Below are 43,073 nucleotides of genomic sequence, written 5' to 3'. Positions count from 1 at the left end.
ACACGGCGCTGCGCGCGTGCGCACAGAAACTGTCTTACGAACTCGGCTATAGTCCCGACGCGCGCGACGCCTGACACGCGCGCTACCCCCCCCCCCCGGTACACGCCGCGCACCGCGAACGCGCGACGCATCCGACGGTCCGACTCCTGTGGCGCGCACTGCGCGCCCGACGTCACGCGCTCGCCCCGATCCTGTTCCGATGCCCATGCAGCCTGCCGACATCCGCCCGCGTCACGCCTTGCCCCGCCGCTGGCTGCGCGTGGGTATCGCGCTCGTCGTCGTGCTGGTGCTGCACGCGCTCGCCGCGCTCTGGCTGATGCGCAACCGCGATTCGTTCACGCCGCCCGCGCCCGCCGAAGTCCCCGTGCAGATCGAGCTGCTGAAGCCGCAACCGATCGAGCGCCAGCCCGCGCCGCCCGCGCCGAAGCCGGTCGAGCATCCGGCCGCGCCCGCGCCGGCCACGCCCAAGGCCGCCGCACCGAAACCCGCGCCGGAGCCAGTCCTCACATCGACACAGACCGCCGAGCACGCGGAGCCGCCACCGGCCGCCGCATCCGCGGCAAGCGGCGTACCCGGCGCATCGGGCGCGCATGCCGCGTCGGCCGCCGGCGCCGCCAGCGCCGTGACGCCGGGCCCGGCGACGAACGGCGTGAAGTTCGCCGCGCCGCCGTCCGGCGACCTGCAGTACGACACGTTCTACAACGGGATGCAGAACATGATCGGCACGATCCGCTGGCGCACCGACGGACGCACCTACGACCTGTCGGTATCGATGCCCGTGCCGTTCGTCGGCCCGTTCACCTATCGCAGCGAAGGCCGCATCGACGCGTTCGGCGTCGCGCCCGACCGTTACGTCGAGAAGCGCGGCAAGCGGCCGGAAGACATCGCGATCTTCAACCGCGAGATCCGGCAGGTCGTGTTTACGCGTACGCCGAACAACGCGCCGCTGCCCGACGGCGTGCAGGACCGCTTCAGCATGCTGATGCAGTTGTCGGGGCTCGTGCGCGGCAATCCCGCCGCATACAAGCCGGGCGTCACGCAGCAGTTCTTCGTGATCGACAACAACAGCGGCGAGACCTGGCCGATCACGGTGATCGGCGACGAGCAGGTGCAGACGCAAGCCGGTATCATCAATGCGCGGCACTTCATGCGCCTGCCGCGCCGCGACGGCGACACGCGCCGCATCGACATGTGGCTCGCGCCGTCGCTCGACTGGCTGCCCGCACGGCTCGTGCAGACCGAGCCGAATGGCGCGCAGATCGAACTGCTGTGGCACGGCCGGCTCGCGGCGCCGAGCGCGCCGTCCGATGCCGCGCCGGCAGCCGGCGCAACGAACCCGCCCGCCGCCGCAGCGGCGCCCGACGCATCAACCGAAGAACCGGCACAACCCGCACCGCCGGCCGTCGTGCAACCGCCGGCACAACCGGCTGCACCGCCCGCATCATCGCCGGCTGCACCGTGAATGAATGCACGCGATTCGGCAATTTCGACCGATTACAGATTTCCGCGAAATGGCCGATGACACTCTTTAACAACTATTTCCGTACACCGGCAGACAATAAGAAACGTTTCATAGACATCGGCTTCTAACCGATACACCCTACACAACGGGAGAACAGGGTGTGCAGCGCAAGCCCCTTGAAACCGGCAAGGCTCGCCCCACCTAGGGGACAACAAGGCCAGATGCCACTGCGAAGAGGAGTGCCGCCATGCAAATGATCTACAACAGCCCCAACTACTGCGTCGTCGAATTCGCGCCGCAGGCCGGCCACCATCTGATGAATGCCGGTGGGTACGAAATCGTCGACAAGAACGCGCAGCGCGAAATCTTCATCGACGGCGAACTTGCCGAACGCTTCCGCGCACACGTGAAACAGCTGATCGAGGATGAACCGTCGCTCGACGAAGTCGACGAATTCCTCGGACAATTCGACAGCCTGATGATGATGCCGGTCGTGCTGCACTGACAACCTCAGCCCGGCGCCTCGTGCGGCCGGGCCATTCGCCGCGCACCGCCGCGGCGTCGCGAGCACTCCGATCATGCCCCCGCCCGGTTCGCCGCGCGGGGGTTTTCATTTGGCGGGCACGCCGCCGGCGCCGCGCAAGGCCGGGCGGCGGCCAGGCGCACCGGCTACAATGACGGTTTTCCCGTCTTCGCCGGTCCATCGCCCATGTCTGCGACTCCTCTCGCCGCTTCCGCCCCGCTCGACGCGCCCTACACGCGCGGCGCCGCACTGCCCGCGCTGCTGAAATCGCGCATCCTGATCCTCGACGGCGCGATGGGCACGATGATCCAGCGCTACAAGCTCGACGAAGCCGCGTATCGCGGCGAGCGCTTCAAGGATTTCCCGCGCGACATCAAGGGCAACAACGAGCTGCTGTCGCTCACGCAGCCGCAGATCATCGGCGAAATCCACGACCAGTACTTCGCCGCCGGCGCCGACATCGTCGAGACCAACACGTTCGGCGCGACGACCGTCGCGCAGGCCGACTACGGGATGGAAGATCTCGTCGTCGAGATGAACGTCGAATCGGCGCGGCTCGCGCGCGAATCGGCCGCGAAATACGCGACGCCCGACAAACCGCGCTTCGTCGCGGGCGCGATCGGGCCGACGCCGAAGACGGCGAGCATCTCGCCGGACGTCAACGATCCGGGCGCGCGCAACGTCACGTTCGACGAGCTGCGCACCGCGTACTACCAGCAGGCGAAGGCGCTGCTCGACGGCGGCGTCGATCTGTTCCTCGTCGAGACGATCTTCGACACGCTGAACGCGAAGGCCGCGCTGTTCGCGCTCGACGAGCTGTTCGAAGACACCGGCGAGCGCCTGCCGATCATGATCTCGGGCACCGTCACCGACGCGTCCGGCCGGATCCTGTCGGGCCAGACGGTCGAGGCGTTCTGGAACTCGCTGCGCCACGCGAAGCCGCTCACGTTCGGCCTGAACTGCGCGCTCGGCGCGGCGCTGATGCGCCCGTACATCGCCGAGCTCGCGAAGCTGTGCGACACCTACGTGTCGTGCTACCCGAACGCGGGCCTGCCGAACCCGATGAGCGACACCGGCTTCGACGAAACGCCTGACGTCACGTCGGGCCTGCTGAAGGAATTCGCGCAGGCCGGGCTCGTGAACCTCGCGGGCGGCTGCTGCGGCACGACGCCCGAGCACATCGCCGAGATCGCGAAGGCGCTCGCCGACGTGAAGCCGCGCCGCTGGCCGAACCAGTACAGCGACAACGCCTGACCCGACCGCCCACGCCCTTCATTACACGAATTCGCACGCCATGACCGATCACATGATGCGCCTCGCCGGCCTCGAGCCGTTCAACGTCACGTCCGGAACGCTTTTCATCAACGTCGGTGAACGCACCAACGTCACCGGCTCGAAGGCGTTCGCGCGGATGATCCTCAACGGCCAGTTCGACGACGCGCTGGCCGTCGCGCGCCAGCAGGTCGAGAACGGCGCGCAGGTGATCGACATCAACATGGACGAGGCGATGCTCGATTCGAAGGCGGCGATGGTGCGCTTCCTGAACCTGATCGCGTCGGAGCCGGACATCGCGCGCGTGCCGATCATGATCGACTCGTCGAAGTGGGACGTGATCGAGGCCGGCCTCAAGTGCGTGCAGGGCAAGGCGATCGTGAACTCGATCTCGCTGAAGGAAGGCGAGGAAGCGTTCCGCCACCACGCGAGCCTGATCCGCCGCTACGGCGCGGCCGCCGTCGTGATGGCGTTCGACGAGACGGGCCAGGCCGATACGTACGCGCGCAAGACCGAGATCTGCAAACGCTCGTACGACTTCCTCGTGAACGAAGTCGGCTTCCCGCCGGAAGACATCATCTTCGACCCGAACATCTTCGCGGTCGCGACCGGCATCGAGGAACACAACAACTACGCGGTCGACTTCATCGAGGCGACCCGCTGGATCAAGCAGAACCTGCCGTACGCGAAGGTGAGCGGCGGCGTGTCGAACGTGTCGTTCTCGTTCCGCGGCAACGACCCGGTGCGCGAGGCGATCCACACCGTGTTCCTGTACCACGCGATCCAGGCGGGGATGGACATGGGCATCGTGAACGCGGGCCAGCTCGGCGTGTATGCCGATCTCGACGCGGAGCTGCGCGAGCGCGTCGAGGACGTGATCCTGAACCGCCGCGACGATTCCACCGACCGCCTGCTCGAGATCGCCGACAAGTTCAAGGTCGGCGGCGCGAAGAAGGAAGAGAACCTCGAGTGGCGCAACCAGCCGGTCGAGAAGCGGCTCTCGCACGCACTCGTGCACGGCATCACGACCTTCATCGTCGAGGATACCGAGGAAGTGCGCGCGAAGATCGACGCGGCGGGCGGCCGCCCGATCAACGTGATCGAAGGCCCGCTGATGGACGGGATGAACATCGTCGGCGACCTGTTCGGCCAGGGCAAGATGTTCCTGCCGCAGGTCGTGAAGTCGGCGCGCGTGATGAAGCAGGCCGTCGCGCACCTGATCCCGTTCATCGAGGAAGAAAAACGCCTGCTCGCGGAAGCGGGCGGCGACGTGCGCGCGAAGGGCAAGATCGTCATCGCGACCGTGAAGGGCGACGTGCACGACATCGGCAAGAACATCGTGTCGGTCGTGCTCCAGTGCAACAACTTCGAAGTGGTCAACATGGGTGTGATGGTCCCGTGCAACGAGATCCTAGCGAAGGCGAAGGTCGAGGGCGCGGACATCATCGGGCTGTCGGGCCTCATCACGCCGAGCCTCGAGGAAATGGCGTACGTCGCGTCCGAAATGCAGCGCGACGACTACTTCCGCGTGAAGAAGATCCCGCTGCTGATCGGCGGCGCGACCACGTCGCGCGTGCACACGGCCGTGAAGATCGCGCCGCACTACGAAGGCCCGGTCGTCTACGTGCCCGATGCGTCGCGCTCGGTGTCGGTCGCGTCGAGCCTGCTGTCGGACGAAGGCGCGACGAAGTACCTCGACGAGCTGAAGTCCGATTACGAACGCATCCGCGACCAGCACGCGAACCGCAAGGTGCAGCCGATGGTCACGCTGGCCGAAGCGCGCGCGAACAAGGCGAAGATCGACTGGGCGAACACCACGCCCGCGAAACCGAAGTTCATCGGCCGCCGCGTGTTCAAGAACTACGACCTGAACGATCTCGCGAACTACATCGACTGGGGCCCGTTCTTCCAGACGTGGGATCTCGCGGGCCCGTACCCGGCGATCCTGAACGACGAGATCGTCGGCGAATCGGCGCGACGCGTGTTCTCCGACGCGAAATCGATGCTCGCGCGCCTGATCCAGGGCCGCTGGCTGACCGCGAACGGCGTGATTGCGCTGCTGCCGGCGAACACCGTCAACGACGACGACATCGAGATCTACAGCGACGAGTCGCGCTCGGAAGTGCTGCTCACGTGGCGCAACCTGCGCCAGCAGAGCGTGCGTCCGGTGGTCGACGGCGTGATGCGGCCGAACCGCTCGCTCGCCGACTTCATCGCGCCGAAGGAATCGGGCGTCGCCGACTACATCGGGATGTTCGCGGTGACGGCCGGCCTCGGCGTAGACGTGAAGGAAAAGCAGTTCGAAGCCGACCACGACGACTACAGCGCGATCATGCTGAAGGCGCTCGCCGACCGCTTCGCGGAAGCGCTCGCGGAAGCGATGCACGCGCGCGTTCGACGCGAGCTGTGGGGCTACGCGAACGGCGAAACGCTCGACAACGACGCGCTGATCGCCGAGAAGTACGCGGGCATCCGCCCGGCGCCCGGCTACCCGGCCTGCCCCGACCACCTCGTGAAGCGCGACATGTTCGACGTGCTGCGTGCCGACGAGATCGGCATGAGCGTGACCGACTCGCTGGCGATGCTGCCGGCCGCGAGCGTGTCGGGCTTCTACCTCGCGAACCCGGACAGCCGGTATTTCTCGGTCGGGAAAATCGGGCAGGATCAACTCGAGGACTACGCGCGGCGCATGGCGCTGTCGCTCGACGACGCGCGCCGCGCGCTCGCGCCGCAGCTCTGAGCGGCGCCGGCGGGCGGTCGCCCGTTTGGTCAGACAAAAAGAAAAAGCCCGCTCGAAAGCGGGCTTTTTCCTGCCTTTCCGACCCGCTTACCGCCGGGCCAGGAAGCTCAGAAACCCCAGTGCACGTCGGCCTCGCCGGCCTTCGCTTCGCGCAGCATCATCAGGAACGGCGCGACGCGCTGAGCCAGGTTCGGCGGCACTTCGTGGTGCGCGTGGTCGGCTTCGTCTTCGTGGAAATGGCCGGCGTGCTCGGCGCGCTCCTGCTTCGCCTGCGCAACCGCCCCTTCCAGCTTCGCGATCGCGCTGTCCAGTTCGTCGTGCGTAATCACGCCGCGCTCGCCCAACTGCTTGCCGACGAGGCTCAACACATATACGGCGAAATCCTTCAGCACGTCGAGATCCTGTGCCGCCTTGCTCTTGAACGTAATCATGACTATTCCCTTTTCTCTTGTTGTGCCTGCGCGATGCCGTTGGGGAACGCCGGCAGACCGGCGCCCGGCCTCGCGGACACGGGCCGCCTGATCGGCATATTAGCACCTGTTAAAATTCTGCGATCCCTGAAACGCGCGCTTAAAAAGCGCGCCGGCGGGCCGGCGTTTCCGACCGCCACCAACCAAGCCTTCTACCAGCATGCTGCCAGCACACAAACAGACCCTCGAAGCCCTGCTCGCGGATAGCGTCAAGCAGGTCGCACACGCGCTGAAAGGCGCCGACGTGGCGTTCGTCGCCCCGGCCATCACGCTGGAGCGCCCGAAGGTCGCCGCGCACGGCGACGTCGCGTGCAACGTCGCGATGCAGCTCGCCAAGCCGCTCGGCGCGAACCCGCGCCAGCTCGCCGAGCAGATCGTCGCCGCGCTCAACGCGCAGCCGGCCGCGCAAGGGCTCGTCGAAGCCGCCGAAATCGCCGGCCCCGGCTTCATCAACCTGCGCCTGTCGGCCGCCGCGAAACAGGCGGTGATTGCCGCCGTGTTCGACCAGGGCCGCGCGTTCGGCACGTCGGATCGCGAGAAAGGCAAGCAGGTGCTGCTCGAATTCGTGTCGGCGAACCCGACCGGCCCGCTGCACGTCGGCCACGGCCGCCAGGCCGCGCTCGGCGACGTGCTCGCGAACGTGATTGCGAGCCAGGGCTACGCGGTGCACCGCGAGTTCTACTACAACGACGCAGGCGTGCAGATCGGCAACCTCGCGATCTCGACCCAGGCACGCGCGCGCGGCCTGAAGCCGGGCGACGCGGGCTGGCCGGAAGCCGCGTACAACGGCGAGTACATCGCCGACATCGCACGCGACTTCCTGAACGGCGAAACGGTCGCCGCGTCGGACGGCGAGCCGGTGAAGGGCACGGGCGACGTCGAGGATCTCGACGCGATCCGCAAGTTCGCGGTGACGTACCTGCGTCGCGAGCAGGACATGGACCTGCAGGCGTTCGGCGTGAAGTTCGACCAGTACTACCTCGAGTCGTCGCTGTACAGCGAAGGCCGCGTCGAGAAGACGGTCGACGCGCTGATCAAGGCCGGCATGACCTACGAGCAGGACGGCGCGCTGTGGCTGCGCACGACCGACGAAGGCGACGACAAGGATCGCGTGATGCGCAAGTCGGACGGCACGTACACGTACTTCGTGCCGGACGTCGCATATCACGTGGCGAAGTGGGAACGCGGCTTCACGAAGGTGATCAACATCCAGGGTTCGGACCACCACGGCACGATCGCGCGCGTGCGCGCCGGCCTGCAGGGGCTGCACATCGGGATCCCGAAGGGCTATCCCGACTACGTGCTGCACAAGATGGTCACCGTGATGCGCGATGGCCAGGAAGTGAAGCTCTCGAAGCGCGCGGGCAGCTACGTGACGGTGCGCGACCTGATCGAATGGTCGGGCGGCGCGGCGCCGGGCCAGGAATCGGCACCCGACCTGATCGACGAGGCAACCATCACGCGCGGCCGCGACGCGGTGCGTTTCTTCCTGATCTCGCGCAAGGCCGATACCGAGTTCGTGTTCGACATCGATCTCGCGCTGAAACAGAACGACGAAAACCCGGTCTATTACGTGCAGTACGCGCATGCGCGGATCTGCTCGGTACTCAACGAACTGAAGTCGCGCTACAACGTCGACGCCGCGCAGCTGCCGGGCGCCGACCTGTCGCAGCTGACGAGCGCGCAGGCCGCGTCGCTGATGCAGAAGCTCGCCGAGTATCCGGACATGCTCACGCACGCGGCGAACGAGCTGGCGCCGCACGCGGTCGCGTTCTACCTGCGCGATCTCGCTGGCGAATTCCACTCGTTCTACAATGCGGAGCGCGTGCTGGTCGACGACGAAGCGCCGCGCAATGCGCGCGCCGCGCTGCTCGCCGCGACCCGGCAGGTGCTCGAGAACGGTCTGGCGGTGCTCGGCGTATCCGCGCCCGCCAAGATGTAAGGATGTAAGCGGCCCGAACCGGGCAGCGAATGGCCGCGGCAGCGCCCGCCGCGGCCTTTTCACGATTCTTTTTGCAGGTGACTCAAGCAATGGCACAACCACGCCGAACTTCGAAGCAATCGAAACAAGCCGGAGGAACATTTCTTGGAATCGTGCTGGGCCTGATCGTCGGCCTCGCAATCGCCGTGGTGGTGGCGCTCTACATCACGCGTTCGCCGTCTCCATTCGTGTCGAAGGTCGCGCCGCCGCCGGCCGACGCCGGCGCGAGCCAGCCGCAGCAGTTCGACCCGAACCGCGCGCTGCAGGGCAAGACGCCCGGCCAGCCGGTGCCGCAGGCCGCGCAACCCGCGCCGCCCAACACCGCGCCCGGCCAGGCCGCGAACCAGACCCAGGGCGGCCTGCTGCCCGAGCCGCAGATCGTCGAAGTGCCGCCGTCGGCCAACGGTTCGAACGGTTCGAACAGCACCGGCAACTCGAACAGCACGACCGCGTCGAACAATCCGTCGTCGGGCAACGGCGTCGCCGTCGCGCCGAAGCCGGCCGACAACACGCCGCCGAAGAAGACGCCGCCGGCGCAACAGCAGCAGCAGGCCGGCGAGGACGACCTCGCGCGCTTCGCCGCGCAGAAGCAGGCGCAGCAAGCCGCCGCGCAAAAGCAGCAACAGCAGGTGGCCGCCAACACGCCGAAGCCGACGTCGTCGGCCACGGCCGCCGCGGCAGCGAAGCCGCCGACCGCGAGCGACGCGAATACCGGCTACTTCCTGCAGGTCGGCGCTTACAAGACCGAAGGCGATGCCGAGCAGCAGCGCGCGCGCCTCGGCTTCCAGGGCTTCGAGTCGAAGGTGTCGAAGCGCGACGTCAGCGGCGTGACCTATTTCCGCGTGCGCGTCGGCCCGTTCTCGAAGTTCGAGGATATGAACTCGGCCCGTCAGCGCCTGTCCGATGCAGGTGTCGACACGGCAGTGATCCGCTTCACGAAGCAGTAAGCCGCCGGCCGAGCCCACGCAGAACCCGCTACGTTTCGCAACCCGAGCAACTGATTCGACGTTCACAACATGAAAAAACTGCTTAGCACGCTCCTTCTGTCCCTGGGCCTCGCGGCCGGTTTCGCCCAGGCTTCGCCCGCCGCGCCGGTCGCCGGCAAGGACTTCGAGGTGATGAAGTCGCCGCAGCCGGTGTCCGCGCCGGCCGGCAAGGTCGAGGTGATCGAGTTCTTCTGGTACGGCTGCCCGCACTGCTACGAATTCGAGCCGACGGTCGAGGCCTGGGTGAAGAAGCAGGGCGACAAGATCGACTTCAAGCGCGTGCCGGTCGCCTTCCGCGACGATTTCGTCCCGCACTCGAAGCTGTACTACGCGGTGTCCGCGCTCGGCATCTCCGAGAAGGTCACGCCGGCGATCTTCAACGCGATCCACAAGCAGAAGAACTACCTGCTGACGCCGCAGGCACAGGCCGACTTCCTGGCCACGCAGGGCGTCGACAAGAAGCAGTTCACGGACGCGTACAACTCGTTCAGCGTGCAGGGCGAGGTGAACCAGTCGGCCAAGCTGCTGAAGGACTACGCGATCGACGGCGTGCCGACGGTCGTCATCCAGGGCAAGTACAAGACGGGTCCCGCTTACACGAACAGCATCCCGGGTACGGCCCAGGTGCTCGACTTCCTCGTGAAGCAGGTTCAGGACAAGAAGCTCTGATCCCCGCCCGCGCGCCGGCATGACTACTCCGCTGAAGGTCTTCATCACCGGCGCGTCGAGCGGCCTCGGCCTCGCGATGGCCGAGGAATACGCCCGTCAGGGCGCCACGCTCGCGCTCGTCGCGCGCCGCACCGATGCGCTCGATGCGTTCGCGCGGCGGTTCCCGAAGCTGTCCATCACCGTCTATTCCGCCGACGTGCGCGATGCCGACGCGCTCGCGACGGCCGCCGCGTCGTTCATCGCGACGCACGGCTGTCCCGACGTCGTGATCGCGAACGCGGGCATCAGCCAGGGCGCCGTCACGGGCCAGGGCGATCTCGCGACGTTCCGCAACGTGATGGACATCAACTACTACGGGATGGTCGCGACGTTCGAGCCGTTCGTCGGCCCGATGACGGCTTCGCGCCACGGCACGCTGGTCGGCGTCGCGAGCGTCGCCGGCGTGCGCGGCCTGCCCGGCTCCGGCGCGTACAGCGCGTCGAAATCGGCCGCGATCAAGTATCTCGAATCGCTGCGCGTCGAACTGCGCGCCGCCGGCGTCGGCGTCGTGACGATCGCGCCCGGCTACATCCGCACACCGATGACCGCGCACAACCCGTACCGGATGCCGTTCCTGATGGACGCCGACCGCTTCGCCGCGCGCGCGGCGCGCGCGATCGCGCGGCAGCACGCGTTCCGCGTGATTCCGTGGCAGATGGGCGTCGTCGCGAAGGTGCTGCACGTGCTGCCGCGCTGGCTGTACGACCGCCTGTTCGAGAAGGCGCCGCGCAAGCCGAAGGCCGGCGCGCACTGACACACCGGCGGGCCGGCCCGCGCGACACGCGCCGGGCCGTATCGCCGCATCGAAGCTTCGATATCGCGGCAATTCCCGCTGCGTCAGCGCCGCTCCCGCGGCACGCCCTGACGGCGCCGCGCCCGCTCCCCGCCGCCCGCCTCTCCCGCCGCCACCGCGGCACCCGCCGCCGCGTCAACACCCGTTCCGTCGCCAACGCAGCCGTTTGTCGGTCAATTCGCCGCGTTCCGGCGCCTTTTTTCACGCGTCGTGCGCTTTGACGGTATGCTATTCGCCAGCCGCGCCGGCCCTGTCCGCTTCCGGGCCGCGCCCGCATCCCGTTACCCAGCAAAAAGCACAAGCCACGTGGGAGATCCTATGCACGTCAAGCTGTTCGCCGCGGCCGCGGTCGCCGCCGCACTCGCCGCCCCCGGCCTCGCCGCCGCCAAGCCGCTCACCGTCTGCACGGAATCGAGCCCGGACGGCTTCGACGTCGTGCAGTACAACTCGCTCGTCACGACCAACGCGTCGGCCGACGTGATCTTCAATACGCTCGTGTCGTACGACGAAGCCGCGAAGAAGGTCGTGCCCGCGCTCGCCGACAAATGGGACGCCAGCGCCGACGGCCTCACCTACACGTTCCACCTGCGTCCGAACGTCGCGTTCCAGACCACCGACACTTTCAAGCCCGGCCGCGCGCTCGATGCGGACGACGTCGTGTTCACGTTCTCGCGGATGCTCGACGATGCGAACCCGTGGCACAAGGTGGCCGGCGCGAGCGGCTTCCCGCACGCGCAGTCGATGGGCCTCGTGAAGCTCGTGAAGTCGGTCACGAAGGTCGACGACAGCACCGTGAAGTTCGTGCTGAACGAGCCGAACGCGACGTTCGTGCCGATCCTGACGATGGGCTTCGCGTCGATCTACTCGGCCGAATACGCGGACCAGTTGCTGAAGGCCGGCAAGCAGGCCGACCTGAACGCGAAGCCTGTCGGCACGGGCCCGTTCGTGCTGAAGAGCTACACGAAGGACGCGCTGATCCGCTATGACGTCAACCCGACGTACTGGGGCACGAAGCCGAAGGTCGACCGGCTGATCTATGCGATCACGCCCGACCCGTCGGTACGCCTGCAGAAGGTGAAGGCCGGCGAATGCCAGATCGCGCTGTCGCCGAAGCCGCAGGACGTGCTCGCCGCGAAGGGCGAAAGCGCGCTGAAGGTCGTGCAGACGCCCGCGTTCATGACCGCGTTCGTCGCGCTGAACACGCAGAAAAAGCCGCTCGACAACGACAAGGTGCGCGAGGCGCTGAACCTCGCGTTCGACCGCGCGACCTACCTGAAGGTCGTGTTCGACAACACCGCGACGGCCGCGAACAACCCGTATCCGCCGAACACGTGGAGCTACGCGAAGGACGTCTCGCCGTATGCGTACGATCCCGCGAAGGCGAAGCAACTGCTCGCGCAGGCCGGCTTCCCGAACGGCTTCTCGACGACGATCTGGACGCGCCCGACCGGCAGCGTGCTGAACCCGAACCCGAAGGTCGGCGCGGAGCTGCTGCAGGCCGACCTCGCGAAGATCGGCGTGAAGGCGGAAGTGAAGGTGATCGAATGGGGCGAGCTGATCAAGCAGGCGAAGCTCGGCCAGCATGACATGCTGTTCATGGGCTGGGCCGGCGACAACGGCGATCCGGACAACTACCTGTCGCCGCTGTTCAGCTGCAACGCGGTGAAATCGGGCATCAACTTCGCGCGCTTCTGCGACGCGCAGCTCGACAAGCTGATCGCCGACGGCAAGTCGACCGCCGACCAGGCCAAGCGCGCGAAGCTGTACGAAGCGGCGCAGAAGATCATCCACGACCAGGCGCTGTGGATCCCGCTCGGCTACCCGACCGCGGCCGCGCTCACGCGCACGAACGTGAGCGGCTATCACGTGAGCCCGTTCGGACGACAGAACTTCACGACGGTCTCCGTGCAGTAAGCACGCGTGGCGCGCAAGCGACGGCGTGCGCGCCCGTCGCTTGCGGCCCGCGTGCGGCGCTTGCTACACTCCGCGCCTATTCCTCATACCGGACGCCAGCCAAAGTGAACAACTAAGCCTTCCCAAAATGTTTTCGCCGTCGTGCCACGCACGCCGCGCGAAGGTCTTCACGCATTTTCGGAGGTGCTTATGGCTGCTGCCACGCCGACCGGCGCGCTCGTCGCGCTTCATCACGTTTCCTTTCGCTTCGACGACGGCGTCACGCTGTTCGATTCGCTCGACCTTTCCATCGACCGCACGCCGACCGGCATCGTCGGCCGCAACGGCATCGGCAAGAGCCTGCTCGCGCAGCTGATCGCGGGCCGCCGCGCGCCGAGCTCGGGCACGATCGACCGGCACACGCCGGTCGTCTACGTCGCGCAGCAGCACGACGATGCGTCGGCCGGACCGCGCACCGTCGCGCAAATCGCCGCGCTCGATGCGCCGCTCGGCGCGCTTGCGCGACTCGCCCACGGTCGCGCGGAGCCGCACGACTTCGACCTGATCGGCGAGCGCTGGAATCTCGCCGAGCAGCTGCGCGCGGCACTCGACGCGGCCGGCCTGCACGACGTGCAGCCCGCCACGCCCGCGCAGGCGCTGAGCGGCGGCCAGCTCGCGCGCGTCGCGCTGATCGGCGCGTTGCTGTCCGGCGCCGGCCTGCTCGTGCTCGACGAACCGACCAACCATCTCGACGCGCCCGGCCGCGCGTGGCTGCGCGCGGCGCTCGACGGCTGGCGCGGCGGTCTCGTCATCGTGAGCCACGACCGCGCGCTGCTCGCCGGCGTGCAGCGCATCGTCGAACTGACGCCGCACGGCGCGCGCTCGTACGGCGGCAACTACGCGCTCTACCGCGCGCAGCGCGACGCGGAACAGGATGCCGCGCACGCAGCACTCGATCATGCGCGCAGCGAGCGCGGGCGCGTCAGGCGCAGGCTCGAACAGGAACACGACACGATCCAGCGCCACGCGGCCGGCTCGCTGCGCGACGCAAAGACGGCCAACCTGTCGTCGATGGCGAAACAGAGCCGCAAGGGTGCGGCGCGCCACATCATGGGGCAGGTTCGGCGTCGTCAGGACACGTTCAAGGCGACGCTCGACGAACGCGTGCAGCAAGCCGCCGCGCGCGTCGAAGCCGATGCGCCCGTGCTCGTGTCGCTGCCGGGCACCGAGGTCAGCGCGCGGCGCCAGCTGTTCACGCTCGAACACGCGCGACTGCCGTGGCGCGTCGCGGGCGACGCCGAAACGATCACGTGGTCGGCGAGCGGCGCCGTGCGCATCGCGCTGACGGGGCCGAACGGCTGCGGCAAATCGACGTTGCTGCGGATGCTCGCGGGCGAGCTCGCGCCACGTTCAGGCGCATGCGCGACGCATGTGAGCGCCGCGTATCTCGACCAGCGGCTCGCGCTGCTCGATCCCGAGCGCTCGATCGTCGAGCAGTTGGGGCTGCTCGATACGCCGCTCGCCGAAGGCGACCTGCGCAGCCGTCTCGCGCTGTTGCAGCTCGACGCGGCGCGCGCGACGCAGCCGGCGCGGCAACTGAGCGGCGGCGAACGGCTGAAGGCCGCGCTCGCATGCGCGTTGTGGCGCGGCACGCCCGCGCAACTGCTGCTGCTCGACGAGCCGACCAATCACCTCGATCTGGAATCGGTGCGCGCGATCGAAGCCGCCCTCGCCGGCTTCCCGGGCGCGATCGTGGTCGCGTCGCACGACACCGCATTTCTCGCGGCGCTCGCACCGACGCACACGATGCAATGGCATCACGACGGGTGGCGTTACGAACCCGTCGTGTGAGGACAACGAAGCGGTATCAGCGGGCGGTGCGGAACCGCAGCACGCCGTCGTCGCCCTGCTCGCGCACGAGTTCGCCCGCGAGCCACAGCAGGTTCAGGTGCGCGAGCGCCTCGCCGAGCGCGAACGTCATCTGGTGGATATCGAGCTCGCGGCGGCGGAACATGATCGGCACGATGTCGGCCGCGCTCGTCGGCTGCGCCGCGCACGCGACGCGCACTTCGTCGAGCCGCGCGTCGTGGTGCGCGCGCAGTTGCGCGATGCGCGTGCGCACGCCGCGGAACGGCTTGCCGTGCGACGGCAGCACGAGCGTGTCGGGCGCCATCGTCTCGTAGCGGCCGAGCGACTGCAGGTACAGCGCGAGCGGGTTCGCTTCCGGCTCGAGATCGAACACCGACACGTTGGTCGAGATGCGCGGCAGCACCATGTCGCCGGAGATCAGCACGCCGTCCGCTTCGCTGTGCAGCGCGCAATGTTCAGGCGAATGGCCGAAGCCGGTGACGACACGCCATGTGCGCGTGCCGATCGTCACCGCGTCGCCTTCACGCAGGCGCCGGTAGCGCGGCGGCACGGCCGGCACGAGATCCGAGTAGTAGTTGCGGCGGTTGCGCAGCTTGTCGAGCGCGGCGGGATCGGTCAGCCCGTGGCGCGCGAAGTGATCGGCGGCCGCCGCGCCGCCCGCGTTCGAGCCGTTGCCGGCCGCCATCAGGCAGCCGAACATGTACTCGCCGAGCGTCATCCACAGCCGCACGTTCCAGCGGCCCCGGTCGCCGCCTTCGCACAGCCAGTTCGCGAGCCCGAAGTGATCGGGGTGGCAGTGCGTGACGAGCACGCGCAGCACCGGCAGGCCGTCGAGATGCGTGTCGAAGATCTGTTCCCAGTGCGTACGGATCGCGTCTGACGAGATCCCGCAATCGACGATCGTCCAGCCGGCCTGCCCGTCGATCTCGTCGCGCAGCAGCCACAGGTTGATGTGGTCGAGCGAGAACGGCAGCGGCATGCGCAGCCAGCGCACGCCGGGCGCGACCTCGAACGTGTCGCCCGCGGCAGGCAGCGTGTCGGCGAAGGGATAGTCGAGTTGGTGTTCCAGTGCGTTCATCGGTGGGGCGTCTCGTCGTTATCGGTGCGAATGCGCGCCGGCGGCAGGCCGCGGCGGGCGATCCGTCGATTCTATCGCCGTCGCGCGGAACGCGTGCCCGGCGGCAGCCGGCCCGTCAAAAAAAGTTCGTGTCAGAATCGGTTCCGTACCCGTATCTTTACGCGAAGATGCACCGAACGGCCCCCAACGGCGAATAACGCGCCGATTGACGACCGCCGGTGCGTCCCCGCTAAAGTCATTGAAACGCCGACTTGGGCGCTAAAATGGCGAGTGCTTACAGCCCCTCCCGAACGAGCCTGCACGCAATGAATCACTTCCCCAAACTGCTGTCTTCGCAGATCGGTTTCGACGTCGCGCAGACGATGCTCGAAAACTTCGACCGCCACTACCGGATCTTCCGCGAAGCGGCCGTCGAGGCGAAGACGCTGTACGAGCGCGCCGACTGGCACGGGCTGCAGCGGCTCGCGCGCGAGCGGATCACGTCGTACGACGAACGCGTGCAGGAATGCGTCGAGTGGCTGGAAGACGAATACGACGCGGAGAACATCGACGACGAGGTCTGGCAGCAAATCAAGCTGCACTACATCGGCCTGCTTACGTCGCACCGCCAGCCCGAGTGCGCGGAAACGTTCTTCAATTCGGTGTGCTGCAAGATCCTGCACCGCTCGTATTTCAGCAACGATTTCATCTTCGTGCGCCCGGCGATCTCGACCGAATATCTCGAGAACGACGAGCCGGCCGCGAAACCGACCTACCGTGCGTACTATCCGGGCACCGACGGGCTCGCGGTCACGCTCGAGCGCATCGTCACGAACTTCCAGCTCGAACCGGCGTTCGAGGATCTCACGCGCGACATCGCGTGCGTGATGCAGGCGATCGACGACGAATTCGGCCGCTTCGACGAAGCGCCGAATTTCCAGATCCACGTGCTGTCGTCGCTGTTCTTCCGCAACAAGAGCGCGTACATCGTCGGCCGCATCATCAACGCCGACCGCGTGCTGCCGTTCGCGGTGCCGATCCGCCACGTGCGCCCGGGCCTGCTCGCGCTCGACACCGTGCTGCTGCGCCGCGACCTGCTGCAGATCATCTTCAGCTTCTCGCACTCGTATTTCCTCGTCGACATGGGCGTGCCGTCCGCGTACGTCGACTTCCTGTGCACGATCATGCCCGGCAAGCCGAAGGCGGAAATCTACACGTCGGTCGGCCTGCAGAAGCAGGGCAAGAACCTGTTCTACCGCGACCTGCTGCACCACCTGTCGCATTCGAGCGACCGCTTCATCATCGCGCCCGGGATCAAGGGCCTCGTGATGCTCGTGTTCACGCTGCCGTCGTTCCCGTACGTGTTCAAGATCATCAAGGATCACTTCCCGCCGCCGAAGGAAACGACGCGCGCGCAGATCATGGAGAAGTACCAGCTCGTGAAGCGCCACGACCGCCTCGGGCGGATGGCCGACACGCTCGAGTATTCGAGCGTCGCGCTGCCGCTCGCGCGGCTCGACCACGCGCTGGTGCGCGAGCTGGAGAAGGAAGTGCCGTCGCTGCTCGAATACGAGGACGACAATCTCGTGATCAAGCACCTGTATATCGAGCGCCGGATGACGCCGCTCAACCTGTACCTGCAGAACGGCACCGACGCGGACATCGAGCACGGCGTGAAGGAATACGGCAACGCGGTGAAGGAGCTGATGAAGGCGAACATCTTCCCCGGCGACATGCTGTACAAGAACTTCGGCGTCACGCGCCACGGCCGCGTCGTGTTCTACGACTACGACGAAATCGAGTACCTGACCGACTGCAACGTGCGCCGCGTGCCGCCGCCGCGCAACGAGGAAGACGAGCTGTCCGGCGAACCGTGGTATACCGTCGGCCCGCACGACATCTTTCCGGAGACCTACGGGCCGTTCCTGCTCGGCGACCCGCGCGTGCGTGGCGCCTTCATGCAGCATCACGCGGACTTTTTCGATCCCGCGCTGTGGCAGGCGAGCAAGGACAAGCTGCTGCAGGGCGAATTGCCTGATTTTTATCCGTACGACGCGGCGCTGCGCTTCAGCGCGCGCTACCCGGCGCGCTTCGGCGCGACGGACCAGAACGACGGCGAAGGCGACGCTCAGCGCGCCGCCTGACGCCGGTGACACCGAATCCGATATCGACCTGATTTCCGCACACGGAATCCACACCGATGAACACCCAAGACAACCCGCTTTCACACCTGTTCGACAACAACGACGCGTGGGTCAAACGCAAGCTCGCCGACGATCCCGAGTTCTTCACGCGCCTGGCCGACCAGCAGGCGCCCGAATATCTGTGGATCGGCTGCTCGGATTCGCGCGTGCCCGCGAACCAGATCATCGGCCTGCCGCCGGGCGAAGTGTTCGTGCACCGTAACATCGCGAACGTCGTCGTGCACAGCGACCTGAACTGCCTGTCGGTGATCCAGTTCGCGGTCGACATCCTGCGCGTGAAGCACATCATGGTCGTCGGCCACTACGGCTGCTCGGGCGTGAACGCGGCGCTGCACAACCGCCGCGTCGGCCTCGCGGACAACTGGCTGCATCACGTGCAGGACGTGCGCGAGCGCCACGCGGCGCTGCTCGACGAATGGCCGGTGGGCGAAGCGCGTTATCGCCGCCTGATCGAACTGAATTCGATCGAGCAGGTCGTCAACGTGTGCCGCACGACGATCGTCAACGACGCGTGGGCGCGCGGCCAGTCGCTCACCGTGCACGGGCTCGTGTACGGCGTGCACGACGGCCGGATGCGCAACCTCGGGATGGCCGTGTCGAGCTTCGACGCGCTCGACGAAACCTACAAGCGCTGCGTTGCCGCGCTCACCGCACGCGGCCAGCATGCGCCCGACAACGACATGGTCGTCGCCGATGCCGCGCAAATGAACGAAGTCGCGCAGGCGGTGGTCGATACGCTGAAGCCGTGCGGGGACGCGGAGTAAGCACGCGTTCCGTGTCTGCGGCGACGCAACGGCAACCTGCATCGAACTGACCTGACGCCGTCACCACGGCACTGCAAAGGAGCGACGGGCATGAAAACCGTACTGATCGTCGGCGCATCGCGCGGCCTCGGCCGCGAATTCGTCCGGCAATACCGGCGCGACGGCTGGAACGTGATCGCCACCGCGCGCGACGAAGCGTCGCTCACCGAACTGCACGCGCTCGGCGCGCAAGCGCATGCGCTCGACATCGCGCAGCCGGAGCAGATCGCGGCGCTCGGCTGGAAGCTCGACGGCGAGCGGCTCGATGCGGCCGTGCTCGTGTCGGGCGTCTACGGGCCGCGCACCGAAGGCGTCGAGACGATCACCGCCGAGGATTTCGACGCGGTGATGCACACGAACGTGCGCGGGCCGATGCAGTTGCTGCCGATCCTGCTGCCGCTCGTCGAGGATGCGCGCGGTGTGCTGGCCGTCGTGTCGAGCCGGATGGGCAGCATCGCCGAGGCGACCGGCACCACCGGCTGGCTGTATCGCGCGAGCAAGGCCGCGCTGAACGACGTGCTGCGCATCGCGTCGCTGCAGACGCGTCACGCCGCGTGCATCTCGCTCCATCCCGGCTGGGTGCGCACCGACATGGGCGGCGCGCAGGCCGCGATCGATCCGGAAACCAGCGTGACCGGCATGCGCCGCGTGATCGCCGAAGCCGGCGCGGACGTGTCGCAGGCCAACGGCCGTTTCTTCCAGTACGACGGCATCGAGCTGAGCTGGTGAGCCGAACCGACAACCCGGCGTCGTTAATTCCCGTTTCGCATGATTTTGACCCGACCTGACGCGTGCCCGTGCGGCGGCGCGTCCCCCGCTCCCGCCGGCAAAGCCCCGGCGCCCCGCTATGCGGCGTGCTGCGGCCGCTTCATCGACGGCGGCACAGCCGCGCCGACCGCGCTCGAGTTGATGCGCTCGCGGTACAGCGCGTACGTGCTCGGCGCGACCGACTACCTGCGCGCGACGTGGGCGGCGCGCACCTGCCCGCCCGATCTCGACACCGACCCCGAAGCGCCAGACGCGCCGCGCTGGCTCGGCCTCGCGGTGAAACGCCATGCGCCGCTCGACGAACGGCACGCGGAGGTTGAGTTCGTGGCCCGCTACAAGGTTGGCGGACGCGCTTACCGGCTCCACGAGACGAGCCGTTTCGAGCGCGACGAGCACGGTTTCTGGCGCTATGTCGACGGTGAAGTAAGTGAACGCTGACAAATAGTTGCTGTGTCAGACGCCGGGTAATTCCCGCATTGCACAACCCGAATTTGTCGGGCTACGATGACCTCGAATTGGTCATGTTGCATGGCAGGGCTTACGAATGGCGTTCAGCAAGGTATTGGTGGGATGGATGGCGGCCTGTGCGCTGTCGGCCGCTCAGGCCGGTACGCTGCCGAACGCGAATACGGGTGCCGGCACGGCAACCGGATCGCTCGCCCACGCCGAGCGCTTCGATTACAGCGACGCGAACCTGCCGCAGGTCGCGGCCGACCTCAACGAACAAATCCTCCGCATTCCGGCCGATGCTTCGGGCTCCGTCACGCTCGAAGCGACGCTCTTCAAGCCGGACGGCCCCGGCCCGTTCCCGCTCGTCGTCTTCAACCACGGCAAGAACACCGGCGATCTCCATCTGCAGCCGCGCAGCCGGCCGCTCGCGTTCGCGCGCGAATTCGTGCGCCGCGGTTATGCGGTGATCGCGCCGAACCGCCAGGGCTTCGCCGGCTCGGACGGCACCTACCAGCAGGAAGGCTGCAACGTCGGGAAGAACGGCCTCGCGCAGGCCGCCGACGTCGACGCGACGGTGCGCTACATGTCGCGCCAGTCTTACGTCGATACGTCGCGCATCGTCGTCGCCGGGACGTCGCACGGCGGCCTCGTGTCGGTCGCGTACGGCACCGAAGCCGCACCGGGCGTGCGCGGCATCATCAACTTCTCGGGCGGGCTGCGCCAGGACCTGTGCGACGGCTGGCAGCGCAACCTCGTCGACGCGTTCGACCAGTACGGCGCGCACACGGCCGTGCAGTCGCTGTGGCTGTACGGCGACAACGATTCGGTGTGGACGCCCGGGCTCGTCGCGCAAATGCACGACGCGTACGTGTCGCACGGCACGCAGGCCCAGTTCATCGATTTCGGCCGCTACAAGGACGACGCGCACCGGCTGATCGTCGATCGCGACGGCGTGCCGATCTGGTGGCCGGCCGTCAACGCGTTCCTCGCGAAACTGAACCTGCCGACCACGGTGCGGTATGCGGTCGCGAACCCGCACGAACCGAAAGCCACCGGCTATGCGGCCATCGATGCGGTCAACGCGGTGCCGTATGTCGACGAAGCCGGCCGCGACGGCTACCGCCGCTTCCTGAACCAGCATCCGAGCCGCGCGTTCGCGGTGTCGTCGGAAGGCGCATGGTCGTGGGCCGAAGGCGGCGACGACCCGATGGCGCTCGCGCTCGACAACTGCGCGAAGCAAGGCGCGGGCGCGTGCCGGCTGTATGCGGTCAACGACCGCGTCGTGTGGAACACGACGCAGACGGCCGACAATGGCGACGACAACACGCGCGACACCGCTACGCCTGCGCTGGCTTCGCGCTGACACTGACGCGCGGCGGGTAATACGCTACGCCCATTTCGCTGCCGTTCCTGCCTCCTGTCTCATTCCTCATTCTTCCGTGCGTGATCGCGTCGCGCGTCGCCGCCTGCGCGCTTGCGCCGTCTCGCTATCGCCTGCCATTTCGGCGGCCCGCTCCCGCGCCTGATTCCGCAGACCATTCCGCCGCCACCTTTCGTGCGTGGCATCGCGCCCCTTCGCCGTGCCCTTCGATCCCCGATTTTTCGCGATCGCGTCACATGCCGCCCCACGATTTTTTTCTGTTGGGGGGGCTCACTCGAACGTCGCCATCTGCCGTCATTTCCGGGCATCCGAACCGAATCGTTCCGAGCCGCTCCGATCTGCGCCGAACTCCCGCCCCGCAAGGCTTTACGGTGTTTGTAACCGCTAGTGCAACGTCGCGCGGAACACGCTAATCTCAGCGCGTTTTCGTATTCGCCGCGCGGCATCCCGTCGATGCCGCGCGGCTGTTTTAGCCTCCGGAGTTGCCTTGAGTACGCCAGCCACCGACGACTGGGTCGCGCGCAGCCTGCGCGCGGTCTGGCACCCCTGCACCCAGATGAAGCACCACGAGCGCCTGCCGCTCGTTCCCGTCGCGCGCGGTGCGGGCGTATGGCTGTACGACCGCGACGGCCGCCGCTACTTCGACGCGATCAGCTCGTGGTGGGTCAACCTGTTCGGTCATGCGAACCCGGACATCAACGCGGCGCTGAAGGACCAGCTCGACACGCTCGAGCACGCGATGCTCGCCGGTTGCACGCACGAGCCCGCGATCGAGCTCGCCGAACGGCTGCACGCGCTCACCGCGCGCACGCTCGGCCATGCGTTCTTCGCGTCGGACGGCGCGTCGGCCGTCGAGATCGCGCTGAAGATGAGCTTCCACGCGTGGCGCAACCGCGGCCGCGCGGGCAAGCAGGAATTCGTGTGCGTTGCGAACAGCTATCACGGCGAGACGATCGGCGCGCTCGGCGTGACCGACGTCGCGCTATTCAAGGACGCGTACGATCCGCTGATCCGCCATGCGCACGTCGTCGCGTCGCCCGATGCGCGCGGCGCGCTGCCGGGCGAGACGGCCGCCGACGTCGCGGGCCGCGCGCTCGCGGACGTGCGGCGCCTGTTCGTCGAACGCGGCGACCGGATCGCCGCGCTGATCGTCGAGCCGCTGGTGCAGTGCGCGGCCGGCATGGCGATGCACGATCCGTCGTACGTGCGCGGCCTGCGCGCGCTGTGTGACGAATTCGGCGTGCACCTGATCGCCGACGAGATCGCGGTCGGCTGCGGCCGTACCGGCACCTTCTTCGCGTGCGAGCAGGCCGGTGTCTGGCCCGATTTCATGTGCCTGTCGAAAGGCATCAGCGGCGGCTACCTGCCGCTGTCGCTCGTGCTCACGCGCGACGACGTGTTCGCGGCGTTCTATGACGACGACACGACGCGCGGCTTCCTGCACTCGCATTCGTACACCGGTAACCCGCTCGCGTGCCGCGCGGCGGTCGCGACGCTCGACCTGTTCACGCGCGACGACGTGCTCGCGGCAAATGCCCGCAAGTCGGCCGCGATGCGCGCCGCGCTCGCGCCGCTCGACACGCACCCGCAAGTGCGCCACCTGCGCGAGCGCGGCACGCTGTTCGCTTTCGACGTCGCGCTCGACGGCGACGCGGCGCGCGGCTTCTCGCGGCGCTTCTTCGAACACGCGCTCGAACGCGAGCTGCTGCTGCGCCCGATCGGCACGACCGTGTACCTGATGCCGCCGTACGTGATGAGCGACGACGACATCGCATGGCTCGCGCAGCGCACGCGCGACACGCTCGACGCAACGCTCGCGGAGGTTGCACGATGAGCCTGCTCGATACCCTGCAGCGCGGCCTCGCCGATCTCGACGCGCAAGGGCTGCGCCGCGTGCGCCGCATCGCCGATACCGCGTGCGACGCCCGCATGACCGTCGACGGCCGCGAGATCGTCGGCTTCGCGAGCAACGACTACCTCGGCCTCGCCGCGCATCCAGCGCTCGTCGCCGCATTCGGCGAAGGTGCGCAGCGCTATGGTTCCGGCAGCGGCGGCTCGCACCTGCTCGGCGGCCATTCGCGCGCGCACGCGACGCTCGAGGACGAACTCGCGGGCTTCGCGGGCGGCTTCTCCGACGCGCCGCGCGCGCTGTACTTCAGCACCGGCTACATGGCGAACCTCGCGGCGATGACGGCGCTGACCGGTAAAGGCGCGACGATCTTCTCCGACGCGCTGAACCACGCATCGCTGATCGACGGCATGCGGCTGTCGCGCGCGAACGTGCAGGTCTATCCGCATGCGGACACGGCCGCGCTCGGCGCGCTGCTCGATGCGTCGGATGCCGAAACGAAGCTGATCGTCAGCGATACCGTATTCAGCATGGACGGCGACCTCGCGCCGCTCGCCGAACTCGTCGCGCTGGCCGAACGCCACGGCGCCTGGCTCGTCGTCGACGATGCGCACGGCTTCGGCGTGCTCGGCCCGCAGGGCCGCGGCGCGCTCGCGGCCGCCGCGCTGCGTTCGCCGAATCTCGTCTACGTCGGCACGCTCGGCAAGGCGGCCGGCGTCGCGGGCGCCTTCGTCATCGCGCACGAGACCGTGATCGAATGGCTGATCCAGCGCGCGCGCAGCTACATCTTCACGACGGCCGCGCCGCCCGCCGTCGCGCATGCGGTATCGGCCAGCCTGAAGGTGATCGCGGGCGACGAAGGCGACGCGCGACGCGCGCATCTCGCCGCGCTGATCGAGCGCACCCGCGCGCTGCTGCGCAACACGCGCTGGCAGCCGGTCGATTCGCACACGGCCGTGCAGCCGCTCGTGATCGGCAGCAACGACGCGACGCTCGCGGCGATGCGCGCGCTCGACGCACACGGCCTGTGGGTGCCCGCGATCCGGCCGCCGACGGTGCCGGCCGGCACGTCGCGGCTGCGCGTGTCGCTGTCGGCCGCGCATTCGTTCGACGATCTCGCGCGGCTCGAAGCCGCGTTGATCGAAGCGAGCGAGGCAGCAAGATGAACCACCCCCACGCTCACTTGCTTTGCATGGGACCGGAGTACGCGCTAAAGCGCTACTCCGGATCGACACGTTCGCTGCCCCCCGAGGGAGCTGCAGCCGTCCACGGCCGGCTTTGCAAAGCCGGCCGGCTGCGCGGGCGCGGAGCGATGCTCCGCGAATTCCCCGCTACGCCCCTTGGGGCGGCCCGGCGGGAGACTGCAGCATGACCGCCCCGCTCTCGCTCTTCGTCACCGGCACCGACACCGAAATCGGCAAGACCTTCGTATCGGCCGCGATGCTGCACGGCTTTGCGCGGCTCGGCCTGCGCGCGGCCGCACTGAAGCCCGTCGCGGCCGGCGCGTACGAGCGCGACGGCGTCTGGCGCAACGAGGATGCCGACCAGCTCGACGCGGCCGCTAACGTCGTGCTGCCGCCCGAACTGCGCACGCCGTTCCTGCTGAAAGCGCCGGCTGCACCGCACATCGTCGCCGCGCAGGAAGGCGTGACGCTCGACATCGATACGATCGTCGCGTGCCATCGCGAGGCGCTGACGCGCGCGGACATCGTCGTCGTCGAAGGCGCCGGCGGCTTTCGCGTGCCGCTCACCGACACGCGCGACATGGCCGACCTCGCGGTCGCGCTCGGCGTGCCGGTCGTGATGGTGGTCGGCGTGCGGCTCGGCTGCATCAGCCACGCGCTGCTGACGGCCGACGCGATTCGCCAACGCGGCCTCACGCTCGCCGGCTGGGTCGCGAACCACGTCGACCCGGCGATGTCGTTCCCGGACGAGAACGTCGCGACACTGCACGACTGGCTCGCGCGCGAGCACCGCGCGCCGCTGATCGGCCGCATTCCGTACATGGCGCCGGCCGCGCCCGAATCCGCCGCGGCGATGCTCGACATCGACGCGCTCGTCGAGTCGCTGCGCGCCGCGCAGCGTTGACCCAACCGAATCCCCACTCCCGCCCAGGACAGGAAAACGAAATGACCCAAGCCCAGACCGCCGCCGTGCAACCCGACGCGATTCCCGTGGCCGCACCGGCCCCGCAGCGCTGGCGCGTCGCCGACGTCGTCGCGCTGTTCGCGCTGCCGTTCAACGACCTGATCTTCCGCGCGCAACAGGTGCATCGCGAGCACTTCGACGCGAACGCGGTGCAGTTGTCGACGCTGCTGTCGATCAAGACGGGCGGCTGCGAGGAAGATTGCGGCTACTGCTCGCAGTCGTCGCATCACGACACGGGCCTGAAGGCCGAGAAGCTGATGGACGTCGACACGGTGCTCGACGCCGCGCGCGCGGCGAAGGCGAACGGCGCGAGCCGCTTCTGCATGGGCGCCGCGTGGCGCAACCCGAAGGAGCGCCACATGCCGGCGCTGACCGAGATGGTGCGCGGCGTGAAGGAGCTCGGCCTCGAGACCTGCATGACGCTCGGCATGCTCGAGGACGAACAGGCGCAGCAGCTCGCCAACGCCGGCCTCGACTACTACAACCACAACCTCGACACGTCGCCGGAGTTCTACGGCCAGGTGATCTCGACGCGTACGTACCAGGACCGCCTCGACACGCTCGACCGCGTGCGCGACGCAGGCATCAACGTGTGCTGCGGCGGCATCATCGGGATGGGCGAGTCGCGCCGCGAGCGCGCCGGCCTGATCTCGCAGCTCGCGAACCTGAACCCGTATCCGGAATCGGTGCCGATCAACAACCTCGTTGCGATCGAAGGCACGCCGCTCGAAGGCACCGCGCCGCTCGACCCGTTCGAGTTCGTGCGCACGATCGCGGTCGCGCGCATCACGATGCCGAAGGCCGTCGTGCGCCTGTCGGCCGGCCGCGAACAGCTCGACGACGCGATGCAGGCGATGTGCTTCCTCGCGGGCGCGAACTCGATGTTCTACGGCGACCAGTTGCTGACGACGAGCAACCCGCAGACGCAGCGCGACCGCGCGCTGTTCGAGCGCCTCGGCATCCGCGCGAGCCAGGCCGACGCGCTGTCGGAAAACGCGTAAGCGGCAGCAGCGCGTACCAACGAAAAAACCGGGGCATGCCCCGGTTTTTTTTCACCCGCACGTGCCGCTCAGGCCGTGCCGCCCAGCGCCCGCGGCTCCATGAACGTGTGGCGGAAATAGTCGCGCACCGCATGCATCGCGGGACTCAGCTCGATGTTCTTGCGCCATGCGAGGCCCACGCTCATCGGCGGCACCGGATCGCGCAGCACGATCGTCTCGATGCGCCGCCCCTCCAGCGACCACGGGCGATACACCATGTCGGACAGGATCGCGACGCCGCTGCCGTTCGCGACCATGCTGCGCACGGCCTCGACCGACGACGTGCGCAGGATCACGTTCGGCCGGTACGGCGTCTCGTTCCAGTAGCGCAGCGCCGTCTGTCCGGCCTCGTCCACCGTCAGCATCACGAACGGCTCGCGCGCGACCTCGGCGAACGTGACGCTCTCGCGCTTGAGCAGCGGATGATGCGCGCCGACCCACAGCCTGCGCACCGAATGGATCACGGGCTCCAGCACGAGCGCCGGGTTCGACACGTTCGACGTCAGCAGCACGGCCATGTCGTAGCGACCCGCGATCAATCCCTCCTCGATCGACTCGCGGTTCAGCTCGTGCAGGTGGATCGTCAGCCGCGGATAAAGCGTGTTCAGCCGCAGCACGTGATGCGGCAGGAAGTAGCCGAGCACCGTGTAGCTCGCGGCGATCGCGAGCGTGCCCGTCAGCGTGCTTTCGAGGTTCGGGATCCGCATCGCTTCATCGACCGACGACAGGATCGTGTACGCGTGATTGAGAAAGCGCCGCCCGGTGTCGGTGAGCGTCACGCCCGCCGACGTGCGCAGGAACAGCTGCGTGCCGAGACTGTCCTCCAGCTCCCTGATCGCGCTCGTCACGGCCGACTGCGAGATCGTGAGCTGGATCGCCGCCTGCGAAATCTGTCCGAGCTCGGCGGTCGCGACGAAGTACTTGAGCTGTCTGAGGGTCAGGGCCATGTGGAGTGGAAACCGAAGAGGGCGCGACAAACATCATATCAACCGTTCCGCCGAAGACAATCCGGTGCCGGCGAAGCATGCCGCTCCCAGTTCCGGCGGCGCTGTGCGGCCGATTCGGGGGGTATCTGAAAAATCGATACCTTCGCATACAAAAATAGAACTATTTTGACGCACCCCGCGCGGCTAACCTCCTTTCAACACGGTTTCGCGCTGCGCCGCCGCGCACGCGAACCGGAGAACCTGGAGGAACGAACCGTATGAGGAAGCACAGCGTCGACCTGAATTCCGACATGGGCGAAGGCTTCGGCCCGTGGACGATCGGCGATGGCGTCGACGAGCAGATCATGCCGCTCATCAGCTCGGCGAACATCGCCACCGGCTTTCATGCCGGCGATCCGAACATCATGGCGCGCACGGTGCAACTCGCGCGCGACGCCGGCGTCGGTATCGGCGCGCATCCCGGCTTTCGCGACCTCGTCGGCTTCGGCCGCCGCACGATCGCCGAAACGCCGCAAGCGCTCGTCAACGACACCCTGTACCAGCTCGGTGCGCTGCGCGAGTTCGCGCGCCTGAACGGCGTGAGCCTGCAGCACGTGAAACCGCACGGCGCACTCTACATGCACGCGGCGGCCAACGAGGCATTCTCGCGGTTGCTGATCGAGACGCTGCAGCGCGTCGATCCCGGCCTGTGGCTGTACTGCATGGAAGCGTCGGTCACCTACCGCATCGCCGCCGAATACGGTCAGCCGGTGATCCGCGAGTTCTACGCGGATCGCGACTACGACCGCAGCGGCTCGATCGTGTTCACGCGCCGCGTCGGCCGCCTCGACCCGCACCAGGTCGCCGACAAGGTGCTGCGCGCCTGCATCGACGGCAAGGTGCGCACGATCGACGGCGACGACATCGACATCGATTTCGATTCGGTCTGCATCCACAGCGACACGCCGGGTGCGCTCGACCTCGTGCGCGAAACGCGCCACGCGCTGCTCCGGGAAGGCATCCGGACCGCCGGCCCGCAGCCGCTCGCCGCGCATCACTGATACCGATTCAAGGAGACACAAGATGGCACTGCACGATATCGTCAGCCCGCTGCCGGGTACCTTCTACCGGCGCCCGTCGCCCGACGCGGACTACTACGTCGCGGTCGATGCGACGGTCGCCACCGGCGCTGTCGTCGGCCTCGTCGAAGTGATGAAACAGTTCACGGAGATCGAAGCCGAGCTGGCCGGCCGCGTCGCGGAGCTGCTCGTCGAGGACGGCGAGCCGGTCGACGCGGGCCAGGTGCTGATGCGAATCGAGGGGTGACGCGATGAATCCGGCAATCTCCTCCGGCACGTTCTATCGCCCGTCGCGGATCCGAACCGTACTGGTCGCGAACCGCGGCGAAATCGCGGTGCGCGTGATTCGCGCGGCACGCGAGCTCGGCATGCGCGCGGTCGCCGTGGTCAGCGACGCGGACCGCGACAGCCTCGCCGCGCGCATGGCCGACGAAGCGATCCACATCGGCCCGTCGCACGCGGCGAAGAGCTACCTGAATCCCGCCGCGATCCTCGACGCCGCGCGGCAATGCGGTGCGGACGCGATCCATCCGGGCTACGGCTTCCTGTCGGAGAACGCCGCATTCGCCGCCCAGGTCGAGGCGGCCGGGCTGATCTTCGTCGGCCCGGATTCGCAGGTGATCGCGACGATGGGCGACAAGGCGCGCGCCCGCGACACCGCGCGGCGTGCGAACGTGCCGACGGTGCCCGGCAGCGACGGCGTCGTGCAGTCGCTCGACGAAGCGCGGGAAGTCGCCGCGCGCATCGGCTACCCGATCATGATCAAGGCGGCGGCGGGCGGCGGCGGGCGCGGCATCCGCGTCGCGCACGACGCCGTGCAGCTCGACGCCGAACTGCCGCTCGCGCAGCGCGAGGCGCAGGCCGCGTTCGGCGACGGCGGCGTCTATCTCGAACGCTTCATCGCGCGCGCCCGGCACATCGAGGTGCAGGTGCTCGGCGACGGGCATGACGTCGTCCACCTGTTCGAGCGCGAATGTTCGCTGCAGCGCCGCCGCCAGAAGATCCTCGAGGAAGCGCCGTCGCCGTCGCTCGCACCGGCGCAGCGCAACGCACTGTGCACATCGGCGACGCGCCTTGCGCGCGAAGTCGGCTATCGCAGCGCGGGCACGCTCGAATACCTGTTCGACGACGCACGCGGCGAGTTCTACTTCATCGAGATGAACACGCGCATCCAGGTCGAGCATCCGGTGACCGAGGCGATCACCGGCATCGATCTCGTGCGCGAGACGCTGCGCATCGCCGACGGCGAACCGCTGCGCTTCGCGCAGCAGGACATCGCGATGCGCGGCGCGGCGCTCGAATGCCGGATCAACGCAGAGGACCCGCTGCAGGATTTCCGCCCGAATCCCGGCCGGATCGATGCACTGGAGTGGCCGACCGGCCCCGGCGTGCGCGTCGATTCGCTGCTCTATCCGGGCTACGTCGTGCCGCCGTTCTACGATTCGCTGCTCGCGAAGCTGATCGTGCACGACGAGAGCCGCGCGGCCGCGCTGCAACGGCTCGCACGCGCGCTCGGCGAACTGCGCGTCGGCGGCGTGAAGACCACCGCGCCGCTGCACGTGGCGCTGCTCGCGGACGACGACGTGCGCGCCGGACGCTACCACACGAATTTTCTCGAAGCGTGGATGCCGCAGTGGCGCGAAGCCGCGACGGACGCCGCGCGCGAGCCTGCAACCGAGGACGCCATGCGCGTCGGGGAGGCCCTGTGACGACCCGCTATACGTTCGGCGGCGACGAGTTCGTGTTCGTCGAAATCGGCGAAGCCATGTCGCTCGACGCGTTCTTCAAGGGCACGGCAATCACGCGCGAGTTGCAACGGCGCGCGGTGCCGGGCATCACCGAGATCTGTCCGGCGAACGCGTCTTACCAGGTGCGCTACGACCCGGACGTGATCGATCCCGACGCGCTCGTCGCGCTGCTGAAGACGATCGAGGCCGACGTCGGCGAAGCATCGCTCGAACTCGACACGCGCATCGTCGAAATACCCGTGCTCTACAACGATCCGTGGACGCATGAAACGCTGATGCGGTTTCGCGAGCGCCACCAGGATCCGTCGTCAACCGATCTCGAATATGCGGCGCGCATCAACGGCAAGCAAAGCGTCGACGAATTCATCGCCGCGCATTCGGGCTCGCCATGGTTCGTGTCGATGGTCGGCTTCGTCGCGGGCCTGCCGTTCATGTACCAGATGGTCGAGCGCGCGCGCCAGCTCGAAGTGCCGAAATACCTGCGGCCGCGCACCGACACGCCGAAGCTCACCGTCGGCCACGGCGGCTGTTTCGGCTGCATCTATTCGGTGCGCGGCGCGGGCGGCTACCAGATGTTCGGCGTGACGCCGGCGCCGATCTTCGATCCCGCGCAGCGGCTCGACTACCTGCACGATTTCATGGTGTTCTTCCGGCCCGGCGACATCGTGAAGTTCACGCCGATCGACCGCGCGGCGTACGACGCCGCCGTCGCGGCGGTCGATGCCGGCACCTTCTCCCTGCGCGTGCGCCCCGTGAAGTTCTCGCTCGACGCATTCCTGCGCGATCCCGACGCGTACAACCGCTCTCTCGTCGAGGTGCTGCATGCAAGCTGACGCGCACAACGTGATCGAGGTCGTGAAACCCGGCCTCGCGACATCGGTCCAGGACACGGGCCGGCAAGGCTATTACCACGTCGGCATTCCGCCGTCGGGCGCGCTCGACCAGTACGCGTCGCGCGCGGCGAACCTGCTCGTCGGCAATCCCGAACAGGCGGCCGTGCTCGAATGCACGCTGCTCGGCCCCGAGCTGATGTTCCATGTCGACGCGCTGATCGCCGTCACCGGCGCCGAGATGACGCCGAAGATCGACGGCGTCGGGCAGCGCTGCAACGTCGCGCTGCGGATCCGCGCCGGCAGCGTGCTGTCGTTCCACTACGTGAAGGGCGGCGCGCGCGCGTACCTCGCCGTCGCGGGCGGCATCGACGTGCCGGTCGTGCTCGGCAGCCGTTCGACGTATGCGCTCGGCGCGATCGGCGGCCATGCGGGCCGGCGTCTGCAGAAAGGCGACCGGCTGCCGATCGGCGCCGCGCACGGCACCCACCGCGAGGGGCGCGAACTGCCGGCGGCCGTGAGTCGGCCGCTCGACAGCCAGGTCGAGCTGCGCGTGCTGCCGGGCCTGTACCACTACCGGCTCACCGACGCATCGGCGCAGACGTTCTTCGACGACGAATGGACGGTCGCGCCCGAAGCGGATCGCATCGGCTACCGCTACAGGAACGGCCGCCCGCTGCAGTTCCGGCCGCGCGAGCAACCGTTCGGCGCGGGCGCCGATCCGTCGAACATCGTCGACGCGTGCTACCCGATCGGCTCGATCCAGGTGCCGGCCGGACTCGAGCCGATCATCCTGCATCGCGATGCGGTGTCGGGCGGCGGCTATGCGACGATCGGCACGGTCATCAGCGCCGACATGGACCTGATCGGCCAGATGCAGCCGAACCACCGCGCGCGCTTCATACGCGTGACGATGGCCGATGCGCTCGCGGCGCGCCGCGAATACCAGCGACGCCTCGCGCTGCTGCGCGCCGTGCTGCGGGACTGAGCGCCGCGCGCCCGGCCGTCGCGCCGGGCGCTGTTTGCGGCCGCACGCCGCCTGCGCTTCACGCGCTCCGCTTTTCGCTATCCGTTTCCCGCCCGCGCGGCCACGCGCCGCGCGGCGGGGACGCTTGCGCGTTTTTTCTGCCGGACCGGTTGCCCGCCCGACGTCGGGGCAGCCCTGCGGATCGCATGTGCCGCGGCCGAGACGTCGTTCGCAATTTTGCTCATCGAGGAGCACGATCATGGCCAACCTGGCTCAGGCACGCACCGACGAGGATCTCGACCTGTCGACGCTCGCCATTCCCGATCACGCGCGCATGCCGCCCTTTTCGCTGACGATGGCGTGGTGGGCCGTGTGCAGCGCGGTGTTCTACATCGTCGTCGGCGCGACGCTCGCGCTCACCTACGGTGCGCGCAACGCGCTGATCGGGATGGCGCTGTCGGTCGTGTCGTACGGCGTCGTCAATTCGATCATCAGCCGCTACGCGATCCGCACCGGCCTGTCGGTCGCGCTGTTCTCGCGCGTGCTGTTCGGCAGCGCGGGCGCGGCACTCGCGACGCTGATCTTCTTCGCGACGGCGATCTACTACGCGGTATTCGAAGGCTCGGTGATCGCGGTCGCCGCGCACCACCAGTTTCCGGCGCTCGACTACAAGTGGGCCGCGCTGATCGTCGTTTGCTACAGCGTGCCGCTCGTGTTCGGCAGCGTGCAGCACTGGCTCGACAAGTTCAACGGCGTGCTGCTGCCGTTCTACCTGCTTGGGCTGCTCGCGGCCGTCGGGCTCGCGACGGCCGAGTACGGCTACCACGCCGCGTGGCTCGATTTCGGCCCCGCCGGCGGTGCACCGGCCGGCGGCTGGTGGCACTGCTTCGTCTACTACATGGGCGTGTGGGTGCTGATGATGTTCACGTTCGACTATGCGCGTTTCGGGCGCAAGGAAGACGCCGACTATCATGGCCGCTTCAACTTCGGGATGCCGTTCTATCTCGTCACGTTCCTCGTCAACGGCGCGGCCGGCATTTATCTCGTCAGTACGATTCCGGGGCTCGGTACGCTATCCGAAGTGTCGGTCGTGCTCGCGCTGCTGAAGCTGATGGGGCTGTGGGGGCTGCTGTTCGTGTGGGTCACGCAATCGCGCATCAACACCGCGAACTACTACCTCGCGACCGTCAACATGCAGGCGTTCTTCCTGAAAGTGGCCGGCCTGCGCGCGCCGAAATTCGTCTGGGCGCTCGTGGTCGGCGCGGTCGTCTATGCGCTGATGATGGCAGACATCTTCTCCCGGATCCTGCAGGCGCTCGCGTACCAGGGCATCTTCGTCGTCGCGTGGGTCGGCGTCGCGCTCGCGCACATCCTGTCGGCGCGTTACGGGCAGCTCGTCGGCGACGACGTCGAATGCCGCGACGCGCATGTGCCGACGTTCAACCCGGGCGGGCTGACCGCGTGGTTCTCCGGCGCGTTCGCGGGACTCGCGCTGAACCAGGCAACGGGGTTCGCCGCGTCACTGTCGGCGCCTGCGACTTTCGTCGTGTCGTGGGCGGTCTATCGCACGTTGCTGGGCACCGCGAAACGAACCTGGTTCGTGCGCAATACGTGACGGTGAAGACGTAGCGCCAACGTGCGCCGCCGCGTGTCACCCGATCGTCTGCACCGCGTTGCCCTGCGCGTCGCGGATCACGGTCTTCTCGACACGCCAGCGCACGCCGTCGAGCCCGTCGACCGCATACTCGCCGGCGCGCGGCTGCAGCGTGCGCGCCAGTGCGTGGACGGTCGCGTCGGTGAGCTGCAGCGTCAGCGTGCCGTCCTCGTCGGTCACGCCGTTCGCGTCGCCGCGCACGAACCGCACCGCGCCGTCGTGACCGACCAGCCGGAACGGCCGGTCGAACGGCAGCCGCAACGGCAACAGCATGACGAGTTCGTCGACCTGCCGTGCGCCGACGGTAATCTCGACGACCGGCGCGCGCAGCAGCCGCTTGCGCGTTTCCCAGCCCAGCACGTCGGTGAACAGGTAGCCGCTCGCCGAGCCGTCGCGCTGCGTGCCGGCGTCGACCTGCGCACGCACGTCCGCGCGCTCGAGCAGCGACGCGCGGACGAGATCGGTCACCCACAGCGGCAGGTGCGGCAGCAGCGTGTCGAGCAGCGCGCGCGTGCGCCAGCGCTTCGCGGCACGCTCCTCGTCGAGCGTCAGCCCGACGATCTGCAGGAACGCCAGGCGGCCGTGCGGCGTGTCGATCGCCGGCAGTTCCGGATCGAACGCGAAGCCCATCGAACAGAGCGCCGTGTCGGTGTCGAGCGCGATCGGGCCATTGGCCGTCATCCAGTGGCCGTCGTCGAATGCGTTGCCGCTCTGGAACACGTAGCGTGCGAGGTTCTGCAGGAAGCTGAACGCCCAGCGCGGCGGCGCTTCATCGCCGGCATCGCAGGCGACGCGAATCGTCAGCTCGAACCCGAAGCCGCTGACGGCCGGATCGTCGGACTCCTTCGCATACAGCTCGCTCAACCCGTACGTGACGAAATGCCAGTGCGGCACGGGTTCCGCGCGCTTCCACACGCTGATCCCGTCGAGCGGATCGGGGCCACCGAGCCGCCACTTGATCAGCGTGCCGTAGTGCTTCGGCTCCTGGCCCGGATAGAGGCGCGCGAGCGCACCGTCGATCGCTTCCCAGCCCGGCGCGCCGTCATCGTCCGCGCCGCCCTGCGTGTCGTGTGTTGCGTCCGTCATGCGGCCCTCTCTCCCGGGTGGTGTCTTTGCGTGTCGGGCACGCGCGTGCGGCGGCCGTGCGCGTTACACGCGTGTCACACGTGCGACGCCGCGCCGTCGAGCGCCGCGCGCACCCTTTCGACGAGTTGCACGTCGACGCCCGCCAGCACCTCGCCGCGCGGCCGCACGCCCGAGCCGAAATGCACCGCGCGCACACCGGTGGCGCGGACAAAATCGCCGACTGCGTCGACCGTGAGCCCCGAGCCGGCAAGCACCGTGCACGTCGAGCCTTCGGCCTGCCGCACCATCCGCGCAATCGTCGCGGCCGCGTCGAGCACCGACGGATGGCCGCCCGACGTCAGCACCGACGTGACGGCCGGCACGCGCAGCAGCGCGTCGAATGCGGCGTTGAGGTCGCGCGATACGTCGAACGCACGGTGGAACGTCAGCGCGCGGCCATCCGCGGCGGCCGCGATGCGGGCCAGCGCGCCGAGATCGATGTCGCCGCGCGCGTCGAGCGCGCCGAACACGACGCCGTTCGCGCCGGCCGCTACGGCCGCGCGCACGTCGCGCTCGATCACGCGCAGATCGTCGGCGTCGTAGACGAACGACCGGCTGTGCGGGCGCACGATCACGTTGACGGGAATCGGCACGGCGGCCACGACGGCCTCGATCAGGCCGACGCTCGGCGTCAGCCCGCCTTCGGTGATCGCGGTCACGAGTTCGAGGCGGTCGGCGCCCGCGCGGGCGGCGGCTTTCGCATCGCCGACGGTCGTGGCGATCACCTCGAGGAGGACGGAGGAAGCAGCGTTTCGGTTCATCGGCGGCTCGCGATTCGTCAGGACAATTCGCGCATCCTAGCCGAGCGGCGTGACGGGCGCCAGCGTACCGGGCGCCGCGCGCGTCAGCCGCGCCGCACGAGCCACATGCCGGCCAGCGCGGACAGGGCCGTCACCACGGCGCCCGGCGCGAACCGGAACATCCGAGCGTTCAGGTCGAGGCCCTGCTGCTGCATCACGTCGACGATCCCGGGCGCCAGCATGAACGACGCCCAGCCCATCATCCCGAGCGCGGTGGTCGCGGTGGCGATGAGCAGCGCAATGCCCGCGCCCCGCGCGCGCGGCCGGAACGCACCGGCGAATGCACCCGCGGCGAAAAGCACGGCCGAAAACGCGAACAGCGCGGCGACGAATCCGGACATCATGCCCGTATGGCCGACCCGCATGAACGCGCCCATCTGCGCGGTAATCACGCACATGCCCGCGATCGTGAACAGCACGATCGCCAGCGCATTGCGCACGACGCTCATGCGAGCGACTGGCGGAAATACGCGGTCGCCGGGCGCCGGAACAGCAGGTAGATGAACAGCGCGAACAGCAGGAAGCCGGGAATCAGCACCGCGAACATCGACGCCGGCATGTTGACGAACGAGAACGCGAAACCGAACCCGGACGTCGCGATGTAAGCCTTGCGCGACCACTCGCGGCCCTTGAGGATCGCGATGCCGATCACGACGTTCGCGGCTTCGATGATCACGCTGACGCCGAGCGTCGCCCAGACGGGCAGCAGGTAGTGCGACAGCAGCGCCTGGGTGGTCGGCATGCCGATCGAGAACGGCGTATAGACGCACGTGATCGCGTTGGTCACGATGATGATCCACGCGAGGATGGTCAGCGAAATCGGTCTTTTCATTGTGTTGTCCTTTTATTCGCCGCCATGGTGGCCCCCGGGACGGCGCGATCGCGGTCACGACGGCCGCGATCGGGCCATTCTCGGGGAAGCGCGCGGCGAATGCAACGGCCGGCCCGCGCCGGGGCGTTCCGGTCGCCAGGATCGCCGCACGCACCGCAGGCGGCGCTAACCGGCGTCCGCTTCGTCGTCGGCCCAGTCGATATCGCCGCACAGCACGCGCTGCGCATCGCCGACGCGCACCGCCACCGACAGCGTCACGCACGGCTGCGCCTCGTTGATCGACAGGTACGGCCGCGTGACCTGCACGCGCCCCGGTTCGGCGATTGCCGAGCGGAAATACGGCCGGCGCAGCCAGTTCGCGCCCTGCGCGTCCGCGAGCGGCGAGAAGCGCGCCTCGCTCAGCGCGCGATCGGCGCGCAGCACGACGTTGCGGCCCGACTGCCGGCCGTGCGCGTCGAGCAGGAAGCAGCGCGCGGCCGCGTCGAGCGCGAGAAAATTCCAGCACACTTCGTCGAGCGGCTCGCCGGACGCCAGACGCTCGGCCGCGCGCTCGAACGCGCGCAGGTACGGCGCGAGCCGCTGCGCATCGCGCCGCTCGCGCACTTCGGTCTGCTGACGAAAGCGCTCGGTCAGCTCGCCGATGCAGCCCGTCGCGGCCGCACTGTCGGGCAGCCCGGGCGCCGGGCGGCCGAAGTAGTAGCCCTGCACGAAATCGGCCTCGCACGACAGCGCGATCTGCGCCTCGTGCTCGGTCTCGATCCCTTCGACGAGCACGAGCTTGCCGGCCTCGTGCAGCAGCGTCACGAGCCCGTGCAGGATCGCGGTGAGCCCCGTGCGGTGCGCCGCGTGCGACAGCATGATCCGGTCGAGCTTCACGATGTCCGGGTTCAGTTGCCAGATCCGTTCGAGGTTCGAGTGGCCCGCGCCGAAATCGTCGAGCGCGATCAGGAAGCCATGCGTGCGGAATTCGCGCACGGCCTCGGCGAGCCGCTCGACGTCGTCCGCGCGCTGTTCGAGCACTTCGAGCACGATGCGGCGCGGCGGCATGCCGAGCCGCTTCAGGTTCGCGAGCAGCGCGGCCGCCTGGAACGGATCGGTGAGCACGCCCGGATGGACGTTGAGAAACAGCCACTCGCGCTCGGCGCCGAGCAGCGCGAAGTTCTCGAGATGCAGCGCCTGCGCGAGCCGGTCGAGCTGCAGCAGCTCGCCCTGGCGCGCGGCTTCGCCGAACACGTCGAGCGGCGACACGGCGCGGTCGAGCGCATCGTGTGCGCGCAACAACGCCTCGTAGCCGACCGCACGCTGGTGCGACAGGCTGAATATCGGCTGGAACACGGTCGTGAGCGTCAGGTCGCGATGTTGCGTCGCCAGACGTTCGAGGCCGGAGCTCATCTCCCGCTCGAACCGGTACGGCGACGCGGCGGCCGGACGCTCCTGTTGCACGATCGTCATGCGTTCCTCCTGGTGATGCCCTTGAACGCGGCCGCCGACGAAACGGACGGCGCGTGCAATGTCATGGTTGGACCCTCGGTTGCCCGGTCGATGCCGGACGGCTGACCTGCATCAAGCAAGCTCCGTGCAAGGTGCGTTCAGCCCATATGCCGTGCGGGCGCGCCGGACTGCCGCACCACCGTGGCGCGCGTCCGATGCACCATTTTCGTGCGCACGCACCGACCGCTCGAACGCACCCGTCACGCCGGCACGCTACACTCCGTACGATCGTTTCATTCCCCGTATTCGCCGTATCGATGGAAATCGTCTTCACCGTCCTGATCCTGCTGCTGACCGTCGCGCTGTCCGGCGCCGTCACGCGCCTGCTGCCGTTGCAACTGCCGCTACCGCTGATGCAGATCGTGTTCGGCGCGATGCTCGCGTGGCCGAAGCTGAACCTGCACGTCGCGTTCGATCCCGAAATCTTCATGCTGCTGTTCATTCCGCCGCTGCTGTTCGCGGACGGCTGGCGGATTCCGAAACGCGAGCTGTACCTGCAGCGCCGCGCGATCCTGATGCTCGCATTCGGGCTCGTGTTCATGACGGTACTCGCAGTGGGCTACTTCGCGCATTGGCTGATTCCCGAGTTGCCGCTGCCGATCGCGTTCGCGCTCGCGGCCGTGCTGTCGCCGACCGACGCGGTCGCGCTGGCGGGCATCGCCGGCAAGGGACGGATCCCGCCGCAGCTGATGCACATCCTCGAAGGCGAGGCGCTGATGAACGACGCGTCGGGCCTCGTCGCGCTGAAGTTCGCGATCGCGGCCGCGCTGACGGGCATGTTCTCGCTGCGGGCCGCGTCGGTCACGTTCGTGATCGTCGCCGCCGGCGGGCTCGCGACGGGCGCGATCGTGTCGTGGGTGTTCAGCGCGCTGTCGACGCGCTTCCTGAACGCCGAGCAGGAAGGCGATCCGGCCCCCGGCATCGTGATGACGCTGCTCGTGCCGTTCGCGGCCTACCTGTTCGCCGAGCATCTCGACCTGTCGGGCGTGCTGGCGGCCGTGTCGGCCGGGATGATGATGAACTACACGAGCTTCTCGCGCAAAAGCACCGTCGCGTCGCGCGTGCGTGCCGAAAGCACGTGGGCGATGATCGAGTTCGTGTTCAACGGCATGGTGTTCATCATGCTCGGGCTGCAGCTGCCGCACATCATCGGCCGCGCGCTCGTCGACGCGCACCATACGAGCGACGCGCTCGTCGGCCGGATGATCTTCAACGTGTGCGCGATGATGCTCGCGCTGTATGCGATCCGCTTCCTGTGGGTCTGGCTGCTGCGCTGGATCGCGAGCCGCCGCGCCGCGCGCCAGGGCCTCGCGGGCACGATGGCCGGCGTGCGCACGATCGCGGTGATGACGGTTGGCGGCGTGCGCGGCGCGGTCACGCTCGCCGGCGTGCTGTCGATCCCGGTCGCGCTCGCCGACGGTGCGCCGCTGCCGGGGCGCGACACGGCGATCTTCGTCGCGTCGGCCGTGATCCTCGGCTCGCTCGTCGTCGCGGTGATCGGCCTGCCGCTGCTGCTGCGCGGCGTGCGCTCGTCGCGCAACCCGCTCGCCGACGAGGAGCGCACCGCGCGCTCGGCGGCCGCGCAGGCTGCGATCCGCGCGATCGACTCGTCGCACGACGCGATCTCGGCCGATCTCGACGAATCGGGCGCCGCGCGCTGCGCGGACATCTCCGCGCGCGTGATGGACCAGTACCGCCGCCGGCTCGCCGCGCTCGCCGAGGACGGCCCCACGCCGCGCGCCGAAGCGAAGCAGAGCGAAACGATGGAACTGCAGATGCGGATCGCCGCGATCCGCGCGGAGCGCTCGGTGCTGTACCGGCTGCGCAGCGACAGCAAGATTTCCGACGAGACGCTGACGAAGCTGATCCGCGAGATCGACCTGTCGGAAACCGCGCTGTCGACGCGCAAGAAAGGCATTCTTTGACGGGCCGGCCGATACTCGCACACGGCCGCCCATAAAAAAGCGGCGACGCCGCAGCGTCGCCGTTTTCACCTCCGCCCGCGTTCGCGTTACTTCGCGACGACGACCGGGATCCCCTTCAGCATGCCGGCGCCCTTCATCTCGTCGAGCGCATGCTGCACGGCCGCGCTCGTCGCCGCGTCGATGCCGAGCTGCAGCGCGAGCTCGCGCTCGGTGCGCTTCACGCCGGCCAGGTTGCGCACCTTCACGTGACCGAAACCGCGCACGCGGGCATGCAGGTCGGCCAGCTGCGTGACTTGCACCGCATTGCCGGCCGTCATCGCGGCCAGCGCACGGGCGAGCGTCGTCTCGTAGTCGTCGGCGAGCGCGCGCTCCATCCTGCGCTCGACGGTGCGGCCGAACGGATCGAGCCACGTGCCGCGCAGGCTGCGCACGCGCGCCAGCATGCCGAACACCGGCCACATCCACTGGCCGAACACGCGCTTCTTCGGCGCACTGCCATCGCTGCCGGCCTTCGCGACCGTCGGCGGCGCAAGGTTGAACTTCACGCGATAAGCCTGCCCCGGCACGCCTTCGAACTGCGCTTCGAGCGCCGTGCGGAACGCGTCGTCCGTGTAAAGCCGCGCGACCTCGTATTCGTCCTTCACCGCGAGCAGCCGGTAGAACGTCGTCGCGACCGCGCGCGTCAGCGCGTCGTCGCCCTTCGCACGCGCCGCCGTCACGAGCGCACGATAGCGCTCGACGTAGCGCGCGCCGCCGTACGCGTCGAGACGCGTTTCGCGATCGGCGATCAGTTCTGCAAGCGTCTCCGGCGCGGCGTGCACGGCCACCGTGTGGCGCGCGTTCCACAACGCGTCGAGGCCCGCCGCGTCGCCAGCCGACATCCGGCCGATCGAGAACGCGAGCTTGTTCATCGGCACCGCGACGTTGTTCAGCTCGATCGCGCGCATCATCGCGGCGAGCGACACCGGCACGAGGCCGAGCTGCCACGCGTAGCCGAGCATCAGGATGTTCGCGCCGATCGAGTCGCCAAGGAATTTCGCGGCGAGCGCCTGCGCGTCGCAGCTCGACAGGTAGCCGTCGCCGGCCGCGTGATGCATCTTTTCGAGGAGCGCGTCCGCATGCAGGTTCGCGTCGGGGTTCTGCACGAACGACGCGTTCGGGATCCGGTGCGTGTTGACGACGATCCGCGAACGCTCGTGACGCACCGTCTGCAGCGCTTCGGCGCTCGCGCCGACGACCATGTCGCACGCGAGCAGCACGTCGGCCTGCTGCGTGTCGATGCGCACCTGGTTCAGCCATTGGTCGCTCGACGCGATCCGCACGAACGACAGCACCGAGCCGCCCTTCTGCGCGAAGCCCATGAAATCGAGCACCGATGCGCTCTTGCCTTCGAGGTGCGCGGCCATGCTGATCAGCGCGCCGACCGTCACGACGCCCGTGCCGCCGACGCCCGTCACGAGCATGTCGAACGGCGCCGCGTCGAGATGCGTCGCCGGCACCGGCAGCGCGTCGACGCGCGCGGCGAGCGCCGCTTCGTCAAATGCCGCGCCCGCGGCCTTCTTCAGCGCCGCGCCTTCGAGCGTCACGAAGCTCGGGCAGAAGCCGTTCACGCACGAATAGTCCTTGTTGCACGACGACTGGTCGATGCGGCGCTTGCGGCCGAGCGGCGTTTCGAGCGGCTCGACCGACAGGCAGTTCGACTGCACGCCGCAATCGCCGCAGCCTTCGCACACCGCGTCGTTGATGAACAGGCGCTTGTCCGGATCGGGGAATTCGCCTTTCTTGCGGCGGCGACGCTTCTCGGCCGCGCAGGTCTGGTCGTAGATCAGCACGGTGACGCCCGGCGTCTCGCGCAACTCGCGCTGCACGGCGTCGAGCTCGCTGCGGTGATGGAACGTCGTGCCCGTCGGGAACTGGCCGTGATGGCCATCGTACTTCTCCGGTTCGTCAGACACGACGACGAAGCGCGACACGCCTTCCGCCTCGACCTGCCGCGCGATCTGCGGCACCGAGATGCTGCCGTCGACCGGCTGGCCGCCCGTCATCGCGACCGCGTCGTTGTAGAGGATCTTGTACGTGATGTTCGCTTTCGCGGCGACCGCCTGGCGGATCGCGAGGATGCCCGAATGGAAGTAGGTGCCGTCGCCGAGGTTCTGGAACACGTGCTTCGTGTTCGTGAACATCGCGTGCGCGGCCCAGTCGACGCCCTCGCCGCCCATCTGGATCAGCCCCGTCGTGTCGCGCTCCATCCACGACGCCATGAAGTGGCAGCCGATGCCGGCCTGCGCGATCGAGCCTTCCGGCACCTTCGTCGACGTGTTGTGCGGGCAGCCCGAGCAGAAGTACGGCGTGCGCTTCACCGCGTCGGCCTCGTTCGACAAGATCTGCGGCGCGACGAGATCGACGACGCGTTCGCGGCGGTCGAGCGCCGGCTTGTGCCGCGCGAGCCATTCGGCGAACACGGGCAGGATGCGCGACGGGCGCAGCTCGCCCAGCTCGGACAGCAGGCAGGCGCCGACCGCGTCGTGCTTGCCGAGCACGCGCGGGCGCGCACCTTCCGTGCGGTTGTACAGGGTGTCCTTGATCTGCTGCTCGATGACCGGGCCCTTCTCCTCGATCACGAGCACTTCGGCCAGCCCGTCGACGAAGGTCTCGATGCGCGTCATCTCGAGCGGATACGACAGGCCGACCTTGTAGATCCGCACGCCGGCCGCGTCGAGATCGGCGACCGTCAGGTCGAGGCGGCGCAGCGCTTCCATCAGGTCGAGGTGCGCCTTGCCGCAGGTGACGATACCGACGTTCGCCTGCGCGCTCGGCGCGATCCACTTGTCGATGCTGTTGGTGCGCGCGAAATGGCGCACCGCGTCGAGCTTCGCGGCGAGGCGCGCCTCGATCGTGAGGCTCGGCAGGTCGGGCCAGCGGTTGTGCAGTCCGCCCGCCGGCGGCGTGAAGCCTGCCGGCGCCGGCCACTGCGTCTGCAGCGCGTCGAGGTCGACGGTCGAACCCGACTCGACCGTTTCCGAGATCGCCTTGAAGCCGACCCAGGCGCCCGAATGGCGCGACAGCGCCCAGCCGTACAGCCCGAATTCGAGCATGTCGGCGATGTTCGCCGGGTTCACGACCGGCATGTGCCACGCCATCATCGCGAAGTCGCTCTGGTGCGGCATCGACGACGACACGCAGCCATGATCGTCGCCCGCGACGACCAGCACGCCGCCGTGCGGCGACGAGCCGTACGCGTTGCCGTGCTTCAGCGCGTCGCCGGCGCGATCGACGCCCGGGCCCTTGCCGTACCACAT

The 43,073-nt window shown here is 68.2% G+C and carries 35 protein-coding genes; 26 read left to right on the top strand and 9 right to left on the bottom strand.

Translation table 11 applies throughout. From position 1 onward, the window contains the following. Nucleotides 1-199: 199 nt before the first annotated feature. The 4 genes from VL15_RS36650 to metH all read left to right on the top strand — a co-directional run bounded on the left by VL15_RS36650 (nt 200) and on the right by metH (nt 5,997). Nucleotides 200-1,462 carry a DUF3108 domain-containing protein gene (locus VL15_RS36650; protein ID WP_048251707.1) on the top strand — a complete coding sequence of 421 codons (1,263 nt, stop codon included), beginning with the start codon at nt 200-202 and terminating at the stop codon, nt 1,460-1,462. Between the two features lie 247 nt (nt 1,463-1,709). Beyond that, nucleotides 1,710-1,967, top strand: a complete 258-nt coding sequence (locus VL15_RS36645) for a DUF3567 domain-containing protein (protein ID WP_006477667.1) — start codon at nt 1,710-1,712, stop codon at nt 1,965-1,967. A gap of 204 nt (nt 1,968-2,171) precedes the next feature. Continuing rightward, on the top strand, nt 2,172-3,239 hold the full coding sequence (locus tag VL15_RS36640) for a homocysteine S-methyltransferase family protein (RefSeq protein ID WP_048251705.1): 1,068 nt from the start codon (nt 2,172-2,174) through the stop codon (nt 3,237-3,239). A 40-nt stretch (nt 3,240-3,279) separates the two neighbouring features. Then, nucleotides 3,280-5,997, top strand: a complete 2,718-nt coding sequence (gene metH, locus VL15_RS36635) for a methionine synthase (RefSeq protein ID WP_048251704.1) — start codon at nt 3,280-3,282, stop codon at nt 5,995-5,997. A gap of 107 nt (nt 5,998-6,104) precedes the next feature. On the opposite strand, the gene VL15_RS36630 is transcribed toward metH, so the two are convergent. Then, the gene (locus tag VL15_RS36630) at nt 6,105-6,428 is read right to left on the bottom strand and encodes a DUF1840 domain-containing protein (RefSeq protein WP_048251702.1); all 324 of its coding nucleotides are present in this window, start codon (nt 6,426-6,428) and stop codon (nt 6,105-6,107) included. Nucleotides 6,429-6,627: 199 nt separating this feature from the next. On the opposite strand from VL15_RS36630, the gene argS reads away from it, so the two are divergent. From argS to VL15_RS36600, 6 genes are all read left to right on the top strand, one after another. Further along, a complete protein-coding gene (argS, locus tag VL15_RS36625) occupies nt 6,628-8,409 on the top strand; it encodes an arginine--tRNA ligase (protein WP_048251700.1) in 1,782 nt (593 codons plus the stop codon). Between the two features lie 89 nt (nt 8,410-8,498). Continuing rightward, nucleotides 8,499-9,395, top strand: a complete 897-nt coding sequence (locus tag VL15_RS36620) for an SPOR domain-containing protein (protein WP_048251699.1) — start codon at nt 8,499-8,501, stop codon at nt 9,393-9,395. A 69-nt stretch (nt 9,396-9,464) separates the two neighbouring features. After that, nucleotides 9,465-10,103, top strand: a complete 639-nt coding sequence (locus VL15_RS36615; RefSeq protein ID WP_048251697.1) for a thiol:disulfide interchange protein DsbA/DsbL — start codon at nt 9,465-9,467, stop codon at nt 10,101-10,103. 19 nt (nt 10,104-10,122) lie between these two features. Further along, on the top strand, nt 10,123-10,896 hold the full coding sequence (locus VL15_RS36610; protein ID WP_048251695.1) for an SDR family oxidoreductase: 774 nt from the start codon (nt 10,123-10,125) through the stop codon (nt 10,894-10,896). Nucleotides 10,897-11,253: 357 nt separating this feature from the next. After that, nucleotides 11,254-12,849, top strand: a complete 1,596-nt coding sequence (locus tag VL15_RS36605; protein WP_048251694.1) for an ABC transporter substrate-binding protein — start codon at nt 11,254-11,256, stop codon at nt 12,847-12,849. A 189-nt stretch (nt 12,850-13,038) separates the two neighbouring features. Continuing rightward, nucleotides 13,039-14,679: an ABC-F family ATP-binding cassette domain-containing protein gene (locus VL15_RS36600; protein WP_048251693.1), complete on the top strand. Its 1,641-nt coding sequence runs from the start codon at nt 13,039-13,041 to the stop codon at nt 14,677-14,679. Between the two features lie 16 nt (nt 14,680-14,695). Here VL15_RS36600 and VL15_RS36595 read toward each other — a convergent pair whose 3' ends face one another. Beyond that, a complete protein-coding gene (locus VL15_RS36595; RefSeq protein WP_048251692.1) occupies nt 14,696-15,775 on the bottom strand; it encodes an MBL fold metallo-hydrolase in 1,080 nt (359 codons plus the stop codon). Nucleotides 15,776-16,080: 305 nt separating this feature from the next. Between VL15_RS36595 and aceK the strand changes: the two genes are divergently transcribed. From aceK to bioB, 9 genes are all read left to right on the top strand, one after another. Next, nucleotides 16,081-17,898, top strand: a complete 1,818-nt coding sequence (gene aceK, locus VL15_RS36590) for a bifunctional isocitrate dehydrogenase kinase/phosphatase (protein ID WP_048251690.1) — start codon at nt 16,081-16,083, stop codon at nt 17,896-17,898. A 56-nt stretch (nt 17,899-17,954) separates the two neighbouring features. Beyond that, the gene (gene can, locus VL15_RS36585) at nt 17,955-18,722 is read left to right on the top strand and encodes a carbonate dehydratase (protein ID WP_048251689.1); all 768 of its coding nucleotides are present in this window, start codon (nt 17,955-17,957) and stop codon (nt 18,720-18,722) included. A gap of 90 nt (nt 18,723-18,812) precedes the next feature. After that, complete coding sequence (locus VL15_RS36580) at nt 18,813-19,490, top strand: SDR family oxidoreductase (RefSeq protein WP_048251686.1); 678 nt, start codon at nt 18,813-18,815, stop codon at nt 19,488-19,490. A gap of 39 nt (nt 19,491-19,529) precedes the next feature. Beyond that, complete coding sequence (locus tag VL15_RS36575; RefSeq protein WP_048251684.1) at nt 19,530-19,967, top strand: YchJ family protein; 438 nt, start codon at nt 19,530-19,532, stop codon at nt 19,965-19,967. Between the two features lie 106 nt (nt 19,968-20,073). Continuing rightward, nucleotides 20,074-21,342 carry a dienelactone hydrolase family protein gene (locus VL15_RS36570; protein ID WP_048251682.1) on the top strand — a complete coding sequence of 423 codons (1,269 nt, stop codon included), beginning with the start codon at nt 20,074-20,076 and terminating at the stop codon, nt 21,340-21,342. Between the two features lie 505 nt (nt 21,343-21,847). Beyond that, nucleotides 21,848-23,194 (top strand): adenosylmethionine--8-amino-7-oxononanoate transaminase, encoded by a 1,347-nt coding sequence (gene bioA / locus VL15_RS36565; protein ID WP_048251681.1) that lies wholly within the window; start codon nt 21,848-21,850, stop codon nt 23,192-23,194. Continuing rightward, the gene (gene bioF / locus VL15_RS36560) at nt 23,191-24,375 is read left to right on the top strand and encodes an 8-amino-7-oxononanoate synthase (protein WP_048251680.1); all 1,185 of its coding nucleotides are present in this window, start codon (nt 23,191-23,193) and stop codon (nt 24,373-24,375) included. The genes bioA and bioF overlap by 4 nt, the downstream gene beginning before the upstream one ends. A 202-nt stretch (nt 24,376-24,577) precedes the next feature. Continuing rightward, entirely contained in the window at nt 24,578-25,297 is a 720-nt protein-coding gene (bioD, locus tag VL15_RS36555; protein WP_048251679.1) for a dethiobiotin synthase, read from the top strand. A gap of 41 nt (nt 25,298-25,338) precedes the next feature. Beyond that, nucleotides 25,339-26,358 (top strand): biotin synthase BioB, encoded by a 1,020-nt coding sequence (gene bioB / locus VL15_RS36550; protein WP_048251678.1) that lies wholly within the window; start codon nt 25,339-25,341, stop codon nt 26,356-26,358. 68 nt (nt 26,359-26,426) lie between these two features. Here the strand turns inward: bioB and VL15_RS36545 are convergent, their stop codons facing one another. Next, nucleotides 26,427-27,344 carry a LysR family transcriptional regulator gene (locus VL15_RS36545; protein ID WP_048251677.1) on the bottom strand — a complete coding sequence of 306 codons (918 nt, stop codon included), beginning with the start codon at nt 27,342-27,344 and terminating at the stop codon, nt 26,427-26,429. Nucleotides 27,345-27,601: 257 nt separating this feature from the next. On the opposite strand from VL15_RS36545, the gene VL15_RS36540 reads away from it, so the two are divergent. The 6 genes from VL15_RS36540 to VL15_RS36515 all read left to right on the top strand — a co-directional run bounded on the left by VL15_RS36540 (nt 27,602) and on the right by VL15_RS36515 (nt 33,562). Further along, nucleotides 27,602-28,384 (top strand): 5-oxoprolinase subunit PxpA, encoded by a 783-nt coding sequence (locus VL15_RS36540; RefSeq protein WP_048251675.1) that lies wholly within the window; start codon nt 27,602-27,604, stop codon nt 28,382-28,384. A gap of 22 nt (nt 28,385-28,406) precedes the next feature. Further along, nucleotides 28,407-28,649 (top strand): acetyl-CoA carboxylase, encoded by a 243-nt coding sequence (locus tag VL15_RS36535; RefSeq protein WP_048251674.1) that lies wholly within the window; start codon nt 28,407-28,409, stop codon nt 28,647-28,649. A gap of 4 nt (nt 28,650-28,653) precedes the next feature. Beyond that, a complete protein-coding gene (locus VL15_RS36530) occupies nt 28,654-30,111 on the top strand; it encodes an acetyl-CoA carboxylase biotin carboxylase subunit (protein WP_048251673.1) in 1,458 nt (485 codons plus the stop codon). Beyond that, nucleotides 30,108-30,983: a 5-oxoprolinase subunit B family protein gene (locus VL15_RS36525; protein ID WP_048251672.1), complete on the top strand. Its 876-nt coding sequence runs from the start codon at nt 30,108-30,110 to the stop codon at nt 30,981-30,983. The genes VL15_RS36530 and VL15_RS36525 overlap by 4 nt, the downstream gene beginning before the upstream one ends. Beyond that, nucleotides 30,973-31,968 (top strand): biotin-dependent carboxyltransferase family protein, encoded by a 996-nt coding sequence (locus VL15_RS36520; RefSeq protein WP_048251671.1) that lies wholly within the window; start codon nt 30,973-30,975, stop codon nt 31,966-31,968. Before VL15_RS36525 ends, VL15_RS36520 begins: the two co-directional genes overlap by 11 nt. A 238-nt stretch (nt 31,969-32,206) precedes the next feature. After that, complete coding sequence (locus VL15_RS36515) at nt 32,207-33,562, top strand: purine-cytosine permease family protein (protein WP_048251670.1); 1,356 nt, start codon at nt 32,207-32,209, stop codon at nt 33,560-33,562. Nucleotides 33,563-33,598: 36 nt separating this feature from the next. Here the strand turns inward: VL15_RS36515 and VL15_RS36510 are convergent, their stop codons facing one another. From VL15_RS36510 to VL15_RS36490, 5 genes are all read right to left on the bottom strand, one after another. Further along, on the bottom strand, nt 33,599-34,687 hold the full coding sequence (locus VL15_RS36510) for a suppressor of fused domain protein (RefSeq protein ID WP_048251669.1): 1,089 nt from the start codon (nt 34,685-34,687) through the stop codon (nt 33,599-33,601). Nucleotides 34,688-34,761: 74 nt separating this feature from the next. After that, entirely contained in the window at nt 34,762-35,487 is a 726-nt protein-coding gene (locus tag VL15_RS36505) for a copper homeostasis protein CutC (RefSeq protein ID WP_048251668.1), read from the bottom strand. 83 nt (nt 35,488-35,570) lie between these two features. Further along, nucleotides 35,571-35,975, bottom strand: a complete 405-nt coding sequence (locus tag VL15_RS36500; protein ID WP_048251667.1) for a hypothetical protein — start codon at nt 35,973-35,975, stop codon at nt 35,571-35,573. Continuing rightward, complete coding sequence (locus tag VL15_RS36495) at nt 35,972-36,358, bottom strand: hypothetical protein (protein WP_048251666.1); 387 nt, start codon at nt 36,356-36,358, stop codon at nt 35,972-35,974. The genes VL15_RS36500 and VL15_RS36495 overlap by 4 nt, the downstream gene beginning before the upstream one ends. A gap of 165 nt (nt 36,359-36,523) precedes the next feature. Further along, the gene (locus VL15_RS36490; RefSeq protein WP_048251664.1) at nt 36,524-37,810 is read right to left on the bottom strand and encodes an EAL domain-containing protein; all 1,287 of its coding nucleotides are present in this window, start codon (nt 37,808-37,810) and stop codon (nt 36,524-36,526) included. Between the two features lie 296 nt (nt 37,811-38,106). Between VL15_RS36490 and VL15_RS36485 the strand changes: the two genes are divergently transcribed. After that, entirely contained in the window at nt 38,107-39,774 is a 1,668-nt protein-coding gene (locus VL15_RS36485; protein ID WP_048251662.1) for a Na+/H+ antiporter, read from the top strand. A gap of 86 nt (nt 39,775-39,860) precedes the next feature. Here VL15_RS36485 and VL15_RS36480 read toward each other — a convergent pair. Next, nucleotides 39,861-43,073, bottom strand: a 3,213-nt coding sequence (locus VL15_RS36480) for an indolepyruvate ferredoxin oxidoreductase family protein (protein ID WP_048251661.1), incomplete at its 5' end; no start/stop codon positions are given.

The organism is Burkholderia cepacia (assembly GCF_001039005.1).
GTDB lineage: Bacteria > Pseudomonadota > Gammaproteobacteria > Burkholderiales > Burkholderiaceae > Burkholderia > Burkholderia theae.
The sequence above is the reverse complement of the archived record's forward strand: the minus strand, read 5'-3'. Positions and strand labels throughout refer to the sequence as shown.

Bases quoted from the DNA above. Each gene is read 5' to 3' on its own strand.
- VL15_RS36650 (WP_048251707.1), top strand. From the start codon at position 200: ATGCCCATGCAGCCTGCCGACATCCGCCCGCGTCACGCCTTGCCCCGC.
- VL15_RS36645 (WP_006477667.1), top strand. From the start codon at position 1,710: ATGCAAATGATCTACAACAGCCCCAACTACTGCGTCGTCGAATTCGCG.
- VL15_RS36640 (WP_048251705.1), top strand. From the start codon at position 2,172: ATGTCTGCGACTCCTCTCGCCGCTTCCGCCCCGCTCGACGCGCCCTAC.
- metH (WP_048251704.1), top strand. From the start codon at position 3,280: ATGACCGATCACATGATGCGCCTCGCCGGCCTCGAGCCGTTCAACGTC.
- VL15_RS36630 (WP_048251702.1), bottom strand. From the start codon at position 6,428: ATGATTACGTTCAAGAGCAAGGCGGCACAGGATCTCGACGTGCTGAAG.
- argS (WP_048251700.1), top strand. From the start codon at position 6,628: ATGCTGCCAGCACACAAACAGACCCTCGAAGCCCTGCTCGCGGATAGC.
- VL15_RS36620 (WP_048251699.1), top strand. From the start codon at position 8,499: ATGGCACAACCACGCCGAACTTCGAAGCAATCGAAACAAGCCGGAGGA.
- VL15_RS36615 (WP_048251697.1), top strand. From the start codon at position 9,465: ATGAAAAAACTGCTTAGCACGCTCCTTCTGTCCCTGGGCCTCGCGGCC.
- VL15_RS36610 (WP_048251695.1), top strand. From the start codon at position 10,123: ATGACTACTCCGCTGAAGGTCTTCATCACCGGCGCGTCGAGCGGCCTC.
- VL15_RS36605 (WP_048251694.1), top strand. From the start codon at position 11,254: ATGCACGTCAAGCTGTTCGCCGCGGCCGCGGTCGCCGCCGCACTCGCC.
- VL15_RS36600 (WP_048251693.1), top strand. From the start codon at position 13,039: ATGGCTGCTGCCACGCCGACCGGCGCGCTCGTCGCGCTTCATCACGTT.
- VL15_RS36595 (WP_048251692.1), bottom strand. From the start codon at position 15,775: ATGAACGCACTGGAACACCAACTCGACTATCCCTTCGCCGACACGCTG.
- aceK (WP_048251690.1), top strand. From the start codon at position 16,081: ATGAATCACTTCCCCAAACTGCTGTCTTCGCAGATCGGTTTCGACGTC.
- can (WP_048251689.1), top strand. From the start codon at position 17,955: ATGAACACCCAAGACAACCCGCTTTCACACCTGTTCGACAACAACGAC.
- VL15_RS36580 (WP_048251686.1), top strand. From the start codon at position 18,813: ATGAAAACCGTACTGATCGTCGGCGCATCGCGCGGCCTCGGCCGCGAA.
- VL15_RS36575 (WP_048251684.1), top strand. From the start codon at position 19,530: ATGATTTTGACCCGACCTGACGCGTGCCCGTGCGGCGGCGCGTCCCCC.
- VL15_RS36570 (WP_048251682.1), top strand. From the start codon at position 20,074: ATGGCGTTCAGCAAGGTATTGGTGGGATGGATGGCGGCCTGTGCGCTG.
- bioF (WP_048251680.1), top strand. From the start codon at position 23,191: ATGAGCCTGCTCGATACCCTGCAGCGCGGCCTCGCCGATCTCGACGCG.
- bioD (WP_048251679.1), top strand. From the start codon at position 24,578: ATGACCGCCCCGCTCTCGCTCTTCGTCACCGGCACCGACACCGAAATC.
- bioB (WP_048251678.1), top strand. From the start codon at position 25,339: ATGACCCAAGCCCAGACCGCCGCCGTGCAACCCGACGCGATTCCCGTG.
- VL15_RS36545 (WP_048251677.1), bottom strand. From the start codon at position 27,344: ATGGCCCTGACCCTCAGACAGCTCAAGTACTTCGTCGCGACCGCCGAG.
- VL15_RS36540 (WP_048251675.1), top strand. From the start codon at position 27,602: ATGAGGAAGCACAGCGTCGACCTGAATTCCGACATGGGCGAAGGCTTC.
- VL15_RS36535 (WP_048251674.1), top strand. From the start codon at position 28,407: ATGGCACTGCACGATATCGTCAGCCCGCTGCCGGGTACCTTCTACCGG.
- VL15_RS36530 (WP_048251673.1), top strand. From the start codon at position 28,654: ATGAATCCGGCAATCTCCTCCGGCACGTTCTATCGCCCGTCGCGGATC.
- VL15_RS36520 (WP_048251671.1), top strand. From the start codon at position 30,973: ATGCAAGCTGACGCGCACAACGTGATCGAGGTCGTGAAACCCGGCCTC.
- VL15_RS36515 (WP_048251670.1), top strand. From the start codon at position 32,207: ATGGCCAACCTGGCTCAGGCACGCACCGACGAGGATCTCGACCTGTCG.
- VL15_RS36510 (WP_048251669.1), bottom strand. From the start codon at position 34,687: ATGACGGACGCAACACACGACACGCAGGGCGGCGCGGACGATGACGGC.
- VL15_RS36505 (WP_048251668.1), bottom strand. From the start codon at position 35,487: ATGAACCGAAACGCTGCTTCCTCCGTCCTCCTCGAGGTGATCGCCACG.
- VL15_RS36500 (WP_048251667.1), bottom strand. From the start codon at position 35,975: ATGAGCGTCGTGCGCAATGCGCTGGCGATCGTGCTGTTCACGATCGCG.
- VL15_RS36495 (WP_048251666.1), bottom strand. From the start codon at position 36,358: ATGAAAAGACCGATTTCGCTGACCATCCTCGCGTGGATCATCATCGTG.
- VL15_RS36490 (WP_048251664.1), bottom strand. From the start codon at position 37,810: ATGACGATCGTGCAACAGGAGCGTCCGGCCGCCGCGTCGCCGTACCGG.
- VL15_RS36485 (WP_048251662.1), top strand. From the start codon at position 38,107: ATGGAAATCGTCTTCACCGTCCTGATCCTGCTGCTGACCGTCGCGCTG.